The 56,472-nt window shown below is 53.7% G+C and carries 48 protein-coding genes and 1 pseudogene (1 of these 49 cut by a window edge); 26 read left to right on the plus strand and 23 right to left on the minus strand.

The window, feature by feature from the left end; translation table 11 throughout:
- From KXR87_RS11675 to rpsU, 6 genes are all read right to left on the minus strand, one after another.
- A protein-coding gene (locus tag KXR87_RS11675; protein ID WP_437432409.1) for a polysaccharide biosynthesis/export family protein crosses the window boundary here: on the minus strand, positions 1-1,284 show its 5' portion. 393 nt of this gene lie to the left of the window's left edge; 1,284 of the gene's 1,677 nt are visible here — the first part of the coding sequence; the start codon lies at positions 1,282-1,284; its stop codon lies beyond the left edge, outside the window.
- Between the two features lie 34 nt (positions 1,285-1,318).
- Positions 1,319-2,470: a capsule biosynthesis protein gene (locus tag KXR87_RS11680; protein WP_437432410.1), complete on the minus strand. Its 1,152-nt coding sequence runs from the start codon at positions 2,468-2,470 to the stop codon at positions 1,319-1,321.
- Positions 2,471-2,543: 73 nt separating this feature from the next.
- A complete protein-coding gene (locus KXR87_RS11685; protein ID WP_437432411.1) occupies positions 2,544-3,512 on the minus strand; it encodes a KpsF/GutQ family sugar-phosphate isomerase in 969 nt (322 codons plus the stop codon).
- Positions 3,513-4,082: 570 nt separating this feature from the next.
- Positions 4,083-5,921, minus strand: a complete 1,839-nt coding sequence (rpoD, locus tag KXR87_RS11690) for an RNA polymerase sigma factor RpoD (RefSeq protein ID WP_437432412.1) — start codon at positions 5,919-5,921, stop codon at positions 4,083-4,085.
- Between the two features lie 158 nt (positions 5,922-6,079).
- Positions 6,080-7,825 carry a DNA primase gene (gene dnaG / locus KXR87_RS11695; RefSeq protein ID WP_437432413.1) on the minus strand — a complete coding sequence of 582 codons (1,746 nt, stop codon included), beginning with the start codon at positions 7,823-7,825 and terminating at the stop codon, positions 6,080-6,082.
- Positions 7,826-7,939: 114 nt separating this feature from the next.
- Positions 7,940-8,155, minus strand: a complete 216-nt coding sequence (gene rpsU / locus KXR87_RS11700) for a 30S ribosomal protein S21 (RefSeq protein ID WP_001144069.1) — start codon at positions 8,153-8,155, stop codon at positions 7,940-7,942.
- Between the two features lie 236 nt (positions 8,156-8,391).
- Between rpsU and tsaD the strand changes: the two genes are divergently transcribed.
- Positions 8,392-9,405 carry a tRNA (adenosine(37)-N6)-threonylcarbamoyltransferase complex transferase subunit TsaD gene (tsaD, locus tag KXR87_RS11705; protein WP_437432414.1) on the plus strand — a complete coding sequence of 338 codons (1,014 nt, stop codon included), beginning with the start codon at positions 8,392-8,394 and terminating at the stop codon, positions 9,403-9,405.
- Between the two features lie 46 nt (positions 9,406-9,451).
- Here the strand turns inward: tsaD and plsY are convergent, their stop codons facing one another.
- Positions 9,452-10,069, minus strand: coding sequence for a glycerol-3-phosphate 1-O-acyltransferase PlsY (gene plsY / locus KXR87_RS11710; RefSeq protein WP_437432415.1), 618 nt, complete (start codon positions 10,067-10,069; stop codon positions 9,452-9,454).
- Positions 10,070-10,176: 107 nt separating this feature from the next.
- Here plsY and folB point away from each other — a divergent pair, with 107 nt between their 5' ends.
- Together folB and bacA are read left to right on the plus strand one after the other, a co-directional pair.
- Positions 10,177-10,545 (plus strand): bifunctional dihydroneopterin aldolase/7,8-dihydroneopterin epimerase, encoded by a 369-nt coding sequence (gene folB / locus KXR87_RS11715; RefSeq protein WP_437432416.1) that lies wholly within the window; start codon positions 10,177-10,179, stop codon positions 10,543-10,545.
- 101 nt (positions 10,546-10,646) lie between these two features.
- Positions 10,647-11,465 carry an undecaprenyl-diphosphate phosphatase gene (gene bacA / locus KXR87_RS11720; RefSeq protein ID WP_437432417.1) on the plus strand — a complete coding sequence of 273 codons (819 nt, stop codon included), beginning with the start codon at positions 10,647-10,649 and terminating at the stop codon, positions 11,463-11,465.
- 11 nt (positions 11,466-11,476) lie between these two features.
- Here the strand turns inward: bacA and KXR87_RS11725 are convergent, their stop codons facing one another.
- Positions 11,477-12,718, minus strand: coding sequence for a multifunctional CCA addition/repair protein (locus KXR87_RS11725; protein ID WP_437432418.1), 1,242 nt, complete (start codon positions 12,716-12,718; stop codon positions 11,477-11,479).
- A 114-nt stretch (positions 12,719-12,832) separates the two neighbouring features.
- On the minus strand, positions 12,833-13,453 hold the full coding sequence (locus tag KXR87_RS11730) for a TIGR04211 family SH3 domain-containing protein (protein ID WP_437432419.1): 621 nt from the start codon (positions 13,451-13,453) through the stop codon (positions 12,833-12,835).
- A gap of 238 nt (positions 13,454-13,691) precedes the next feature.
- Here KXR87_RS11730 and KXR87_RS11735 point away from each other — a divergent pair, with 238 nt between their 5' ends.
- Genes KXR87_RS11735 through hldE form a run of 3 tightly spaced genes read left to right on the plus strand, consistent with a single transcriptional unit; the run spans position 13,692 to position 19,349 of the window.
- Positions 13,692-14,993 (plus strand): CYTH domain-containing protein, encoded by a 1,302-nt coding sequence (locus KXR87_RS11735; protein ID WP_437432420.1) that lies wholly within the window; start codon positions 13,692-13,694, stop codon positions 14,991-14,993.
- A gap of 20 nt (positions 14,994-15,013) precedes the next feature.
- The gene (gene glnE, locus KXR87_RS11740) at positions 15,014-17,869 is read left to right on the plus strand and encodes a bifunctional [glutamate--ammonia ligase]-adenylyl-L-tyrosine phosphorylase/[glutamate--ammonia-ligase] adenylyltransferase (protein ID WP_437432421.1); all 2,856 of its coding nucleotides are present in this window, start codon (positions 15,014-15,016) and stop codon (positions 17,867-17,869) included.
- 46 nt (positions 17,870-17,915) lie between these two features.
- The gene (gene hldE, locus KXR87_RS11745) at positions 17,916-19,349 is read left to right on the plus strand and encodes a bifunctional D-glycero-beta-D-manno-heptose-7-phosphate kinase/D-glycero-beta-D-manno-heptose 1-phosphate adenylyltransferase HldE (RefSeq protein ID WP_437432422.1); all 1,434 of its coding nucleotides are present in this window, start codon (positions 17,916-17,918) and stop codon (positions 19,347-19,349) included.
- Positions 19,350-19,403: 54 nt separating this feature from the next.
- Here the strand turns inward: hldE and KXR87_RS11750 are convergent, their stop codons facing one another.
- The 3 genes from KXR87_RS11750 to ubiK form a co-directional block, all read right to left on the minus strand.
- On the minus strand, positions 19,404-21,128 hold the full coding sequence (locus KXR87_RS11750) for a flotillin family protein (protein ID WP_437432423.1): 1,725 nt from the start codon (positions 21,126-21,128) through the stop codon (positions 19,404-19,406).
- A gap of 18 nt (positions 21,129-21,146) precedes the next feature.
- Positions 21,147-21,776: an OB-fold-containig protein gene (locus tag KXR87_RS11755; protein ID WP_437432424.1), complete on the minus strand. Its 630-nt coding sequence runs from the start codon at positions 21,774-21,776 to the stop codon at positions 21,147-21,149.
- Between the two features lie 145 nt (positions 21,777-21,921).
- Positions 21,922-22,227 carry a ubiquinone biosynthesis accessory factor UbiK gene (gene ubiK / locus KXR87_RS11760; protein WP_437432425.1) on the minus strand — a complete coding sequence of 102 codons (306 nt, stop codon included), beginning with the start codon at positions 22,225-22,227 and terminating at the stop codon, positions 21,922-21,924.
- A 488-nt stretch (positions 22,228-22,715) separates the two neighbouring features.
- On the opposite strand from ubiK, the gene ribB reads away from it, so the two are divergent.
- Complete coding sequence (ribB, locus tag KXR87_RS11765) at positions 22,716-23,369, plus strand: 3,4-dihydroxy-2-butanone-4-phosphate synthase (RefSeq protein ID WP_437432426.1); 654 nt, start codon at positions 22,716-22,718, stop codon at positions 23,367-23,369.
- Between the two features lie 149 nt (positions 23,370-23,518).
- The gene (locus KXR87_RS11770; RefSeq protein ID WP_437432427.1) at positions 23,519-23,764 is read left to right on the plus strand and encodes a hypothetical protein; all 246 of its coding nucleotides are present in this window, start codon (positions 23,519-23,521) and stop codon (positions 23,762-23,764) included.
- 18 nt (positions 23,765-23,782) lie between these two features.
- Here KXR87_RS11770 and zupT read toward each other — a convergent pair whose 3' ends face one another.
- Positions 23,783-24,562 (minus strand): zinc transporter ZupT, encoded by a 780-nt coding sequence (zupT, locus tag KXR87_RS11775; RefSeq protein WP_437432428.1) that lies wholly within the window; start codon positions 24,560-24,562, stop codon positions 23,783-23,785.
- Between the two features lie 196 nt (positions 24,563-24,758).
- On the opposite strand from zupT, the gene ygiD reads away from it, so the two are divergent.
- Entirely contained in the window at positions 24,759-25,547 is a 789-nt protein-coding gene (gene ygiD, locus KXR87_RS11780) for a 4,5-DOPA dioxygenase extradiol (protein ID WP_437432429.1), read from the plus strand.
- A gap of 81 nt (positions 25,548-25,628) precedes the next feature.
- On the opposite strand, the gene KXR87_RS11785 is transcribed toward ygiD, so the two are convergent.
- From KXR87_RS11785 to tolC, 3 genes are all read right to left on the minus strand, one after another.
- Complete coding sequence (locus KXR87_RS11785; protein WP_437432430.1) at positions 25,629-26,789, minus strand: glutathionylspermidine synthase family protein; 1,161 nt, start codon at positions 26,787-26,789, stop codon at positions 25,629-25,631.
- Positions 26,790-26,794: 5 nt separating this feature from the next.
- Positions 26,795-27,469 (minus strand): DUF1190 family protein, encoded by a 675-nt coding sequence (locus tag KXR87_RS11790; protein ID WP_437432431.1) that lies wholly within the window; start codon positions 27,467-27,469, stop codon positions 26,795-26,797.
- A 153-nt stretch (positions 27,470-27,622) separates the two neighbouring features.
- Complete coding sequence (gene tolC, locus KXR87_RS11795) at positions 27,623-29,083, minus strand: outer membrane channel protein TolC (protein ID WP_437432432.1); 1,461 nt, start codon at positions 29,081-29,083, stop codon at positions 27,623-27,625.
- Positions 29,084-29,281: 198 nt separating this feature from the next.
- Between tolC and nudF the strand changes: the two genes are divergently transcribed.
- The 5 genes from nudF to parE are packed head-to-tail and all read left to right on the plus strand — an operon-like array spanning position 29,282 to position 33,694.
- Complete coding sequence (gene nudF, locus KXR87_RS11800; RefSeq protein ID WP_437432433.1) at positions 29,282-29,914, plus strand: ADP-ribose diphosphatase; 633 nt, start codon at positions 29,282-29,284, stop codon at positions 29,912-29,914.
- Positions 29,911-30,333 carry a DUF1249 family protein gene (locus KXR87_RS11805; protein ID WP_437432434.1) on the plus strand — a complete coding sequence of 141 codons (423 nt, stop codon included), beginning with the start codon at positions 29,911-29,913 and terminating at the stop codon, positions 30,331-30,333. The genes nudF and KXR87_RS11805 overlap by 4 nt, the downstream gene beginning before the upstream one ends.
- Before the next feature lie 24 nt (positions 30,334-30,357).
- Positions 30,358-31,185 (plus strand): 3',5'-cyclic-AMP phosphodiesterase, encoded by an 828-nt coding sequence (cpdA, locus tag KXR87_RS11810; RefSeq protein WP_437432435.1) that lies wholly within the window; start codon positions 30,358-30,360, stop codon positions 31,183-31,185.
- Entirely contained in the window at positions 31,185-31,760 is a 576-nt protein-coding gene (gene yqiA / locus KXR87_RS11815) for an esterase YqiA (protein WP_437432436.1), read from the plus strand. Before cpdA ends, yqiA begins: the two co-directional genes overlap by 1 nt.
- 41 nt (positions 31,761-31,801) lie before the next feature.
- On the plus strand, positions 31,802-33,694 hold the full coding sequence (gene parE / locus KXR87_RS11820) for a DNA topoisomerase IV subunit B (protein ID WP_437432437.1): 1,893 nt from the start codon (positions 31,802-31,804) through the stop codon (positions 33,692-33,694).
- Between the two features lie 49 nt (positions 33,695-33,743).
- On the opposite strand, the gene KXR87_RS11825 is transcribed toward parE, so the two are convergent.
- A complete protein-coding gene (locus tag KXR87_RS11825) occupies positions 33,744-35,276 on the minus strand; it encodes an MFS transporter (RefSeq protein ID WP_437432438.1) in 1,533 nt (510 codons plus the stop codon).
- Between the two features lie 24 nt (positions 35,277-35,300).
- Positions 35,301-36,707: a glucuronate isomerase gene (gene uxaC / locus KXR87_RS11830; protein ID WP_437432439.1), complete on the minus strand. Its 1,407-nt coding sequence runs from the start codon at positions 36,705-36,707 to the stop codon at positions 35,301-35,303.
- Positions 36,708-37,034: 327 nt separating this feature from the next.
- Here uxaC and uxuA point away from each other — a divergent pair, with 327 nt between their 5' ends.
- The 3 genes from uxuA to KXR87_RS11845 all read left to right on the plus strand — a co-directional run bounded on the left by uxuA (position 37,035) and on the right by KXR87_RS11845 (position 38,968).
- Positions 37,035-38,099: a mannonate dehydratase gene (uxuA, locus tag KXR87_RS11835; protein ID WP_437432440.1), complete on the plus strand. Its 1,065-nt coding sequence runs from the start codon at positions 37,035-37,037 to the stop codon at positions 38,097-38,099.
- Between the two features lie 186 nt (positions 38,100-38,285).
- Positions 38,286-38,618, plus strand: coding sequence for a DUF1971 domain-containing protein (locus tag KXR87_RS11840; RefSeq protein ID WP_437432441.1), 333 nt, complete (start codon positions 38,286-38,288; stop codon positions 38,616-38,618).
- 11 nt (positions 38,619-38,629) lie between these two features.
- A complete protein-coding gene (locus tag KXR87_RS11845; protein WP_437432442.1) occupies positions 38,630-38,968 on the plus strand; it encodes a DUF1869 domain-containing protein in 339 nt (112 codons plus the stop codon).
- A 54-nt stretch (positions 38,969-39,022) separates the two neighbouring features.
- Here the strand turns inward: KXR87_RS11845 and KXR87_RS11850 are convergent, their stop codons facing one another.
- Positions 39,023-39,880, minus strand: a complete 858-nt coding sequence (locus KXR87_RS11850; RefSeq protein ID WP_437432443.1) for an AraC family transcriptional regulator — start codon at positions 39,878-39,880, stop codon at positions 39,023-39,025.
- A gap of 164 nt (positions 39,881-40,044) precedes the next feature.
- Here KXR87_RS11850 and KXR87_RS11855 point away from each other — a divergent pair, with 164 nt between their 5' ends.
- The 3 genes from KXR87_RS11855 to KXR87_RS11865 all read left to right on the plus strand — a co-directional run bounded on the left by KXR87_RS11855 (position 40,045) and on the right by KXR87_RS11865 (position 44,455).
- Complete coding sequence (locus KXR87_RS11855; protein ID WP_437432444.1) at positions 40,045-41,883, plus strand: DUF2264 domain-containing protein; 1,839 nt, start codon at positions 40,045-40,047, stop codon at positions 41,881-41,883.
- Positions 41,884-41,961: 78 nt separating this feature from the next.
- Positions 41,962-43,230 (plus strand): oligosaccharide MFS transporter, encoded by a 1,269-nt coding sequence (locus KXR87_RS11860; RefSeq protein WP_437432445.1) that lies wholly within the window; start codon positions 41,962-41,964, stop codon positions 43,228-43,230.
- Between the two features lie 34 nt (positions 43,231-43,264).
- Positions 43,265-44,455, plus strand: coding sequence for a glycoside hydrolase family 88 protein (locus KXR87_RS11865; protein WP_437432446.1), 1,191 nt, complete (start codon positions 43,265-43,267; stop codon positions 44,453-44,455).
- A gap of 471 nt (positions 44,456-44,926) precedes the next feature.
- Here the strand turns inward: KXR87_RS11865 and KXR87_RS11870 are convergent, their stop codons facing one another.
- The 4 genes from KXR87_RS11870 to qseB form a co-directional block, all read right to left on the minus strand.
- On the minus strand, positions 44,927-45,241 hold the full coding sequence (locus KXR87_RS11870; protein ID WP_437432447.1) for a putative quinol monooxygenase: 315 nt from the start codon (positions 45,239-45,241) through the stop codon (positions 44,927-44,929).
- Between the two features lie 30 nt (positions 45,242-45,271).
- Positions 45,272-45,853 carry an NAD(P)H-dependent oxidoreductase gene (locus tag KXR87_RS11875; protein WP_437432448.1) on the minus strand — a complete coding sequence of 194 codons (582 nt, stop codon included), beginning with the start codon at positions 45,851-45,853 and terminating at the stop codon, positions 45,272-45,274.
- Positions 45,854-45,955: 102 nt separating this feature from the next.
- Positions 45,956-47,308 carry a quorum sensing histidine kinase QseC gene (gene qseC / locus KXR87_RS11880; protein ID WP_437432449.1) on the minus strand — a complete coding sequence of 451 codons (1,353 nt, stop codon included), beginning with the start codon at positions 47,306-47,308 and terminating at the stop codon, positions 45,956-45,958.
- Entirely contained in the window at positions 47,305-47,964 is a 660-nt protein-coding gene (gene qseB, locus KXR87_RS11885; RefSeq protein WP_437432450.1) for a quorum sensing response regulator transcription factor QseB, read from the minus strand. Before qseB ends, qseC begins: the two co-directional genes overlap by 4 nt.
- A gap of 148 nt (positions 47,965-48,112) precedes the next feature.
- On the opposite strand from qseB, the gene KXR87_RS11890 reads away from it, so the two are divergent.
- From KXR87_RS11890 to KXR87_RS11915, 6 genes and pseudogenes are all read left to right on the plus strand, one after another.
- Complete coding sequence (locus KXR87_RS11890) at positions 48,113-48,526, plus strand: YgiW/YdeI family stress tolerance OB fold protein (protein ID WP_437432451.1); 414 nt, start codon at positions 48,113-48,115, stop codon at positions 48,524-48,526.
- Between the two features lie 119 nt (positions 48,527-48,645).
- Positions 48,646-50,904 (plus strand): DNA topoisomerase IV subunit A, encoded by a 2,259-nt coding sequence (gene parC, locus KXR87_RS11895; RefSeq protein ID WP_437432452.1) that lies wholly within the window; start codon positions 48,646-48,648, stop codon positions 50,902-50,904.
- Positions 50,905-51,082: 178 nt separating this feature from the next.
- Positions 51,083-51,820 carry a 1-acylglycerol-3-phosphate O-acyltransferase gene (locus KXR87_RS11900; protein WP_437432453.1) on the plus strand — a complete coding sequence of 246 codons (738 nt, stop codon included), beginning with the start codon at positions 51,083-51,085 and terminating at the stop codon, positions 51,818-51,820.
- A gap of 67 nt (positions 51,821-51,887) precedes the next feature.
- The gene (gene ftsP / locus KXR87_RS11905; protein WP_437432454.1) at positions 51,888-53,300 is read left to right on the plus strand and encodes a cell division protein FtsP; all 1,413 of its coding nucleotides are present in this window, start codon (positions 51,888-51,890) and stop codon (positions 53,298-53,300) included.
- Between the two features lie 227 nt (positions 53,301-53,527).
- Positions 53,528-55,763: pseudogene (locus KXR87_RS11910) on the plus strand (YgiQ family radical SAM protein); the annotation flags it as partial.
- Positions 55,764-56,111: 348 nt separating this feature from the next.
- The gene (locus KXR87_RS11915) at positions 56,112-56,279 is read left to right on the plus strand and encodes a hypothetical protein (protein ID WP_437432455.1); all 168 of its coding nucleotides are present in this window, start codon (positions 56,112-56,114) and stop codon (positions 56,277-56,279) included.
- The last annotated feature ends 193 nt before the right edge of the window (positions 56,280-56,472 follow it).

Below are 56,472 nucleotides of genomic sequence, written 5' to 3' on the forward strand. Positions count from 1 at the left end.
CACCGTGCGGGCTTTTGCCACGAAACGGCTGACCAGTTGCGCTTCCTGAATACGTAAGCGAGCTTCTTCCTGCGTCGACGACTGGGCTGAGAGCGACGCTTCTTCCAGTTTTTGCAGCGACAGGTTCAGCATCTCTTTCTGACGCGTGGCGACGGACGTTCTGTAAAGCTGAATCGCGTTCATTTGCGACATGCTGTTCGGACGAATTTGTGCAAGCACCTGGCGCATGGTGGCGCCGTATGGCAGCACCACAGCATGCTCGCCAGAGTGTGCGCCATCGATACGTACCTGAATCGTACCTGCATAGCGATCGGAGCTGACAATCAGACGATCGCCGTCCTGCAACGAGCGGCCCGGTGCAGAGCTCAGCGGGTAGTATTCACTGCGTTTCATGGTGCCCTGCTGACGGATAATGGTCATGTGGGTCGCACCCGGTTTCGGGCGTGCCCAGCTCAGTGCTTCGGTGATGGGAATAGAGCTGTTGGCAAACTCAAAGTCGTAGCTGTTAAAGACATCACCTTCCACGCTGAAAGTGTGCTGGCGCGGGCCGACGATGATAGTGTCCCCATCTACAAACTGCGTGAGACCTAACTGGCCGTTGAGCAGGAAGTCATAGAGGTTCACACGCGAGCGGACGTTTTTGCCGCGTTTCACGGTGATATCGACATAGCTTCCGCGTTCGCTGTCAACGCCGCCGGCTTTGCTCAGGTAAGAGAGCAGGGAGTCAGATGCGACGCCGCCATACAGGCCCGGACTGCGCACATAGCCGGTCACAAAGACTTTTACCGGCTGCGCCTGCAGCAATGACGCATAGACGTTCACATTGGCGGTATAAACCTGTTTGATTCTCTGCGTGACGGCATTGTTGAGCTGGGCATTGGTCATCCCGGCGACTTTCAACGGGCCGATATTAGGCAGGAAAATGTTGCCTTTCGGGTCCACGGTCAGCGCGCCATCATATTCAAATGCGCCCCACAGGCGGACCTGGATGCTATCGCCGAGGCCAATCACATACCCTGGGTTAAAGCCCAGTCCAGCGCCTGAAGCCGCGCTGATAGAGGTAAACAGCTGGGCACCAAACATACGGCTTGGCAGCGCAGCCGCCACGGGCGGTGGTGTGTCGTCGAAACCGGACGCAACCTGGGTTTCTTCTGTTTTTCCTGAGATGAGCGAAGGCAATGGAGCTGCTCCGGTCAGGGCTGGATCGGCGGTGATGTCAGTTGGACCTGCCGCGTATGCCGTCTGGCAAGCCAAAAGCAGCAGTACCGTTTTCAGTAATTTCATTTTTAAACTCTGTAAACTCAACGATGCGTCAAAATTAATCTTTATGATCTTCAATCACGGCCAGTAGCAACTTAATGGTGCCGAAAAGTAAGCAGCAGACCAGCAGCCAGCTTGCCAGCAGGTAGCCACTATTAGGGAAGGTGGACTCCTCCGGGCGCTGTGGCGAACTGATAACCGACAGCACTTTCAGCTTACGGGCGCTTTCGAGACGGGTTTTTTCAATGGCTTTAATCGCCATGGTGTACATCTCGGTATCAAAGGTGACGCGGGCTTTAATCTCTTCAAAATCCGCCGCCATGCTGTTGAGCTTATTGGTGCCTGGTGCGGTGATTTTGCTCTGCTCTGCATCAATCTGTGCTTGCAGCGCTTTAATAGCGTTTTGCGTGCTGATCACCTGCGGGGCATCTTCACGCAGATAGCTCAACAGGTTGCGCAGTTGCGCTTCCAGCTCAATTTTTTTGCCCTGCAACGTCATGATCAGGGAGCTTGCCGCCGTTGCAGAAGCCTCCGGATCGAGGATGTTGTTCTGGTTCTGGTAGGTCAGCAGTTCCTGTTTACTTTTATCAAGACGCGCGCGTACCTGTTGCAGCTCTTCCTGAGCAAAGTTCAGCTGATCGCGGGCAATACTATGCGAGAGCTCGTTAATAAAACGTTCGGACTCTTTCAGTACCGCCCGGTTAAAACGCTGAGCAAATTCAGGGTCAAAACCTTGTGTCTGAATGGCAAGCAAACCGGTTTTATCATCAAAGGTGACGGATATACGGTCGCGGTAATAGTTAAGATATTTTTCTGCAGTGGTGTCTTTCGACAGGTGATAGATAAAATCCAGCCCGCTCTTACTCCAGGCATCGTGGAAATTGAGCTGTTTATCAAGCACCTTCAGCATGTCCGCTGAATTAATGTACTCTTTTAAATAAAGTGAATCTTCAGCAGAGCTGGGGTTAGAGGCACCTAACAGCAGACCTACGTTCAGGCTGGCGCCTTCGATATCACTCGGGCGCTTAACGGCGACCTTCGACTCACTCATGTAACGGGGCTGACTAAAGACAACCAGATAGACGATCAGCAGCGCCATAGGGGCACCGATAACAATCCATGCAAGGTGTTGCTGGACCCAGGCGAGATTAATTTTGGCTGTACGCGCACGTAACGAGGAAGCCAGCAGCTTTACTTTTTGTGTAGACATGTCACTTTCAACGTTTAGCCCCCAACAGGACGCTGAAGGGGGATACTGAATGGGTCTTATGATCAGGCGTGTATTAGTCGAAAATTCGAACCAAACCAACTACATCCTGGCTGTCATCAGTGATCAGCAGCGTAGAGATACGGTGTTTTGTCATTTTCTCTTCCGCCTCCGTGATCATCGCGTTTTGTTGCATGGTGATCGGATTACGCGTCATCATGACTTCGGCGGTCGCGTTAACAAAATCTTCGCATTTTTCCATATACCGACGTAAGTCGCCGTCGGTAATGATACCGGCCAGCTTGCCATTTGCTTTCACTGCCACCATACCCTGACAACCGCTGGTTAATTCCTGGATGATCTGGCGGAAAGTGGCGTTAATTTCTACATTAGGCACATGCGCCTGCATGACATCTGCCACGCGGGTCAGTAAACGGCGACCCAGTGAACCGCCCGGATGATAACGGGCAAAGTCATCAGGTTTAAAGTGACGCTCGCGAATCAGTGCAATTGCCAGCGCATCGCCAATAGCCATCGTCAGTGTCGTGGACGTGGTGGGTGCCAGATTATTGGGACAGGTTTCGCTTGTCATATTAAGTTCAAGCGTTGCATCGGCATGTCTGGCGAGCGTGGAGTGCGCATTATTGGTGATAGCGATAATTTTGTTGCCAAAATTTTGTAACGACGGCACTAATTTGAGAACTTCGTCCGTTTCACCGCTGGCTGAGATAAGAATCAGCACATCGTACGGGGTGATCATGCCTAAATCGCCGTGGAACGCTTCTGCAGGATGAATAAAGAAGCTGGGGGTGCCGGTGGAGGCGAGGGTGGCTGACATCTTACGCCCGACATGCCCGGATTTACCCATTCCGGAGACAATGACGTGGCCTTTACAGCCCACCATCAAACGCAATGCGGTCTCATATTCTTCCGCATTGATCACCTCGGAAAGATGGCGCAATGCATCGGCTTGTTCTGATAACGTGTTGCGAACACTGGCGATAAGTGCCTGCTCACCTGTTTCCGTTTTCAAATTAAAATCCATCTTTTTTTCCTGTTGAATTTTTCAACGTGACGGTAACCCAATCACTGCTAACAGGCGCGCCGTCACAACAACCGATTCAGTATCTACTTATCCGTTGTCAGTCGTTTTAGAGAAATGCAAAAAAATACCCTGCCACCGCGGGGTGACCGTTGTCTGGGTTCGTTGATGCTATGGAAATGGGGACTGTTTCTATTTGCCATGCTTTTTAGCACAAGCGGCATTTATACACAACCTCAACAGGGTATGGGTTACCAGAATTAATAGCTTGTGCAATCGTCAGCGGGGTGATAATGCCTGACGGGGCGCAGGTAAAAGATTTTTTGCACATTTGAGAAAGGCCATACGCTATATCTTTACTTCAATTACAGCCACTTAATTTAATATATCTTCGTCGGCCATTATGTTTATTACCTCAGCGCACAACGCACTATATATATAGAAAATTAATATAGATGAATGGAGTTTCAATAGTTTAGCGTAGTAACTACTGGCGACAGGGTTACAACCCAAAAAGCAGGCAAAAAAAAACGCCACCGCAGAGGGTGGCGCTTAGCGTGGTGCTACAGACGGTTAATCGTCCAGGAAGCTACGCAGCACTTCAGAACGGCTCGGGTGGCGCAGTTTACGCAATGCCTTCGCTTCGATCTGACGGATACGTTCGCGGGTCACGTCGAACTGTTTACCCACTTCTTCCAGAGTATGGTCGGTGTTCATATCGATACCGAAGCGCATACGCAGCACTTTCGCTTCACGGGCCGTCAGGCCAGCCAGCACGTCGTGCGTTGCAGCACGCAGGCTCTCGGTGGTGGCAGAGTCCAGCGGCAGCTCGAGGGTGGTATCCTCGATGAAATCACCCAGATGCGAATCTTCATCGTCACCGATTGGTGTTTCCATGGAGATTGGCTCTTTGGCAATTTTCAGCACTTTGCGGATTTTGTCTTCCGGCATCAACATGCGTTCAGCCAGCTCTTCCGGCGTCGGCTCGCGACCCATCTCCTGTAGCATCTGGCGGGAGATACGGTTGAGTTTGTTAATGGTCTCAATCATATGCACCGGAATACGGATGGTACGCGCCTGGTCTGCGATAGAGCGGGTGATCGCCTGACGGATCCACCAGGTTGCATAGGTCGAGAACTTGTAACCACGGCGGTATTCAAACTTATCAACCGCTTTCATCAGACCGATGTTGCCTTCCTGAATCAGATCCAGGAACTGCAGACCACGGTTGGTGTATTTTTTGGCGATAGAGATAACCAGACGCAGGTTCGCTTCTACCATCTCTTTCTTCGCACGGCGGGCTTTCGCTTCACCAATGGACATGCGACGGTTGATGTCTTTTACCTGCTCAATGGTCAGGCCGGTCTCTTCTTCGATCTGCTGCAGTTTCTGCAGACTGCGCTGAACATCTTCCGCGACATCGTGCAGTTTTTCAGACCAGGGTTTGTTCATAGCCAGCGCGGCGTTAAACCAGGTCTCATTGGTTTCATTACCCGTGAAGAGCGTAATGAAGTTTTTCTTCGGCATCTTGCACTGCTCAACACACATTTTCATGATGATACGTTCTTGCGTACGAACGCGATCCATCATGACGCGCATGCTGTTTACCAGGTAATCAAACTGCTTTGGTACCAGGCGGAACTGTTTGAAGACTTCAGACAATTGCAGAATTTCGGCAGCGGCATCAGCATGGCTACGACCTTTTGCCTTGATGGTGTCACGCGTTTTTTCATACTGCGCGCGCAGCTCGGCAAATTTTTCACGTGCCAGCTCAGGGTCGATGCTGTTGTCATCTTCCTCTTCTTCGTCTTCTTCATCCTCGTCTTCGTCGTCATCACGCTCTTCCTGAGACAACTCAGAGCCCACGTGCGTCGCCGTTGGGGCTAAATCTTCTTCAGCGTTAGGATCGACAAAGCCGGTGATGAGGTCAGACAGGCGAGCTTCTTCAGCTTCAACACGGTCGTACTGCTCCAGCAGATAAGTAATCGCTTCCGGGTACTCGGCAACAGAACACTGGACCTGGTTGATCCCATCTTCGATGCGTTTGGCGATGTCAATTTCGCCTTCACGGGTCAACAGCTCAACTGTCCCCATTTCGCGCATGTACATACGCACCGGGTCAGTCGTGCGGCCGATTTCAGATTCAACGCTCGACAGAACCTGTGCAGCAGCTTCTTCAGCATCTTCATCAGTGTTGTTGGAGGTTTCGGCAAGCAGCAGATCATCGGCATCCGGTGCTTCTTCCATCACCTGAATGCCCATGTCGTTGATCATTTGGATGATGTCTTCGATCTGGTCGGAGTCGACGATATCTTCCGGCAGATGGTCATTGACCTCGGCATAGGTCAGATAGCCTTGCTCCTTACCACGTTGGACAAGAAGTTTCAGCTGTGACTGCGGGTTTTGCTCCATAAGACGGTATCCACACTTAATTCAAGAGGGTTGGTGTCGGTTAGCGAAATGAAACCGCCAACTTGGTGTAACGAGGGCTTACTTATATTTTTGCCGCTGCCTCTCAGTGCGGCTGTCGGGCGCTTCCCGAACGATTATCGGCACTTAAGCCGTTGAATTTACTTTTTTGCCAGTTCCTGGTTTAGTTGCCAGAGTTCCCGGCGTTCTTCGCTGCTTAAGCCGTGTGTGCGGTCGCGAGCTATCAACTCTTCCTGCCGCCGTTCAAGCATCGAATCGAACATATGATTGAGCGCATCGGTGAACGTTTTTTCTGCAATGTCCTTATCTGCTATATCGTCCCACGTGGCCAGTTTTTCAAGGGTCGCGGCTTCTTTTGTGCCGCGATACTGTTCGAGCAGTTGTCCGGTGGTTAGACCAGGCTGTGACAGACAAGTGTTGACCAGTTCTGCAAATAAGCCAAGTCCGGCCATTTTTGAATCATCAAGACCCGTCAACGGTGGCACCAGAGGCGCCAGTTCAGGGCTTTGTACCAGCAACCCTATAAGTATACGCATGGTTGTGCGTTTTAGCTGAGGACCCGGGCGCGGCGCGGCATTTTCTGCCTGTTTTGGCATTAAACGATCAAGCTGAGCATCGTCGAAAATGCCAATCTTGTTGCCTAACAGCTGACGCAACTGAATGCGCAGTGTCTCGCCGGGTACCTGGCTAATCAAAGGCAGCGCCAGTGCAGCAAGCTGCGTTGTGCCGTCCGGTGTTGTCAGATCGGCTTGCGGCAACAAACTGTTAAACAGAAACGTTGAAAGGGGCAGAGCCTGCTCCATTCGTGCTTCAAAAGCCGCTTTGCCCTCTTTACGCACCAGCGTATCCGGATCTTCACCGTCAGGCAGAAACATAAAGCGCAACTGCCTGCCATCGTTCATGTATGGCAGCGCCGTCTCCAGCGCACGCCAGGCGGCGTCACGACCTGCCCGATCGCCGTCGTAACAGCAAATGACGTTTTTGGTCGCCCGAAACAACAGCTGTATGTGATCCGCCGTTGTAGACGTGCCCAGCGACGCCACCGCATAGTTAATGTCATATTGCGCCAGCGCGACGACGTCCATATACCCTTCGACGACAAGAAGCCGTTGAGGTTCATCACTCGCCTGCTGGGCTTCATAAAGGCCATACAGTTGACGACCTTTATGGAAAATGTCCGTTTCTGGTGAGTTAAGGTACTTAGGCGTGTCGTTACCCAGAACGCGCCCACCAAAACCTATCACCCGACCGCGTTTATCACGGATGGGGAACATCACCCTTTCGCGAAAGCGATCGTAACTACGCCCCTGATCGTTAGTGACCAGCATGCCCGCATCAATCAGAGATTGACGATTTTCCTGGTTTGCACCAAAACGCTTTAAGACGTTGTCCCAGCCGGGAGGGGCGTAACCAATCGCAAAACGGGCGATGACATCGCTGCTCAAACCGCGTCTTTCCAGATACTGGCGCGCCGGTTCCGCTGCAGAATGCGTCAGGGATTGCTGATAAAACGCATTCAGACCATCCATCAACTGATAGAGACTTTGCCGCTGGTGGCGCTCTATCTGACTGGGCCCGCTGCCTGCTTCATAAGGCACTTCCAGGTTATGCATGGCCGCCAGCTCTTCGACGGTTTCCACGAACTCGAGCTTGTCGTAGTTCATCAGAAAATCGATAGCGTTGCCGTGCACCCCACAGCCGAAGCAGTGATAAAACTGTTTTTCACCGTTCACGGTGAAGGAAGGACTTTTTTCGTTATGGAAAGGGCAGCAAGCGTGCCAGTTCTTGCCCTGCTTTTTCAGCTTCACCCGCGCATCGATCAGATCGATGATGTCCGTGCGTGCCAGCAGGTCATTGATAAAAACACGTGGGATTCGTCCAGCCATATGCCCCATTCATTTTTAACAATTCATAAACGAAAATAAGCCGCGCATTCCTTTCGGAAGCACGGCCTTTCAACTACAACTCTGTCTGTTCTGAGAGCTTAAGCCCTCAGGAGATTAGTACAGACGAGTACGGCGTGCGTTTTCGCGAGCCAGTTTCTTCGCGTGACGTTTCACTGCGGATGCTTTGGCGCGTTTGCGTTCGGTAGTCGGTTTTTCATAGAACTCACGACGACGAACTTCCGCCAGAACACCTGCTTTCTCGCAGGAACGTTTGAAGCGACGCAGTGCTACGTCGAACGGCTCGTTTTCACGTACTTTAATTACCGGCATGTAACTCTCACCTTAATAAATTCGGTTTGCCGCTGGCATCAACGCCAGCTTATTTCAAAATGGTGCGGAATTTTACTTCAACAGCTGCTGCTTTGTAAAGCACCACTACCGTTTTTGAAAGGGACTTTTGTAAGGGAGGGGAGTATACACGAACTCCTTTCAAGGGGAGAGTAAAGTTTTACAACAAGGCCCATTGGACCTACACTGCGCGGCATAAAAGCGAGGTAAAAATAGCCATGCGTGTACTGGGTATAGAAACATCCTGCGATGAAACTGGCATCGCGATTTACGACGACGAAAAAGGCTTAATCGCCAACCAACTGTATAGTCAGGTAAAACTTCATGCCGACTACGGCGGCGTGGTGCCGGAACTGGCTTCCCGCGATCACGTTCGCAAAACGGTACCGCTGATCCAGGCGGCAATCAAAGAAGCAGGCCTGACAGCACAAGATATTGATGCCGTGGCGTATACCGCCGGTCCGGGGCTTGTGGGCGCGCTGCTGGTCGGGGCGACCGTGGGGCGTTCACTGGCGTTCGCCTGGAACGTGCCGGCCATTCCGGTGCACCACATGGAAGGCCATCTGCTGGCGCCCATGCTGGAGGATAATCCGCCTGACTTCCCCTTTGTCGCGCTGCTGGTCTCTGGTGGTCATACTCAGCTAATCAGCGTGACGGGCATCGGTCACTATGAACTGCTGGGTGAGTCCATTGATGATGCCGCGGGTGAAGCTTTCGATAAGACAGCGAAACTCCTGGGGCTGGATTACCCCGGCGGCCCGATGCTCTCTAAACTGGCTGCTCAGGGCGAAGAAGGTCACTTTGTTTTCCCGCGCCCGATGACCGACCGTCCGGGGCTGGATTTCAGCTTCTCCGGCCTGAAAACCTTCGCGGCGAACACGATTCGTAATAATGGCAACGACGACCAGACCCGTGCCAATATCGCCCGTGCGTTTGAGGATGCGGTAGTCGATACGCTGATGATTAAGTGCAAGCGTGCCCTGGATCAGACCGGTTTTTCCCGGCTGGTGATGGCCGGTGGCGTGAGTGCTAACCGTACACTGCGCACGAAGCTCGCCGAGATGATGAAAAAGCGTCGCGGCGAGGTGTTTTATGCCCGCCCTGAGTTTTGTACCGATAATGGCGCGATGATTGCCTATGCGGGCATGGTACGTCTGAAAGTGGGGGAACCTGCTGGATTAGGTGTGACGGTGCGCCCGCGCTGGCCGCTGTCTGAACTGCCTGCTGCATAACAGATTGCCCGGTGGCATGTGGCTTACCGGGCTTTTATGCTTCGTCTTACGGCTTATCCGCCTCTTTTTTCTTCTTCAGCTTGTGCCAGATTTTTGTCTCCTGATGCCGCCACAGACGCTGAATATTGTCGTGATGGCGAATCAGAATCAGGCAGGAGAGCATGGCGACCGGAAAGGTAAACTGTGGTTTAAACCACCAGACGTAGAAGGGCGCAATTAACGCGCTGACAATCGCACCCAGCGATGAATAACCACTAAGCAGCACGCTTAACAGCCAGGTGCCGGCCATCACGCCCGTTAAATCCCAGCCGATAGGGGCAATGGCACCAAAGGCGGTTGCGACCCCTTTTCCCCCCTGAAAACGAAAGAAAACGGGCCAGATGTGGCCTAAACAGGCGGCAATGGCAATAAGCCCAAGCCAGAATGGCGTGACGCCCAGAGCATAGGCGCCCCAGACGGGTAACATGCCTTTTAGCACATCGAAAATCAGTACCGTTACGGCTGCTCCCTTGCCGCCAATTCTTAAAACGTTGGTCGCTCCGGGGTTACCGGAACCACTCTCGCGAGGGTCAGGCAGACCGGCGATGCGGCAGACCAGAATGGCGCTGGATATTGAGCCACAAAGGTACGCGAGGAGGATCATCCCAGGCGCGATTGCACTCATAACGCTGTTCCATTGTGAAAATGTCGTTTTATTTTCTGCATCAGTGGATAATACGCACAATTTATGGAAAGTGGTATCCAGGTTAGCCAAAAAGCAGGTGGGGCGTGATGGACATTGTATTTATAGAGCAACTTTCGGTAATCACCACTATTGGTGTGTATGACTGGGAACAAACCATCGAACAAAAGTTGGTTTTCGATATCGAAATGGCATGGGACAACCGCCAGGCAGCAAAAAGCGATGATGTCAGCGATTGTTTGAGTTATGCCGATATTGCCGAAACGGTAATTGGCCATGTGGAAGGTGCTCGGTTCGCATTAGTAGAAAGGGTGGCGGAAGAGGTCGCGGACTTACTGCTGAGCCGCTTTAACTCACCCTGGGTGCGGATCAAATTGAGCAAGCCAGGCGCGGTTGCGCGTGCGGCAAATGTCGGCGTTATCATTGAGCGTGGCAATAATCCGAAAAAAATTATTTAAATTCATAATCGTTAAACCAAACGCTAGTCTTCTGGTCATACGTGATGACCGTTTTGCGGCTTCCCTGGAGGGTAGCCGTTTTTTATGTGTAGGGGTATTTGATGAGCGATATGCACTCGCTGCTGGTGGCAGCAATTTTGGGTGTTGTCGAAGGATTGACGGAGTTTTTACCGGTTTCCAGTACAGGCCACATGATTATTGTGGGGCATCTGCTGGGGTTTGAAGGAGAGACGGCAAAAACCTTTGAAGTGGTCATTCAGTTAGGTTCAATTCTGGCCGTGGTGGTGATGTTCTGGCGGCGTCTGTTCGGGTTAATTGGCATCCACTTTGGTCACCCTCCTCATGAAGGAACAGGGCAACGTCGTCTGACGTTAGGCCACATTCTGCTGGGTATGATCCCGGCCGTGGTGCTGGGGCTGGTATTCCACGACGCCATCAAGTCGCTGTTTAACCCTGTTAACGTCATGTATGCCCTGGTGGTGGGCGGCGTTTTGCTGATTGCCGCGGAAATGTTTAAACCGAAAACGCCGCGCGCTCCGGGCGTGGATGATATGACTTACCTGCAGGCCTTTATGATTGGCTGTTTTCAGTGTCTGGCTCTCTGGCCGGGCTTCTCGCGTTCGGGTGCCACGATTTCCGGCGGCATGCTGATGGGCGTAAGCCGTTATGCTGCATCGGAATTCTCGTTTTTGCTGGCGGTGCCGATGATGATGGGGGCAACGGCGCTGGATCTCTATAAAAGCATGAAATTCCTTACCGCAGGGGATATCCCGATGTTTGCCGTCGGTTTTGTGACGGCATTCATTGTGGCGCTGGTGGCGATTAAAACCTTCCTGCATCTGATTAAACGTATTTCGTTCATCCCTTTTGCGATTTACCGTTTTATCGTCGCAGCCGCTGTCTACATGATCTTCGTGTAACGCTGATGCCCTCAGTCTTTGGGCTGAGGGCAGCGATGTTCTTTCCAGAGCCTGACGGCCTCAATGCGTCGACGCGTCAGCTCCTCCCGCACCTCACTTCCTTTAAAACCTGCCTCAATGACCGCTTTGGTTGGCACACTGCGTGCGACATCCCACGCCTCACGCAGCAGACGCCCCTGCGGATAGTCACTGGCTTCCAGGCCCGCTCGTCCACGCACATCCGCTTCGCTGGTCAGAGCGATTTGCTCCACGCGCACGGGTTTGCGCCAGGCGTCGATAGTATCGAACAGCTTGACGATGGTTTTAGGCTGCAGAATCGGGAAGGTGTGGATCAGATCGTGAAATTCAGCCACCAGTTTTGCCAGATCGCGGATCTCGTTCGGTACGCGAAAACGTCGACATACACCGTCCACCAGCCTCACGCCAGCGGGACCATGTCCGTGGTGGCGAGGCCATAGTTCAGGTGGTGTGAGCCCTTTGCCAAGATCGTGGCAGAGGGTCGCGAAGCGAACATCGACCTCCGGGCTGAGCATGGCGGCCATCGAGACGGTCATCAGCGTATGTACGCCGGTATCAATCTCCGGGTGCCATTTGGCGGGTGCCGGAATGCCAAACAGCACATCCACTTCCGGGAAAAGCACTTTCAGAGCGCCGCAGTCGCGTAGCGTCTGGAAAAAAACCTGAGGGTTGCGGCTTCTGAGCGCATTCTCCATCTCTTTCCAGACGCGCTCAGGTGTTAAATGCGCCAGCTCGCCAGCGGCTGTCACGTCGCGCATTAGCGTCATGGTTTCATCAGCAATGCGAAAACCCAGGTGTGCATAGCGGGCGGCGAAACGAGCCACGCGCAGTACGCGCAGGGGATCTTCAGCAAAGGCCGGGGAGACATGGCGAAGCAGGCGATTACTCAGGTCCTGCTGCCCGCCGTAGGGGTCAATAATGTTGCCATCACTGTCCTGTGCGAGGGCATTGACGGTCAGATCACGGCGCAACAGGTCTTGCTCAAGCGTGACATCCGGTGCGGCATAGCAGGTAAAACCGGTGTAGCCGAAACCGGATTTTCGCTCGGTTCGGGCAAGGGCATACTCTTCATGGCTTTGAGGATGGAGAAACACGGGAAAATCACGGCCTACCTGCTGGTAGCCCGCGTCGAGCATTGCTTCGGGCGTTGCACCCACTACTACCCAATCTTTGTCTTTGACCGGCAGACCTAATAACGCATCACGAACTGCACCACCGACCAGATAACTCTTCACGCCGTCCTGCTCCTTACGTCTGCTGACGCTTAGCTGAACCTGCCACGAGAGTGCGACAGGTTCTTCATTTTAGCCGACAGATAATACGTAAGCGTGCAGAAGATGGCTAATCGGTTAGTTCATCCAGCGATCTTTACGCTTGCGGGTAGGGATGAGGTGCGGCAATACCAGGCCGAGGAACAGGCCAACACCCAGCACGCCACCGCCGTACATAAACCACTGCATGATGATGGTGCGTTGCTTATCGTCAAGTTGCAGGTTCGCTGCATTCACTTTCTTCTGGGCGACAATCAACTCATTTTTGAGCTTTTGATTCTCTGCCTTCAGGTCGTTAATTGCGCTATCGCTACCGGCCACTTTTTGCTGCATTTCTGCGGTGCGCTGGTTCCAGGTGTTATCAATGTTATTGAGTTTTTCGGTCAGCGTCTTAACCTGATTTTCGAGATCGGGAACGCGGGTGCGCAGGCTTGGCTGCGTGTTTAACTCTTTCAGGGGGATCCAGGCCGTGCGGCCGGTGTTATCACGGATTTGGGCATAATTGCTGGCATCGTTAGTTTGCAGCAGTTCTACCTCTTCGCCCGCGTTCAGCGTACCCAGCAGGCGGTAATTGTCGCCCGGGCCACTGCGTACCCAGGTGTTCAATTCATCAGAAACGTAACGTTTTTCTTCGGCGTGAGCCAGGGTGGAAACGCTAAGCGCAAATAAGGTTAATCCAATCAGGCGTAATTTAAGCATCAGGCAGTCGTTATTATCTTTAAACGTGAACGGTAATAATGCCAACAGTCTGACGACAGCTGGCAGGCGGCATCAATCGGAATCTTCCAGGTCGAACAGAACGCATAAATGAACATTTGCTCCTGCAAGAAAGCGCATTGCATGGCAATCTGACACAAAATACTATCTACTGACAAACATCTGGCGCGTTAGTTCGCCGAAATTTCCACTGATGTGACATAACCATAAGTGCAAAGCCATGGCTCAGGAAATCGAATTAAAGTTTTACGTTCATCCCGATAGCGTCGACACGCTTCGTCATCATCTTCATACCCTTACTGGCGAGCATGTCGCGGCGTCTCAGTTACTCAATATCTATTACGAGACGCCGGATAACTGGCTACGTCGTCATGATATGGGGTTACGTATTCGCGGGTACGACGGCAAGTACGAAATGACGATGAAAATCGCTGGCCGTGTGGTTGGCGGGTTACATCAACGCCCGGAATATAACATTGCTCTGGATAAACCCGAACTGGAACTGTCACGGTTTCCCGTGGAAGTCTGGCCGGAAGGTCATCTGCCTGAGGATCTTGCCGAACGTGTTCAGCCGCTGTTCAGCACCGATTTCTTCCGGGAAAAATGGCTGGTCAGCGTTGGTGAAAGCCGGATTGAAATTGGCCTTGACCTCGGTGAGGTGAAAGCGGGTGAGCATGCTGAACCTCTCTGCGAGATGGAGCTGGAACTCCTGAGCGGCGATCCGGCTGACATCCTTAAACTGGCGCGCCAGCTGGTTACCCAGTCCGGCCTGCGTCAGGGAAGCCTCAGCAAAGCCGCGCGCGGTTATCATCTGGCACAGGGAAATCCTGCGCGCGAGCGTCGTGCCCTGACGATTATGAAAGTCCCGGCTAAAGCCTCTACGGAAACAGGGTTTGCCACGGCGCTGGAAACCGCGCTCTCCCACTGGCAGTACCACGAAGAGCTCTGGGTGCGCGGGGACCATCGTGCGAAAGAGGAGGTACAGGCTGCCATCAGCCTGATTCGCCATACGCTGATGCTGTTTGGCGGCATTGTGCCACGTAAAGCCAGCGCGCGGCTGCGTGATTTGCTGACGCAGACGGAAGCGACCCTCACCTCCGATGTCTCTGCCGTAACGGCCGCCTGGAGTGCAGAGGCATCCAGCGCAAAACTGCTGTTGACCGAGTGGTTGGTCAGCCAGGGCTGGCGTCAGTTCCTGGATGAAAAAGCGCAGGCGAAATTCGCCGACTCCTTTAAGCGCTTTGCCGATACCCATTTATCACGTAGCGCCTCGGAGCTGAAAAAAACCTTTGCCCACCCGCTTGGCGACAGTTACCGCGATCAGTTGCCGCGCCTGGCGAGGGACATCGACAGCGTCCTGCTGCTGGCGGGGTATTATGACAACGCGCTGGCACATGCCTGGATCGAAAACTGGCAGGGTTTACATCACGCCATCGTCACTCGTCAGCACATTGAGATTGAACATTTTCGCAATGAGGCGATCTGCCAGTCTCCTTTCTGGCTCCACAGCGGAAAACGCTAATCCGGTGAAGGACACCCCCCATGATGCCGCAATCCTCACAGTTACAGCAGCACTGGCAGACCGTACTGGCGCGTCTGCCTGAGTCACTACGCCAGCAACCATTTAGTGAGCAGGCGAAGTCAGTGCTTACTTTTAGTGATTTTGTTCAGGACAGTCTTATTGCCCATCCTGACTGGCTGGCTGAACTGGAGAGCGCCCCACCGCAGGCGGAGGAGTGGCAGGGTTATGCCGATACGTTGCGCGAATCACTGGAAAGGGTAACGGATGAGGCCACGCTTATGCACGTGCTGCGTCTGTTTCGCCGTCGCACGATGGTGCGTATTGCCTGGGCGCAATCCCTGTCGCTGGTGGCTGAACAGGATACGCTGCAACAGCTCAGCGTGCTGGCAGAAACAGTGATTGTTGCCGCTCGTGACTGGTTATATGCGGCCTGCTGTAAAGAGTGGGGCACCCCGAGCAATGCGCAGGGTGACGCGCAGCCGCTGCTCATCCTGGGCATGGGAAAACTGGGGGGCGGGGAGCTTAACTTCTCCTCGGATATCGATCTGATTTTCGCCTGGCCGGAAAACGGCACCACGCAGGGCGGACGGCGTGAGCTTGATAATGCGCAGTTCTTTACCCGCCTGGGTCAGCGCCTGATTAAAGTGCTGGATCAGCCCACTCAGGATGGTTTTGTCTACCGTGTGGACATGCGCCTGCGCCCCTTTGGTGAAAGCGGGCCGCTGGTGCTCAGTTTCGCTGCGCTGGAGGATTACTATCAGGAGCAGGGGCGTGACTGGGAGCGTTATGCAATGGTCAAAGCGCGCATTATGGGTGACCAGGATGATGTCTATGCCACTGAGTTACGCGCCATGCTGCGGCCTTTTGTCTTCCGACGTTATATCGATTTTAGCGTGATCCAGTCGCTGCGTAACATGAAAGGGATGATTGCCCGCGAGGTGCGCCGTCGTGGGCTGGTCGATAATATTAAGCTTGGGGCGGGCGGTATTCGCGAAATCGAATTTATCGTCCAGGTCTTTCAGCTTATTCGTGGTGGACGTGAGCCGACGCTGCAATCCCGCTCGTTGTTACCCACCCTTGAAGCCATTGCGCAACTCGGCCTGCTACCAGAAAATGATGCCCCCACGCTGCGTGATGCCTATCTTTTCCTGCGCCGTCTGGAGAACCTGCTGCAGAGCATTAATGATGAACAGACCCAGACCCTGCCGGGTGATGAACTGAATCGCGCCCGTCTCTGCTGGGGGATGGGGATGGCGGACTGGGAGAGTTTAACGGCAACCCTGGCACAACAGATGGCGGCAGTGCGGCGAATATTCAACGCGCTGATTGGCGAAGACGATGCTACCGAAGCGCAGGATGACGCCCTGGCTGAACACTGGCGTGAGTTATGGCAGGACGCCTTGCAGGAAGATGACAGTACCCCCGCGCTGGCGCATCTGTCTGATGATGATCGCCATCGTGTGCTGGTGCTGATTGCCGAGTTCCGCAAAGAGCTGGACAAACGCACTATTGGCCCGCGTGGTCGTCAGGTGCTTGACCATCTGATGCCACATTTGCTGAGCGATGTCTGTTCCCGTGATGACGCTCCCGTACCCTTATCGCGCATTACGCCGCTGCTGACGGGGATCGTCACTCGGACCACCTATCTTGAGCTGCTAAGTGAATTCCCTGGCGCACGTAAACATTTGATTTCTCTCTGCGCAGCCTCGCCGATGGTGGCCGGTAAACTGGCGCGCTACCCGTTGCTGCTGGATGAGCTGCTCGACCCGAACACGCTCTATCAGCCTACAGCAATGAATGCTTATCGTGACGAATTGCGCCAGTATCTGCTGCGCGTGCCCGATGACGACGAAGAGCAACAGCTGGAGGCGCTGCGTCAGTTTAAACAGGCGCAAATGCTGCGCGTGGCGGCGGCAGATATTGCAGGCACGCTGCCGGTAATGAAAGTGAGCGATCACTTAACCTGGCTTGCCGAAGCAATGATTGATGCGGTGGTGCAGCAGGCGTGGAGTCTGATGGTGTCCCGTTACGGGCAGCCAAAACACTTACATGACCGGCAGGGTCGCGGTTTTGCCGTGGTGGGTTATGGCAAGCTGGGTGGGTGGGAGCTGGGTTACAGCTCCGATCTGGATTTGATTTTTCTTCATGACTGTCCGGCCGATGTGATGACCGACGGCGAGCGTGAGATAGATGGGCGCCAGTTCTACCTGCGTCTTGCACAGCGCGTCATGCATCTGTTCAGTACCCGTACGTCGTCCGGCATTTTGTATGAGGTGGATGCCCGCCTGCGCCCGTCTGGGGCGGCGGGTATGCTGGTCACCTCAACGGAATCTTTCGCAGATTATCAGCATAATGAAGCCTGGACCTGGGAACACCAGGCCCTGGTACGCGCGCGCGTGGTCTATGGCGATCCGCTACTGACCACTCAGTTCGACGCGATTCGCCGCGACATCATGATGACGCAGCGTGATGGCAACACACTACAAACCGACGTGCGCGAGATGCGTGAAAAAATGCGCGCCCATCTGGGTAACAAACATCGCGATCGCTTTGATATTAAAGCGGACGAAGGCGGCATTACCGACATCGAATTTATTACGCAGTATCTGGTGCTGCGCTATGCCCATGAAAAGCCGAAGCTCACGCGCTGGTCCGATAATGTGCGCATTCTCGAGCTGCTCGCGCAAAACGATATTATGGATGAGCAGGAGGCGCGCGCGCTGACCCTGGCCTATACCACGCTGCGCGATGAGCTGCACCATCTGGCACTGCAGGAGTTACCGGGGCACATGCCGCAGAGCTGTTTCGTGGCGGAGCGGGCGATGGTAAGGGCCTGCTGGAACAAGTGGCTGGTGGAGCCGTGCGCGGAAGCCTAAGTATGATATTATCGCGCGCAAATTTTGCATCTCTCAGGAGACTGGAATGAAAGTAACGCTGCCAGAGTTTAATCAAGCAGGTGTGCTGGTTGTTGGCGATGTAATGTTGGATCGTTACTGGTACGGCCCTACCAGCCGTATCTCCCCTGAAGCACCGGTGCCGGTGGTAAAAGTCGATACGATTGAAGAGCGCCCTGGCGGTGCGGCAAACGTGGCGATGAACATTGCTTCCCTTGGCGCAACGGCTCGTCTGGTGGGGTTAACGGGCATTGATGACGCTGCACGTGCTCTGAGCAAAGCGCTGGCCGACGTTAACGTTAAATGCGACTTCGTCTCCGTCCCGACCCATCCGACGATCACCAAGCTGCGCGTGTTGTCGCGCAATCAGCAACTGATTCGCCTCGATTTTGAAGAGGGCTTCGACGGGGTCGATCCGCAACCAATGCACGATAGAATAAGCCAGGCGCTCGGTAGCATTGGCGCGCTGGTGCTTTCTGATTATGCGAAAGGTGCGCTCGTCAGTATTCAGCAGATGATCCAGCTGGCACGTAACGCCAATGTACCGGTGCTGATCGACCCGAAAGGGACCGATTTCGAACGCTACCGGGGGGCCACACTGCTGACCCCTAATCTTTCTGAATTTGAAGCGGTAGCCGGAAAATGCAAAAGCGAAGCTGAAATTGTCGAGCGCGGCATGGCCCTGATCGCTGATTTCGAACTCTCCGCACTGCTGGTTACACGCTCTGAACAGGGCATGACCTTGTTACAGCCAGGCAAAGCACCGCTGCATATGCCGACCCAGGCGCAGGAAGTTTACGATGTCACCGGCGCCGGGGATACCGTGATAGGCGTACTGGCGGCGACGCTGGCGGCAGGTAACTCGCTCGAAGAGGCCTGTTTCTTCGCCAATGCGGCGGCGGGTGTGGTCGTGGGGAAACTGGGGACTTCCACCGTTTCACCTATCGAACTGGAAAATGCGGTGCGTGGACGTTCCGAAACCGGCTTTGGCGTAATGACCGAAGAAGAGCTGCGTGACGCTGTGGCGGCAGCACGTAAGCGTGGTGAGAAAGTGGTGATGACCAATGGCGTGTTCGACATTCTGCACGCCGGCCATGTCTCCTATCTGGCCAATGCGCGCAAGCTTGGCGATCGCCTGATTGTGGCGGTGAACAGCGATGCTTCCACCAAACGTCTGAAGGGCGAAACGCGGCCGGTAAACCCGCTTGAGCAGCGCATGATTGTGCTGGGAGCCCTGGAAGCCGTCGACTGGGTTGTTTCGTTTGAGGAAGATACGCCGCAGCGTCTGATTGCCGGTGTACTGCCCGATCTGCTGGTCAAAGGTGGTGATTACAAGCCGGAAGATATTGCAGGCAGTAAAGAGGTGTGGGCCAACGGAGGGGAGGTGCTGGTGCTGAACTTCGAAGACGGCTGCTCCACCACCAACATCATCAAAAAAATCCAGAAAGACAGCGATAAATAATCGTTAAGAAGGGGCCGGACAAGGTGTTAACACCCGGTCCGCCCCTGATGAGACTTATTCTTCAACCGGGACGGTTTTTACTTTATCCGCCATCGCGACAACCACCGGATCTGCCGTGTTTGCCTCCGCGACCGCAGGGGGAGCGTCCTGTTTCAACGGCTCAGTCAGGGCAGCCAGCGACCCACCTGAAAGGCCAATTTCATTGAGCAATGAATCAATCAGCGGCGCCTGGGTACGATAGGAAAGGGCGGCAGATAATGCCTGCTCCGCGAGATTGCCACCGTTAACCGTACCTGCTGTCGCATTACTTGCCGCACCACCCCGGTTCAGACCGTCAACCTGCACAATCTTAATGCCATCAATGGCTTTCATCGGCTCAACGGATTTCTCAATAACCGCTGGCAGGGCCTGCAACAGGGCCAGTTTGAACTTCAGGCTGGTCTGTTCGTCGGACAGTACGTTGATAGCATCGTTAAGGGCTCGCTGCGCTTCGGCTTCCGCCAGCCCTTTTTTGCGGGCAGCTTCCGCCAGCTCTACAATGGCCGCCGCCTGCAGTTCCGCCGCCTCTTTTTCTGCTTTCGCGCGAACCGTCAGTTCGACCGCTTTGGTCTCTGCATCCTGCGCGGCGGCTATCAGCGCGACCTGTTTGGCACGATCCGCTTCCGCTGTCTGCCGTGTTGTTTCCACGTTCTGCTGGGCCCGAACCGCTTCCGCCAGCGCGTCGTTTGCACGGGCTTCAGCCTGCGACTGCTGTTCTGATTTTGCGGCAATGGCGATAGATTTCGTCTGGTTGGCTATTTCCGTTACCTGCTGCTGCTCGATCTCTTTAATACGGACTTCACGTTCAGCTTCGACTTTTCTGGAACGCACGGCCTGCTCACGTTCGATTTCCGTCTCCTGGATCTGACGCTCCGCCAGGATGCGCGTCTGTTCTGCTTCGCGGCGACGCTCAGCTTCAAAGGCGGCAATTTTGGCGTTCTGCTCGGCCGTGCGGGTTTTCACCTGCTGCTCCTGCTCAAGCGTCATAAAGGACTCCTGCTGCTCGATTTCCAGCTTACGCGCCAGCGCATCGCGGTTTTTCTCACGCACGGCGACTTCCACGTCCTGCTCGACTTCGTTACGCTCCCGGCGACGACGCTCGGTTTCCTGGGTCAGTTTTGTCAGACCTTCGGCATCAAAGGCGTTGTTCGGGTTAAAATGCACCTTTTCCGTCTGGTTGAAGTTGGTTAACGAAACGCTCTCCAGCTCCAGACCGTTTTTAGAGAGGTCTTCAGCCACGGTGTTTTGCACGCCCTGTACGAAGTTTTCGCGGGTATCCTGCAACTCATGCATGGTCATTTGCGAGGCGGTGGCACGCAGGGCATCAACGAATTTATCTTCAATTAACACGCGGAGATCTTCGGGCGACAAGGTACGCTGACCCAACGTCTGGGCGGCGGTGGCGATCCCTTCAACCGAAGGTTTTACGCGCACAAAAAAGGCAACAACAACATCAACACGCATGCGGTCTTTGGTAATCAGGCTGTCGACGGTAGCGCGGCTGACCTCAAGCTTGAGCGTGTTCATATTGATAGGAATAATTTCATGAAAGATGGGCATGACGATCGCACCGCCGCTCATCACTACTTTCTGTCCGCCAAGCCCTGTTCGCACGAAAGCCTGTTCTGCTGAAGCGCGGCGATAAAGGCGCGCAAAAATAATGCCGATAACAAGCAGGATTAAAACAATGACGACAGCAGAAGTCATCCATGACGGTACTACGTTCAACATATTTTCCATAATGCGTCCTTTAGATTATTACAGTTCGTTCGGCCAGGGATTCAGTTCTGCCAGATACCGGCTTGCGGAAAGCCGACAAATAATGAGTACCTTATCGCCCTTCTTAAATTCTTTTCCCTCTTCCGGCTCCAGCAGCAAATAATGCACTTGCCCGAAGTTGTCTGTGAATTTACCTTCACATGGTCGTTCAGCGCAGGCTGTATGCCCGGTGATGATGGCCATTTTTCCAATAAAATCTTCTTCGGTGATGGCGCTGGTTTCATCTCCGGGCAGCCAGCGCCCTAGCAGCTTGCCGGTGTAGTGCGTGCAGACCACGGAAAAGAGCAGACAAAATGGCGTCAGCAGAAGATTGGGCAGGGGAAACTGGAAAAGGGTTACGCTCAAGTGTTGAAGCAAAATGCCCGATAACCCGAAGCCGCCGGCAATAAGGCAAAGCACTACCAGCGCAGGTACGCGACCAAAATTCAAATAGTGGAAAAACTGCTGTAAATGGCCAGAGGCGGCGCCATCATAATCACCTAAATGTGAATCAAGGGTGCCGGAAATAACATTACCAAAGAAAAGGGAAATAATTTCTACCGCGCCGACGAGGGCAACAAATGCGATAGCAAAAAGGTAAGGGGAGTAGTAAGCAGGAAAAATATCCATATATTCTCCTTGGTGTATTCATGCCTGAGCCAAACAAAGATCCTCTTTTATTACCAGGTGGATAATATCATAGATAGCCAGAGCGTCCCCCTACAAATATTTATATAGGGCAGGACGCCAGGGCATTAAAGCAGGCAGTGATGGATTAGGGTTGAGTGTCTGGTGAATCAACCGGAGGAATGGCCGGAGCCGGTTTTACTTCTGCCGTGGTGCTACGGCCCTCAAGATCGTTCAGCCGTTGTTCAAGCAGCGCCAGCTTTTCACGGGTGCGCAGCAGCACCTGAGTTTGTACGTCAAACTCTTCCCTGCTGACCAGGTCCAGACGCGTTAGCTGGGACTGTAAGGTCTGGCGGATTTTCTTTTCCACATCTTCCCCGAACTCACGAATACCTTTCGGCATGGATTCGTGAACCTGACGCGCAATCTGTTCAATTTTCTTCGGGTCAATCATTTTGGGTTCCCTGTTCGGATAGGTTCTGACATTTATTGTAGTTTGATATCCGGTGTCGATAAACCAGATTTGTATGAAGGTTATGCGTTGCCGTAGGAAATCATTAGCGTTATAGTTATCGCGCTTATTCTCAGGGCGGGGCGAAATTCCCCACCGGCGGTAAATCAGCGATGTCGAATAGATTTCGCGTTGCGGCAAGGCGGCAACTGAGCGAATTCCAGGAACATAACCAACTATGTGACTGGAATGAGTGAAGGAAGCCAACGCAGCAGCGACGTGAAAGATCAAGGACAGGTTGAAAGCCCGCGAGCGCTTCAGAGGCAACTTTGAAGGTCAGCAGATCCGGTGAAATTCCGGGGCCGACGGTTAGAGTCCGGATGGGAGAGAGTAACGAGTCAGTAGGGCCTGGAGGCCCGCTCGCGTTATTTTTTTATACTCCTAAGACTGCCCTGATTCTGGTAACCATAACTTTATTGAGGTCTTTTACCATGAATCAGACGCTGCTTTCTTCTTTTGGCACGCCATTCGAACGTATTGAAAATGCATTAACTGCACTGCGCGAAGGTCGCGGTGTTATGGTCCTCGACGATGAGAATCGTGAGAATGAAGGCGACATGATTTTTGCCGCTGAAACGATGACCGTAGAACAAATGGCGCTGACGATTCGCCACGGTAGCGGCATCGTATGCCTCTGTCTGACCGAAGATCGTCGTAAGCAACTCGACCTGCCAATGATGGTTGAAAACAACACCAGCGCTTATGGCACCGGCTTTACCGTGACCATCGAAGCGGCTGAGGGTGTGAGCACCGGTGTTTCCGCGGCTGACCGCCTGACCACCGTGCGCGCAGCCATTGCCGATGATGCAAAACCTTCTGACCTTAACCGTCCTGGTCACGTCTTCCCACTGCGCGCGCAGCCGGGCGGCGTATTGACCCGGGGTGGTCATACTGAAGCGACTATCGATCTGGTCACGCTGGCTGGTTTCAGGCCAGCAGGCGTGCTGTGTGAACTGACCAACGATGACGGCTCAATGGGCCGTGCTCCTGAGTGTATTGCCTTTGCTCGCCAGCACAATATGGCCGTGGTTACTATCGAAGATCTGATTGCCTATCGCCAGGAGCATGAGCGTAAAGCCAGCTAAGCGGTAGTCCGTGCGCCCCATCCGAAGTCAGGAAACTGGCTTCGGATTTTTTATATCTGCGTTTTGCGCCTGCCTGAATCATTGCTTTCCTCCCCTTTGTTGATCTCGCTAATGGATAGAACCGTGCGCTACTTATAAAGTGGTAGTCCGTGCTGAATGACGGACGCATTCCATTTTACGAGGCCAGGAGGAGGGAAGATGCTGATTTACTGGTGCGGTTTTTTGTCGTCGTTTTTGTGATGTTTGCGCATATCCTCTGTCTGAAGCGGAACTGTCGCGCCTATCGTCAGGATCGTGATGCGCTTCAGGAAGGCTATCAGCGGGCGCTTGAGCTCATTCAGCACCTGCAGGCGGATCGCGTTGAGTCAAAACCCGAAGACGTTGCCCGCTTCTGACGAGCAACGCCCTCTTCGTTAACCGAACCCCATTGCCTGTAAGGCTACCAGGCTAAGTCCCATAACAGACATCCCGCACAACACACCGTAGCTTGGGTTATTGTTCGGGTCTATCTCTTTTGCCAGCGGCATCAGTTCATCCACCGAGAGCGCTATCATTATGCCTGCGACCGCCGCCATGATGGCGGCCATCATGACTGGTGAGAAGAGGCTTCCCAGAATCAGCCAGGCCAACACGCCACCCAGTATTTCCGCAAGCCCCGATATTCCGGCCCAGAAGACGGCCGTACGCTTTGATCCTGTCGCAGCATAGACCGGGCCTGCCACCGCAAGTCCTTCAGGAATATTGTGTAATGCAACGGCCAGCGCGATACCAAACCCCAGCTCCAGGTCGTTACTGGCCGTGACGAATGTGGCAATACCTTCCGGGAAGTTGTGCAGGCTGATGCCCAGCGTCAATAGTATGGCGGTGCGCTGAATATTACGCGGCGCAGGACTTGCCTCTCCAGACTCCTGCACCAGATCCTGCGGGTGTGCATGTGGTAACAGGCGATCGAGCGCAAAATAGCCCAGTAAGCCCACGACAAACATGCCATAGCCAAGCAGCGGCGACATGCCAGGCGTGGCGAGCGCAGCGGGTAGCATCTCCATGAGTGAGATAAGTAGCATGATCCCAGCTGCAAATCCCAATGAAAACGCCAGTACGCGGTTTGACGGTTTCTGGCCCATCACGCCCAGAATGGCGCCGATGAACGTTGCAGCGCCAGCAAGTAGCGTCAGAATCAGCGGTGCTGACATGTATCACTCCTTATGATAACGATTCTCATTAATGCTAAGTATTAATGGATATCAAAGCGAGGCCGCCCGGCCACCTTTACGTAATCCTTACATTCAAAAATTCTGAACATCTTCATCATGCTTATCTGAGTTCATCGTCTGATAAAAGAGCGTAATGTGAGCTCATTATATTGATACACACAGTAAGGATATCATCATGTCTGCACCGCGTATGCCAGCACTGTTTTTGGGCCACGGCAGCCCGATGAACGTGCTGGAGGATAATGTGTATACCCGCGCCTGGGCACACCTTGGCGACAGGCTACCGCGTCCAAAGGCCATCGTGGTGGTCTCCGCGCACTGGTTTACACGCGGTACCGGCGTCACGGCGATGGAAGCGCCAAAAACTATCCATGATTTTGGTGGTTTCCCACAAGCGCTGTATGACACTCACTATCCTGCACCAGGCTCTCCGGCTCTTGCTCAACGCCTGGTTGAGCTACTTGCCCCTGTCCCGGTAGGGCTTGATAAAGAAGCCTGGGGCTTTGATCACGGCTCCTGGGGAGTACTGATAAAGATGTACCCGAACGCAGATATTCCCATGGTGCAACTGAGTATTGATAGCACCAGACCTGCGGTCTGGCACCTGGAACTTGGCCGTAAGCTGGCGGTCCTGCGTGACGAAGGCATTATGCTGGTGGCAAGTGGTAACGTGGTGCATAACCTGCGCACGGCACGCTGGCATGGCGAAAGTTCCCCCTATCCGTGGGCGAGCGCTTTCAATGATTTTGTTAAAGAGAACCTGGCGTGGAAAGGTCCGGCTGAAGAGCATCCGCTGGTGAATTACAAGGAGCATGAAGGCGGCTCGCTTTCTAATCCGACGCCGGAGCATTTCCTGCCGTTACTGTATGTGCTGGGCGCATGGGATGGGGAAGAGCCAATTTCCGTTCCAGTGGATGGGATTGAAATGGGCAGCCTGAGTATGCTGTCAGTACAGGTTGGATAATAAAATAAAGCCCGATGGCGCAAGTTCAACGGGCTTTATTCCGATGCCTGTGAAGGCGCGCCTTCACCCTTCAGGGCTATCTTATTCCACAAAGATATGCGGGTAGAAACGGGAGAGATCCTGAGTGATCAACGCCCGATCTTCGCGAATGCCAATGCCGGCGGGCTGATCGTTAATCAGCCAACTGCCAATCAGCACGTAGCTGTCGCCAAATTTGGGAAGCTGGCAGAACTGCTGCACAATCATCCCTTCTTCGCCATACGGGCCTTCCACCTCTTCTACGGTCTTGCCGTTTTCAATAATGGAGACATTTGCCCCTTCACGAGAGAAGATCGGTTTGATGACATATTTTTCCATCTCCGGGTGTGCATCTTCCGCAAAATAAGCCGGGAGCAGGTTCGGATGATCGGGGAACATCTCCCATAACATCGGCAGCAGGGCTTTGTTAGAGATAATGCTCTTCCACGCTGGTTCGAGCCAGCGTACGCCAGCATCTTCCAGTTTGGTCGAGAAGACCTCACGCAGCATATATTCCCAGGGATAGAGCTTGAACAGATTGCTGATGACCTGATCCTGCAAATCTGAAAACTGGCCTTTTTCGCCAAGCCCGATATCTTCGATATAAAGAAATTCTGTGGCGATATCGGCCTCGGCTGCACAATCCTGCAGGTACTGTACGGTGCCACGATCTTCGACCGTGTCGCGGCAGCAGGCAAAATGCAGCAGATTAAAGCCATACTGCTCGCGCAGTTGGCCAAAACGCTCGATGAGCTTTTCCTGAAGACTGTTGAACTGGTCGCTGCCTTCCGGTAACTGACCGGCATTGGCCTGGTCTTCCAGCCAAATCCACTGGAAGAAAGCCGCTTCATACAGTGACGTTGGCGTGTCGGCGTTGTTTTCCAGAAGCTTAGGTTCACCCGTGCCATCCCACGCCAGATCGAGACGGGAATATAAGGAGGGCTGATGCGTTTTCCAGGACTGACGCACGAATGCCCAGGTGTGTTTAGGGATGCGGAATTTGGCCAGCAGTTCATCGCTGTCAATGACCTTTTCCACCACCTTCAGGCACATCTGATGTAACTCAGCCGTAACGTCTTCCAGCTTCTCAACCTGAGCAAGGGTGAGCTTGTAGTAAGCATCTTCACACCAGTAAGGTTCGCCATACATGGTGTGAAAATTAAAACCGAATTCGGTGGCTTTCTCGCGCCAGTTCGGGCGTTCCGTAACGCTGATTCTTTCCATTCTGATCAGCCGCCCATTGAGCGAGTTGACGAACCGCTGGCGCTGCTGCGTTGCATGGTATTTTGTTTCGCAACAGATTCACCAAACCCACCGCGGGTAACGGTAGAGGTGGTCGCCGGTTTCGGTGCCATGGCGGTTTTCGATACGGTAGTGGAACGACCCGGCTGAGCCGCGCCATAGCTCTTGCCGCCCGCATCGGTGTACTGACCGTAGGCCGGGCTTGCAGGGTTACGAGAGCTGAACAGAGGCTGCTGCGCGAAACCCGCGCCACCGCCCATCATACGGCCCATCATGTAGCCTGCCATCAGCGGCATCCAGAAGCTACCGCCGGACTGCTGTGCCTGTGCCTGATTCTCAGGCGCAACGCCTGCCTGCGCAGGAGCCTGCTGACACTGACCTTCACCAAATTCAGCAACACAGTCTTCGCGTGAGGCGTATTTCGGTGCGGTGCGCTCAGCTTCTTTCAGCGCATTGTTATACGTCGCCGTACATTCGGCGCTCTTACCCGGATTCGCGGCAGAGCAGTCGTCGGCGTTTTGATACATAGATACTGTTTCATCATTCTGCTCGCAGCCGGCCAGCATAAAGACGGCGGTCACCGCCAGCGCAACTGGCGTAAGGTGACGCGCGCTCCAGCTTTTGCGAAACACTGCATGATTAATGCTCTTTGTCCGTTTCATATTTGTCTTCCGACACCCAAAGGTATGTATAAAAGGTCAGGATAGAGGATGAATGGCTGAAAATGAAGCAGGATGCGGGCCGGGAGGGGGGATCTTTACGTTGCCTTACGTAAAAACGGGGGCTGTGTGCCCCCGATTTAAAGTATCAATGACTTAGCGGGTCGAACGTGCAGACGCGGCTTGTGTAAAGGGCGCCTGATTGCCATTCGACATATCGTTCACGCGCGCATCCTGTTCAGGATTTTCCGGCGCTACGCTTTCCGGGGTCGTGGAGATGGCTTTACCCAGGGTATTGTTCAACGCCACCAGGTCCTGCTCATTTAACGTACCCAGCGCTGATTTGATATTCAACTGGTTAATCAGGTAGTTATAACGAGCGCTGGAGAGCTGCTGCTTCGCATTGTACAGGGTGGTGGTGGCATCCAGAACGTCCACGATTGTACGTGTACCCACGGAGTACCCGGCTTCCATCGCATCCAGGGAGCTTTGTGCAGAGACAACGGCTTGTTTGTAAGCGTTGATACTACTGATGGAAGCGTTGAGGTTGTTATACGAGGAGCGAACGGTCTGCACCACGCTGCGGTGTGCGCTTTCAAGCTGCTCGCTGGCACCGACAAAATTGTACTGCGCTTGCTTAACCTGTGAGTTCACCATACCGCCCTGATACAACGGCAGGGAGAAACTGAGACCAACAGAGTTCTGACCGATATTTCGATCCTGATAGGCCTGAGAATTAGCCCCGCTGGTGGCGGAACCATTATATTTGGTATTAGACACGCTGGTTGATGCCGTCAAATCCAGGGTCGGCAGATGACCATCCTGCGCCTGACGAATTTGCTCACGCGCCAGATCCTGGGTCAGACGCGCCTGCAATAAAGAGAGGTTGCGGGATTCTGCATCTTTCAACAGGGTATTAACGGCTTTCGGTTTATCTGTTTTGAAACCATCGACGTTCAGTGACGCCAGTTGTGGATAATAATTACCGGTGACCTGACGCAGTGACTCAACGGCATTGTCCAGATTGTTGCGCGCGGTGACTTCATTTGCCAACACGGTATCGTACTGAGAACGCGCGTTTTGTACGTCGGTAATGGCAACCAGACCCACATTAAAGCGCTGTGTCGTTTGGTCTAACTGACGATAAATAGCTTGTTTTTGCGCTTCGGTATAAGACAAGGAATCAATCGCGCTCAGAACGTTAAAGTAGGCTGTCGCGGTATTGAGGATCAGGGTTTGTTGATCGGTCTGATAAGTCACATCCTGGATGCCCGCGGATTTTTCTTGTAACGTCAGGGCACGCCATTTGGACATATCAAAGATAGTCTGTGTGAGCTGCAAAGAAGCACTTGTCGCATTTGAATTAATGCCATTGCTATCGCGATAACCATTGCCATAAGTGTAATCTGCACCCAAACCCAGTTGTGGCAGTAACGGGCTGCGTGCTTCGTTAATTTTCTCGAAAGCAGCATCGCGATCTGCGCCAGATTTACGCAGATCCGGGTTGCTTGTACGCGCCTGCTGATATACCTGTAACAGGTTCTCTGCCTGGCTCATAGCGCTGAAACCCGTCAGGCTCAGGCCGATAAGGATGGGGAGCAATTTCTTCATTTGCATTCCTTGTTGTGAAGCATGAATAGCGCTGATCTTAATTCAGAAATAATCGCCGATTCTAACAGAGACTGCCATCGCTTAAGATTGGCGTTACGTGCCATCCGGCGTAAATTCGCACCAATCTATCATATAGCGCTTGAAACGACAGTTAAACAGGCTTGAAATCCACGAATTCACCTTTATTACGAACAGGATACCCGCATGAATAAGCCGACAGCATCCACAGTGACTTTCACTAAAAATGATGTAGAAATTATTGCACGGGAAACGCTCTACAGCGGTTTTTTTTCGCTTGAGCGCTATCGTTTTCGCCACCGTTTATTTAATGGTGAAATGAGCGGCGAAGTGCAACGTGAAATTTTTGAGCGCGGTCATGCTTCAGTCTTGCTACCCTTTGACCCAGTGCGTGACGAAGTGGTGCTGATTGAACAGATTCGTATTGCGGCGTATGACACCAGCGACAGCCCCTGGCTGCTTGAACTGGTCGCCGGAATGATTGAAGAGGGCGAAACCGTTGAGGATGTGGCCCGTCGGGAAGCGCAAGAAGAAGCAGGACTAGACGTCGGCCGCGTGAAGACGTTTATGAGCTATCTTGCAAGCCCTGGCGGGACCAGCGAGCGCTTATCTTTACTAGTTGGCGAAGTGGACGCCACGCAGGCCGAAGGTATTCACGGTCTGGTGGATGAAAACGAAGATATTCGTGTTCATGTGGTAAGCCGGGAACAGGCTTACCAGTGGGTAGAAGAGGGGAAAATCGACAACGCAGCGTCTGTCATCGCATTGCAATGGCTGCAACTGCATTATGAGAACTTACGAAAAGAGTGGAAAAAATGAAGCGTTATACACCTGACTTCCCAGAAATGATGCGCCTGTGCGAAACCAACTTCGCCCAGTTGCGTCGCCTGTTGCCACGTAACGACGAGGCAGGCGAAACGGTGAGCTATCAGGTGACGAATGCGCAATACCGGTTAACGATAATAGAGTCCACCCGCTACACTACGCTTGTGGAGATCAAACAAACCGTGCCGGCAATTAGCTACTGGAGCCTGCCATCAATGACGGTGCGTCTATATCATGACGCTATGGTGGCCGAAGTGTGTTCGAGTCAGCAGATCTTTCGCTTCAAGGCGCGTTATGATTACCCGAATAAAAAGTTGCATCAACGCGACGAAAAGCATCAAATTAATCAGTTTCTGGCCGACTGGCTACGTTACTGTCTAGCACATGGAGCAATGGCGATTCCGGTTTGTTAGCGTAGTGAAACCTAAGGACACCATTTGGAAAGCCTGTTAAACCTGAATCTGGCGGATGAGTCCAGTGTCAGGATATTACAAATTACTGATACTCATTTGTTTGCCGAAAAGCACGACACGTTGTTAGGGGTGAATACCTGGGAAAGCTATCAGGCCGTACTGGATGCCATTCAGGCTCAGCAGCGTCACTGCGATTTAATCGTCGCCACGGGCGACCTGGCGCAGGATCAAACGGCTGCGGCTTATCAGCACTTCGCTGAAGGCATCGCAAGGTTTGGCGTACCCTGCGTTTGGCTACCTGGTAATCATGATTTCCAGCCTGCCATGTACAACGCCCTCCACGAGGCGGGCATTTCGCCGGCTAAACGCGTGTTTGTGGGTGAGCACTGGCAAATTCTTTTGCTGGACAGCCAGGTGTTTGGCGTTCCGCATGGCGAACTCAGCGAATTTCAGCTCGACTGGCTGGAGAAAAAGCTGACGGATGCCGGCGAGCGTTATACGTTGCTGCTGCTGCACCATCACCCTTTGCCTTCCGGATGTAGCTGGCTCGATCAGCACAGTTTGCGCAATGCCGCCGAGCTGGATAACGTACTGGTGCGCTACCCCAACGTGAAGAACATGTTGTGTGGGCATATTCACCAGGAGCTGGATCTCAACTGGAATGGCCGCCGGATGCTGGCAACGCCTTCGACCTGCGTTCAGTTTAAGCCCCACTGCGCCAACTTCACGCTGGATACTATCGCCCCTGGATGGCGTTGGCTTGAGTTACACGCCGACGGCAGTATGCATACGGAAGTCTGCCGCTTGCAAAGTGCCCGATTCAGCCCCGATACCGCGTCAGAAGGCTACTGATGGCCACCCTCTTATATCTGCATGGTTTTAATAGCTCACCGCGCTCTGCGAAAGCGACCTGTCTGAGAGAGTGGCTGGCACGCCATCACCCTGATATTAATGTTGTCGTGCCGCAGTTACCGCCCTATCCGGCCGAAGCCGCAGAACTACTGGAGTTGCTGGTGCTGGAGAACGGTGGGCAGCCGCTTGGCATCGTGGGATCGTCCTTAGGCGGTTACTACGCGACCTGGCTTTCGCAATGCTTTACCCTGCCTGCCGTTGTGGTGAATCCGGCGGTTCGTCCGTTCGAGTTACTGGCCGATTTTCTTGGTCATAACGAGAACCCCTACACGGGGCAGCAATATGTGCTAGAGTCACGCCATATTTACGATCTCAAAGTGATGCAGGTTGACCCTCTGGAAGCACCGGACTTGCTCTGGCTTCTGCAACAAACGGGCGATGAAGTGCTGGATTACCGTCAGGCCGTCGACTACTACGATGCGTGCCGCCAGACGGTAGAAGAAGGCGGTAATCATGCTTTTGTGGGCTTTGAGAATCATTTCACACAGATTGTCGACTTCCTTGGGCTTCGTTGAGCCGCCAGGGAAACGACCCGATCACTATCTACGAACAAACCATGACGCAATCCTATAACGCTGATGCCATAGAGGTACTCACCGGGCTTGAGCCGGTTCGCCGCCGTCCGGGGATGTATACCGATACCACCCGCCCTAACCATCTTGGTCAGGAAGTCATTGATAACAGCGTGGATGAAGCGCTGGCAGGCCACGCGAAGCGTGTTGATGTCATTCTGCACGCCGATCAGTCTCTGGAAGTCATTGATGACGGGCGCGGTATGCCCGTGGACATTCACCCTGAAGAGGGCGTGCCTGCGGTCGAGCTGATCCTGTGTCGTTTGCATGCAGGCGGCAAGTTCTCAAACAAAAATTACCAGTTCTCCGGTGGTCTCCACGGTGTGGGCATCTCGGTTGTGAATGCGCTTTCACGTCGCGTTGAAGTTAACGTCAAACGTGACGGGCAAATCTATAACATTGCCTTCGAAAATGGCGATAAAGTTCAGGATCTGAACGTCGTCGGTAGCTGCGCAAAACGTAACACGGGGACCAGCGTTCATTTCTGGCCGGATGAACAGTTCTTCGATAGTCCGCGTTTTTCTGTTTCACGTCTTTCGCACCTGCTCAAAGCCAAGGCGGTACTCTGCCCGGGCGTTGAGATCACGTTCAAAGATGAAGTGAACAATACCGAACAACGCTGGTGCTATCAGGATGGTCTTACCGACTATCTGATGGAGACCGTTAACGGCCTGCCAACGCTTCCGGAAAAACCCTTTGTCGGTAATTTTGCCGCCGAGACGGAAGCCGTGGACTGGGCGCTGCTGTGGTTGCCGGAAGGCGGTGAGCTGCTGACGGAAAGCTACGTCAACCTCATCCCCACCATGCAGGGCGGTACGCACGTCAACGGTCTGCGTCAGGGGCTGCTCGATGCCATGCGTGAATTCTGCGAGTACCGAAATATTCTGCCGCGCGGCGTGAAACTGTCGGCTGAGGATATCTGGGACCGCTGTGCGTACGTGCTGTCAGTGAAAATGCAGGACCCGCAGTTCGCCGGTCAAACCAAAGAACGTTTATCCTCGCGTCAGTGCGCTGCCTTTGTGTCCGGCGTGGTGAAAGACGCATTCAGTCTCTGGCTTAATCAGAATGTGCAGGCAGCAGAAATGCTGGCTGAAATGGCGATTTCCAGCGCACAGCGCCGGATGCGTGCAGCCAAAAAGGTCATTCGTAAAAAGCTGACCAGTGGGCCAGCCTTACCCGGAAAACTGGCGGACTGTACCGCGCAGGATCTGAATCGCACCGAGCTTTTCCTTGTGGAAGGGGATTCGGCGGGCGGTTCTGCCAAGCAGGCGCGCGACCGTGAATATCAGGCGATCATGCCGCTTAAGGGCAAGATCCTTAACACCTGGGAAGTCTCATCCGATGAAGTCCTGGCCTCTCAGGAGGTGCATGATATTTCCGTGGCGATCGGTATGGATCCTGACAGTGAGGATTTGAGCCAGCTGCGCTACGGGAAAATTTGCATCCTGGCGGATGCCGACTCCGATGGTCTGCACATTGCCACGCTGTTGTGCGCGCTCTTTGTGAAGCACTTCCGCACGCTGGTGAAAAACGGCCATGTGTATGTCGCCCTGCCGCCGCTCTACCGTATCGATCTGGGTAAAGAGGTTTACTACGCGTTAACGGAAGAAGAGAAAACCGGTGTGCTGGAGCAACTGAAGCGTAAGAAGGGTAAACCGAACGTTCAGCGCTTCAAAGGACTCGGCGAGATGAACCCTCTGCAACTGCGCGAAACCACACTGGATCCTAATACGCGTCGTCTGGTGCAGCTGATTATCAGCGATGAAGATGAGCAGCAGACCAATGCGACGATGGATATGCTGTTAGCGAAAAAACGCTCTGAGGATCGCCGTAACTGGCTGCAGGAGAAAGGGGACAGGGCGGATATCGAAGCCTGATCCTGACAAACGCTTCAGGCCGTCAAACCTGAAGCGTTTTTATTACTCATTAATCGGTTAATGGATGTGGGGCACGCGGCGCGTTCACTTTATCCGCTTCCACTTCCGGCCACAGTTGCTCGTAATGCATGCCGGTCAGATCTTCCACAACCCGGCGTGTTTCAGGCGTCACCGCCAGACGCGAACCCTGATTTTTCAGTCTCTCCACTTCATCAACAAAGATTTTGTGCGTCTGTTTGTTCAGATGGAAGGTCAGCGCCTGCCACAGGGCGAGGACAAGTAAACCTGCGGTGCCGATAAACAGCGTCATCGCGATGGTTTGTACCGCTTCCGGCGGCTGAATCTGGCTGCCTTTAACAAAACCGCCTTCCTGTAAAATGAAACCGACAACAAAAGTGGCGATAGCGACCGTTGTCTTACGTGAGAAGGTCATCACCGCAGCGAACAGCCCTTCACGACGCTGGCGGGTGATCATCTCATCAATATCAGGAATGAACGGAAACACATTCCACGGCGTGAATTCCAGAACGCAGCGACCCACCTGATACAGACCGGCAAGAATAATGAGTAAAAGTGCTTTCTGCGCCGTCGGGAAGAGGTAAATCAGCAAAATGCCGCCCAGGCAGAGCATCATCAGGCTGTAGGCGAAGACATACAGTTTTGATGGGCCAAACTTAATGATGGCAAAGCCAGCGACCAGGGTCACGGGAAGACCAATAATACTCATTGAGAGCAGGCTGCCTGCAAACGCAGAGGAGACCTGCAGGCAGTAAACACAGAAGAAAACAAAAACGGTGTTATAGATATCTTTTGCGGTAAAAGAGAGCAGATAAATCGCCAGATGTTTACGAAAGGCGCGCACTTTCAGCGTAGAAAGATAATCTTTGAACAACCCCAGAATATTCACCCGTGATGCCGAGCGCTCGTTTTCCAGTTCCGCCAGCATTTCAGGCGTTAATTCACGCTCCCAGGTAACTTTCCACGAGATCAGGACACAAACCATAAAGGCTACGGCGAAGACGATACCGTTAATCAGGTAGGCTTCAGCACTCTTTTCACCCAGGTAACCAATCAGCAGCCCCGGAATAAAGGTGGCAAGGAAGGTCCCAGTGGCCGATAAAAACATGCGTCCGGTTGAAAGCTTGGTTCTGGCGTTAAAGTCTTTGGTCATTTCGGATGGCAGGGTTTCCCAGGGGATAAGCACCATCGCCGCAATGATCTCAAACGCCAGATAGACGCTCAGATAGAACCAGTAGTTCATCCCGTTGAGCCACAGCAGGGCATAAACCAGCATTAAGGGGGAGCCAATCAGCAAGAAGAAACGGCGGCGGCCAAATCGCTTCCCGAGGGCATTTTTATAGAAGTGGTCGGTAAAAGAGCCCATAAAGAGGCTGATAATGGCGTCTACGATACGTGCGATCGCCACAATGGATGCCGCTTCCAGAGGCGACAGCCCCACGAAGGTGGTGTAATAAAATAACAGCCATGCGCCAATAACTGTAAAGGCGCCGCCTCCCATAATATCAGTAAGGCCGTAACCAATACTGACGGGGATAGTGATTTTTCTTTCTGAACGCTTCATATTTTTATCTCGTGAATGGATAAATTAAAAATTGAAATAAGCGCGGGCGTTATCACAACAAATCCCTTTTACCATCCTTGATAAAATATCCATGTCTTCCGGGACTTCCCCGCGATCTACCCAGCCACCAATAAGGTTGCAAAGTATGCGTCGAAAATAATCGTGGCGGGGATAAGAGACGAAACTACGTGAGTCGGTCAGCATGCCAATGAAATTAGCCAACAAACCTTGATCGGCAAGGGTAGTGAGTTGATTTACCATGCCGCGATGCGTGTCGTTAAACCACCAGCCGGAGCCAAATTGCATAGGGGATTTAATACCCTCCTCTCCACTCTGGAAATTCGCCAGGGTGGACGCCACGATGTCGTTATAACCTGCGTTAAGGTTGTAAATAATGGTTTTTGGCAGCCCGTTATTTTCTGCCATCGCATTAAGCAGCCCATTAAGATGGGCCGCCAGATTTACCTGGTCGGCAACAGAATCGAAACCACTGTTTATTCCAATCTCCCGATACTGGCGGGAATTATTATTACGGATGGCGCCAAAATGTATTTGCATCGCCCAGGCTTTCTGCTGATAGAGCGCGGCGAGTTCGACAAAGATCATGCTGTTCCACGCCTGCATCTCATCAGGTGTGAGTTCACGCTCCGCCATTCGGGACTGGAAAAGGGCTTCTGCCTGCGCGGGCGTTACCGGGCAGTAAGTCATCTCCAGCGGGCCGTGATCGGAGATCCGACAGCCGACCTGATGGAAATAGTCAATCCTCGCGGCGATCGCGGCGACGAACGAGGCCAGGTTACGGATGGTTGTCCCTGTCGCACTCCCTAACTGAAAGAGGAAGTGAGCAAAGCGTGTCGGATCGGCATCAAACAGTTCATCCGGGCGAAACGTCGGCAGGACGCGGGTATTAAATCCCTCTTCCTGTTGTAATAGCTTGTGATATTTCAAATCATCCAGGGGTTTATCGGTAGTGCAAATCACCGCCACGTTTGAGCGCGTTATTAATGCTCTGGGTAAAAAATCGCGTCCGGCGATCTGTTCATTACACGCCGTCATCACGTCCCGCCAGTTTTTATGACTCAGCGGCTGATGGAGAGAGAAATAGCTGGCAAGTTCAAGGTGAGTCCAGTGATACAGCGGATTACCAAAACTTGATTCTACGGTTTTTGCCCAGGCTTCAAATTTTTCTTCTGAGGAAGCGTCACCAGTAATATATTTCTCATGAATACCATTTGCCCGCATGGCACGCCATTTATAGTGATCGCCTTCAAGCCAAAGCTGGGTAATATCGCGAAAAGGTTTATTCTCAAAAATGTCTCTGGCTTCCAGATGACAATGATAATCAATAATAGGTTGATGCTTTGCGTAGCGCTTGTAGAGTGTCTGACCAGCCTTGCTGGTAAGCATAAAGTCCTCATTAATCAGTGACATTTTCTACCTGCTCCTGAATTTTCCGTGTGCGGTTTTTTAATGAACCAATTACCTTCAATCTTTTTTACGGTATACCGATAAAAATGATAGTCTACTACCATACAAGATTGATTTTTAATAATGTGAACCACGTCAAGATTTAATATCCTGGTTTTGTCTCAAGTTTCTTTTGTTTATTAACTGAAAATTAATATCAATCTCATTTTATTCACCGATTATTATTTGTTTGAGGAATATATTGATTAATGGCGCGCAGGGGATTACTGTAGCAGTCAGTAGCTACTAGTATGGTAGTGGATGTTAACAAATTCGAATCGAGGTTGTTGTATGCGGATGACAATGCGGTGGTTTGGGCCAAAAGAAGACAAAGTGTCCCTTGAGTACATCCGGCAGGTGCCGGGTGTGGAAGGGGTTGTCGGTGCGCTTTACGATGTACCGCCAGGTGAGTTGTGGCCCGTTGATAAAATTGAAGCACTGGTGAATCAGGCGCATGCAGCCGGGCTGAAAATGGAAGTCATTGAAAGCGTGAATATCCACGATGACATCAAAATTGGCCTGCCCAGCCGCGACCGCTACATCGAAAACTACAAGCAAACCATCCGTAACCTGGCGCAGTATGGCGTAAAAGTCATTTGCTACAACTTCATGCCGGTCTTCGACTGGATGAAAACCGACATGAACTATGTTCTGCCGGATGGTTCAGTGACGATGGCTTTTGAAAAGAAAGATATCGACAAGAGCCTGGAAGAGGTGGTCAGTGAAGTGCTGAGCAACGCCAACGGATTTGCGCTGCCAGGATGGGAGCCTGAACGACTGGCTCAGGTGCAGGAGTTATTCGCCAGCTATAAGGCGGTGGATGATGCGAAGCTGCGTGAAAACCTGGTCTACTTCCTGAAAGCGGTTATTCCAGTCTGTGAAGAGGTCGGAGTCAAAATGGCAATCCACCCGGACGATCCGCCGTACTCCATCTTCGGCCTGCCGCGGGTAGTGAAAAATCGTCAGGATCTGGACTGGCTGTGCAATGCCGTGGATTCACCCGCCAATGGGATCACCCTTTGTACCGGCTCCATCGCCGAGGATCCTGACAACAACGTCTATGAAATCCTCGCGGAGTTTAGCCGTCGTAAGCGCATCCATTTTGCCCATGTACGCAATATTAAGCTCATCAAAGATAAAGATTTTTATGAGTGCGCTCACCCATCACAATACGGTTCGTTAGACATGTACAAAGTAATGCAGTCGCTGCATGACAATGGTTTTGATGGTTATATCCGCCCCGATCACGGGCGTTTTATCTGGGGAGAAACTGGCCGTCCGGGCTATGGCTTATACGATCGGGCACTGGGCGTGACCTATCTGCTTGGCCTGTGGGAAGCCCTGCAAAAACGGTAACAGACGTTGAATGCTGGCGATACATTTTCGCCAGCATTATCGCCTGACTAATGACTTATTCCGTTCTACCTCCTCTCTACCCCTCTTGTTGTACTAAGCCTTTTGTCGTTCCCATTATCTGCTTAAAGTAGTATTTTGTTTGCAACATAACGTTTCTCCCGACACACATTCCTACGAGGATGAAACATGCAACGCATTGTTATACCTACGAATTATGTACACGTCCGCACCACACCCTTATGGACAAACGAAACAGCTCCGGCCTCCATCTGGCAACGTCATCTTGATGCAGGCACCCGTCAGGGCGTTTTTCCGCGCCTGAGCGTGATGCAGGGCACGATTCGGTACTACGGTTATGCCGATGAGACCAGCCCGGAGCCTGTTGAAACATTAACAATCGAAGCCGGGCAGTTCGGTGTTTTCCCGGCAGAAGTCTGGCATCGCATCGAAGCCCTGACGGACGATACGGTGTTTAACGTCGATTTTTGGGTTGATCCCAAAATTTTGATTGAAGGATGAGGGAGAAAAAAATGACCACTGAAAATCTGGGCTATGCCTTAGCCGTAACCAACCGCAGTAATGGCGAAACCCATGAAAAAATCTGGTTGAAGCCGATGGCGCTGTATGTGCCCGATGTTGCCGTCGGGGCGGTCAACGCGCTCCTGGAACAGCTGACAGATAAAAGCGAAAGTGAAAAAGGTTTTGTGCTGACCGTGACAAACAAAAACAACGGCGTTTCTGTTGATAAAGACCAGCTCAGCCTGGCAAAGCTGAACGATCCAACCTTTGCTGCTGATGCCGTGAAGGACTTGATCAACATCGTGCGTGGCTATGAGTCCGACGAAGAGACCAACGTCTGCGGCTGGTAAGTCACGGCGGAACGTGACAAGCCTGGCCACCCCACAGGGCTGACCGGGCGTATGTTAGCTGGCCGGGGTGTGATTCTTGCGATAGCGCAACGGCGTCTCGCCAATCCCCTTTTTAAAGGCGCTGATAAAGTAGGTCACATCGGAAAAGCCGCTTTCGCTGGCAATGTCGCGAATGCTGCGGGTGCTGTGTAACAGCAGTTCGCAGGCTTTTCGTAAGCGCAACGTGTTTAAGTACTGGTGGACAGGCTCGCCGGTTTCGAAATGGAAACGACGGGAAACATAACTGCGTGACTTTCCAAGGTCGGCAGCCAGCTGATTCAGACTAAACTTGCGCTGATAATTCTCCTCCAGCCAGAACATCACCGGTGTGGCGATGCCGGTCTGCGTTTCCGGCATCGTTTCCTGCTCTTCAGGTAGCATATTGAGCAAAGTGAGCAGCAGGCAGGCGACCTGCTCAGCGGTCAGCCGTGCCAGCGTCGCCATCCGGGCGTAGTCGCTGAACAGATGGTCGATGTGCGCATGAATGGCCGCAGCATCCATCACCACGGCTGCGCCACCGCGCGCGGAAAGACGCTGTAATCGCCGCTGATTATGCGGAAAATCACGAAACAGCTTCAGTACCGCATGCTGGTCGACATGAATGATGGTTCGCCGGTAGCTGTTCTGCGCCTGTTCATCAACCATCACTTTATGCAGCGTAAACGGCGGGAAAAAAAAGAGCCTGCCGGGGCGCATGGTGTACTGGCGATTATCCACAATCACCACGCCAAACCCTTCCTCGACATACAACACTTCTAAACACTGATGCCAGTGATGGTAGCGCACCGTATTGGCAAAAAGACGGCTGAACGACACTACCGTATCGTTGAGGGTGATGAGCTCCAGACGTTCTGCATGCCAGCGGTCACTCATGGTGCAACAGATCTCAATTTTTATCGCAATAGCGAACGTTATAAACCACCATTTTAAATTTTCTCAACACGGGGTTTAAACAAAGCTCATCAGTGTGACCGGGGTAACATTTCTACACAGTGTCGGTTCACTATTCTTTAGCCACTTATCAGGGGAGTGAACCGATGCCGATGCCCGACGAAAAAAAATCAATTTCATTGTCTTCCCGGCAGGATGTCGTGGCGGAACTGACGACAATGTTAAACGCGCTGGATATCGCGTTTCCTGCGGGCCGTTCAGGATTCTCGCTCGGTGAAACCCAGGCGCATTACGGGGCAAAAATTGCAGAGATGGAAGGGTTGTCGCGGGCAATGTGGGGGCTGTTCCCGCTGCTGGCCGGTGGGGATGCAACGCCGCTTGCCGACAAATACTTCGCCGCGCTGAAGCAGGGAACCGATCCTGAAAGTCGCGAATACTGGGGCGAGACTGGCCCCTACGACCAGCGGCTGGTGGAGATGGCAGCCTGGGGACTGGGGCTGGCGCTGCTCCAGGGAGAGTGTCTGGCCGGTTTCAGCCCGCGTGAGCGCGACAACCTGCACCGCTGGCTGAATCAAATCACCGATGCACAGATGCCCGACAGTAACTGGAATTATTTCGCGATTCTGGTGCAGCTGGGCTTTAAGCGTGCGGGGCTACCCTGGGATAAGCAGGCTATCGATCGCCGCTTTACGCTGATGGAAGCCTACTATCTGGGAGACGGCTGGTATTCCGACGGTCCTGGTCGTCCAAAAGACTATTACATCTCGATGGCCTTTCATTTTTATGGCCTGATTTATGCCACCCTCAACGGGGAAGATGACCCGGAGCGCGCCGCGGTGCTGCGCGAACGTGCGGTGCAGTTCGCCGATGATTTTATCTATATGTCTGCCGCCGACGGCGAATCCATCCCCTTTGGTCGCAGTCTGACTTACCGGTTTGCAATGGTGGCGTTCTGGAGCTCGGTGGCCTGGTCTGCACTACCGGTGCTCACGCCTGGTATCGTGAAAGGCATTATTCTGCGCCATCTTCGCTGGTGGCTGTCACAACCCATTTTTGACCGTGACGGCGTGCTGACGCTTGGGTTTGCATACCCCAACCTGGCGATGTGTGAGGACTACAACTCGCCCGGTTCGCCTTACTGGGCGTTGAAGGTATTTTTAATTCTGGCGTTGCCAGCGCATCACGCTTTCTGGCAGGCCGAAGAGGCGCCGCTGCCGACGCTGGCTTCGCACCGTGCTATTGCTCATGCGCAGCAGATTCTGGTGCATTCCGCCGGGTCCCGCCATGTCTACATGCTGACTTCCGGTCAGCTTGAGCTGAATAACTACGTCAATACCGAGGCAAAATACACCAAATTTGCCTACTCCAGCCGCTTTGGTTTCACCATTGAGCGCGGGCGCTACGGTATTAAGCACGCGGCATGTGACTCTATGTTGCTGCTGAGCGAGGGTGACAACTATTTTCGTGGGCGTCGGGCCTGTGACGAGGTGGTGGTGCAGGATAACCACATCTTCTCTCGCTGGTCGCCGTGGCGTGATGTACAGATCGCGACCTGGCTTATCCCCTGTGGGGAGTGGCATCTGCGGGTACACCGCATCCGCACGGCGCGTGAACTGCACAGCGTGGAGGGCGGTTTTGCCGTGATGAAGGCCCCTCTGCGGCCGCTTGCGCAGGGGACGCAGAGGGGCGGGCTTGTGCAGGCTGCCAATGGGGTGAGTGCGATTGTCGATCTCTCACCGCTGCGTGTGCGCGAAGCCGATTGTGTGGTAACCCCACCTAATAGCAGCGTCATGTTTGCTGAGTGTGCGACCATCCCCATGCTACATAACATCCTGCCAGTCGGGGAACACTGGCTGGCCTGCGCAGTGCAGGCCAGTTTAAGCTCACATGATTTTTATTCTGTTGTACCGGAATTAACCATTGAGCCCGAAGGGATTCGGGTGAAGAGTAAAGAGCACAATACAATAATAACCTTTGCGCATTAATCCGCGCGGCCAGAACAATAACAGAAATATTTTCGTCATTCGCAATCTCTGAACGCTACACGATTTGTCGAGGATAGTATGGAAAAATCAGCCATCAACACCCGGACTGAATATTACAAAATCAGTTCATTTATCTTTCTCTATTTTTTTACCTGGTCAGCAAGTATCGGTTTGTTAGCCATCTGGCTTGGACAAAAAGCCAATCTGAGTGGCACGGTTATCGGTACGGTATTTGCTGTTAATGGTATTTTCTCAGTAATTCTGAAACCGATTTACGGTTATATTCTTGATAAAATCGGAATGAGTAAATACCTGCTCTATTTTGTCGTGTTAATGTCGGCCTTAATGGCACCGTTCTTTATTTATGTGTATCAGCCGTTATTGCTGACGAATACCATGATGGGAATTATTGTCGGGGCCATTTATTTAAGCTTTGCCTGGTATGCCGGGGTGGCGGCCTGCGAATCTTACAGTGACCGCTATAGCCGTTTAAACAGCATGGAGTTTGGGCAGATCCGCATGTGGGGATCGCTGGGCTGGGCCGTGGCGTCCTCTTTCTCCGGCCTGCTGTTTAACATTTCACCGGCGTGGAACTTCATCATGGGTAGCGTGGCATCGGTGGTGATGTTTATTGTGCTGCTGAGCCTGAAGGTGAACGTCAATGCGGCTAACGCCAGCGAGGTGTTGACCAAAGAGAAGATTGTGCCTGCGGACGTTTACGCGCTGTTGCGTAACCGCAAATTCTGGGCATTCTGCCTCTATGTTGCTGGCGTGGCATGGATGATGTTTATCGCCGAGCAGCAGTTCTCGCGCTATTTCGTCACCTTCTTTGACGATGTGCATCAGGGGAATGCGGTATTTGGCTACCTGGGCACCGTGCAGTCCGGGATGGAATTTATCATGTATATGGTAATTCCACTGGTGGTGAATTATATCGGCGCTAAACGTGGTCTGTTAATTGTGGGGATGGTAGTCGGAGCGCGGCTGATTATATCCGGCCTCTGTGATTCTCATTTATTAATTTCCGTGCTGAAGCCGCTGTACGGTCTGGAAATCTGTCTGCTGCTGGTCTCGGTATTTAAATACATTGCAGAGCATTTTGATAAGCGTGTTAATGCAACCATGTATTTATTGGGTTATCAGGCGATGTTGTATGTAGGTAATGTGGTGGTCTCTTCTCCCGCCGGCTTACTCTATGACCGCATCGGTTTTGAAAATACCTACATTATTATGGGCGCGACGGCACTGACCTTTACCTTGATATCCGCATGGACCCTCTCGGCCTGCCAGAGCAAATGGCGTCAGCGTGCACCGCTGGATATAGCAGGCAATCATCTTTCGCGTTAATACCGGGTATTTTTTTAAAAGAAGGAACCGAACTATGTTAAGTAAAATCGTTGAGGAACCGTTACGGGAGTGTCCAGGTGCGCCGGTTGACCGGCAGCGATTTGCAGATGAACTGGACAGCGCACGGCAGCATACCCTCGAACTGATTCGTCGTCATTTAACGCAGTTCGGTGAGAAGTTTCCCGCTGAAACCTGTGTAAACGGCTACTACCCGCTCACCGAAAATGTGGAGTGGACGACCAGTTTCTGGACCGGGCAGTTATGGCTTGCCTGGGAGATGACCGGGGATGAGGTTTTTCGCGAGCTGGCGGAAAAAAATGTGCGCTCATTTGGCCTGCGCATTGCGGGACGTCTTGACACAAACACTCATGATTTGGGGTTCCTGTACACCCTCTCGTGCGTGTCGGCCTGGCGACTGACCGGTCATCGCGAGGCACGCGGCTTTGCCCTGCAGGCGGCAGAAGCGCTGCTCGAACGCTTTCACCAGAAGGCGCAGATCATTCAGGCATGGGGGGATCTTCGCGACCCGGAGCAGGCCGGGCGTATGATCATTGACTGTAATATGAACCTGCCGCTGCTCTACTGGGCAAGTGAGCAGACCGGCGATCCGCGTTTTGCTAAAGCGGCGCAGGCGCATGTGAATCAGGCGGCGACCTATTTAATACGCGAGGATGCTTCCACTTTTCACACCTACTATATGGATGTGAAAACAGGCGCGCCGCGTTATGGCAACACCCAGCAGGGCTATGCGGATGACTCCTGCTGGTCGCGCGGCCAGGCGTGGGGGATTTACGGCTTCCTTCTGAGTTTCATCTACACCGGCGACAACGAGATGGTCGCGCTTTCGAAAAGGCTGGCTAATTACTTCCTGAACCGCCTGCCGGAAGATGCTGTCTGTCACTGGGATCTGGCGCTGGTGGAGACCGACGCGCTGCGGGACTCCTCGTCGGCGGCGATTGCTGTCTGCGGGCTGCTTGAGCTTATCAAGCATCTGCCGGTCACCGATCCGGATCGTGAGCGCTATCAGCACTGGGCGATGCGCATTATGTCGTCGCTGGGTAAGCACTATCTGGCGGGTAAAAATGAGCCTACCAACGGGCTACTCAAGCACTCGGTCTACCATCTTGCGAGCGACAAAGGCGTGGATGAATGCTGCAGCTGGGGAGATTATTTTTACGTCGAGGCGCTGATGCGGTTTAGCCAGAGCTGGAAGCTGTACTGGTAGCGTGCTGTCGCCCTACGGACTTAAAAATCGCCACAAAAAAATGCGAGCACGTCAGGTTCCCTCTCCCCTTTGGGGAGAGGGTCAGGGTGAGGGGAACATGCGGCTCTGAGGGCATTCCGTTCACCTTATGTTTCTTGCTTCTCTGTCACGCCAGAACCCGTGAACGTGCCAGGGTGGTTCACCGCCACCACCCTGGCGACCCGGGCTCCCGGCAAGGAAAATCGCCGCTTCGCGGTCCACGACGCTTAATCCTTCAGGCTTATCGGGGACGGGCGAAGGTAACATCCCTGTAAAGTCGCCCTCGCCGCGCATCCCTGCGCGGCGCCCCGGCCTTGCGGATACGCGTCGTCGATTTTCAGCCGGACCCTGTCATCGCGGTGACTGTTCTATTCTCATGGCGCAATGTTGTCGCTGCAAAAACATATTACTGGGGATCCCGCAGCCCAGTGGGAGAGCGTTGAACGCAGAGGATTAAACCCCTTGCTCCAGAATGCGAATATGGGTTTCCAGCACGTCGCCTTTCACCGCTTCGCTCCAGGCTTTCATGTGCGCAGTGGCAAGGTGCGCTTCCAGATGGGCGACCGTTTCCCACTGCTCAACCATCACAATGGAATCAGGTGCGGCGGTCTGGAAACTGACGCCAGCGGCGTGGTCAACCCAGGGGGCATAACCGTGGCAACCCTCTTCCTGCAGTACGGTGGGGATAATTTCGGCAAATCTTTCAAGTACGGCCTGGCGATGGTGCAGCCCCGGACGGGTGCGAATTTCAGCAATCACTGTCAACATGGTTAACTCCTTCTAAGTCCAGTCTCTCAGTTAACCAAAAATTTGCCCAAGATGCTTGCGATATTCCTCAATGTAGCGCGGCACGTCTGGCATTTTAATGACGTCGTTAACGATAAAGGTTGGCAGTGGTTCCATGCCCAGAAACTGGTTGGCTTTGTGGAAAGGCAGGTAAACGCCATCCACGCCCACGCCGTGGAAGAACTGCTCTTCATCGTTAAAGGCCTCCAGCGGTGCGTTCCAGGTCAGAGAGAGCATATATTTTTTGCCCTGAATCAGGCCGCCGGAACCGTATTTTTTAGCGGCATCAGAACGGCTGCGGCCATCGCTGGCGTACAGTGCGCCGTGGCCTTCCGTAAAGATATCATCCATATATTTCTTCACGGTCCACGGCGCGCCCATCCACCAGCCTGGCATCTGCCAGATAACCACGTCAGCCCAAAGAAAGTTCTGCACTTGCGCTTGAATGTCGTAGTCGCCGTCGGTACGCACGGTTTTTACCTGGTGCCCGGTATCGCGCAGTACGCTTTCAGCAACGGAGGTCAGCGTGTCATTGAGTTGACCATTAGAGTGGGCGAATTTCTTTGCGCCGTTGATAATCAGGATATTGCTCATCAGGTTTGTCCTTAGGGAACGTCAATGACGGCAATTCTATCCCGATAAGACCTTTGACGAACCAGGCAAAGCGTGCAAAGACTTTTGCGCTAGCAGCAATAATTATGGCAGTGCGATCGCGGCGATGAATCCTCCGGTGGGGGCGTTCTGAAAGGTCACTGTCATGCGATGCATATGAGCGATGCGCCTGACAATGGAGAGACCCAGCCCACTGCCCGTGGCGTGCTGGCCCGCGGGACGATAAAAACGCTCACCAATGCGGGCCAGCGCCTCGGCGCTGATACCAGGGCCGTTATCGCTGACGCTAAAACCCCGGGCCTCCAGCGTCACCCGTACCACACTGCCGGCGGGACTGTAGCGCACGGCATTATCCAGTAAATTGCGCACCAGCAGGCTGAGCAGCAGAGGTTGCCCGATGCGGGTGACCTGCGGCGCAATGATGTTCAGGCGCACATCCACCCCGGCCTGTCTGGCAGTGTGGTAAATGTCCATCACTGCTGACTCAAGCAAAGGCGCTAATGCCACAGGCTCCACATCTTCCAGGTTTTCCAGAGAGTCAAGGCGGGAGAGGGTGAGCAACTGATCGACCAGGCGCGAGGCGCGCTCAATGCCTGCATGTAACTGATTCAGGGCCTTATCGCGCGCGCACGGATCGTCCTGCGACAGCTGCGCCACGTCGGCCTGAACTTTCAGGGCGGTTAAGGGGCTACGAAGCTCATGCGCGGCGTCGGAGGTGAAACGGCGTTCACGCTGCATCATGTTTTGCGTGCGGGCAAACAGCTGGTTGAGGGCATCCAGCAGCGGGCGAACTTCATTGGGTACGCCGGTGTGGGGGAGCGGGGTGGCGCTGTCTGGCTCGCGTGTCCGCAGCGACTGCGCAAGCCGTCTGAGCGGGGTCAGCTCCCGGCTCAGTAGCAGGATAAGCACGATAAGCATCAGCGGAAGCGCCACCAGCCAGGGGGTGAGCTGCGAGCGAATGATCTCTACCGCCATCTCTTTGCGGTAGTCCCACTCCTGCCCAACAGCAATACGGTACTGCCCGTCAGCCGAGGTTAACCACAGGAACCGCCAGTCATCGTCGTCATCTTTCAGATGACCATTTTCAAATCCGTCACGATGATAATTCCACGGGATCTGCTTACCGTTTTCCCCATCGTGCAGTACAGGTTTACCGTCCAGCGAAAAAATGGCGAAGGCCAGGGCGTCGTCGTCCAGATGCCCCCGCTTCACTTTTTTGTCAGGTGGCGCGGTAGAGCGAAGATGACCGGCCTCATCGCTGCTCATGGTGCTCAGTCGTTTGGCAAACAGCATCTGCTGGGTATCAAAGAGCTCGTCCAGCTTTTCGCGGGTCTGCTGCCAGGCCACCACGCTGGCGCAAAGCCAGGCGACCGTCGCCAGCAGCAAAAACAGCAGCGTCAGGCGCAGGCGCAGGCTTGCGATAACAGGCCATCTCATGCGTCACCCAGGGTATAGCCGATGCCGTGAACGGTGCGGATAACGTCGCTGCCAAGCTTTCGGCGTAAATGGTGAACATGCACCTCGACGGCGTTACTCGTCACCTCGTCATCCCAGCTGTAGATTTTTTCTTCAATCAGCGCGCGTGGCAGCACGCGACCAACATTCCGTAGCAGCAACTCCAGTAGCGCGAACTCTTTTGGCTTAAGGGACAGGGGCTCGTCTGCCAGGGTGGCGACAAGGCTTACGGGATCAAGCGTTATCTTTCCGTGGCGCAGTTCGCTGCGAGTCTGACCGTGGCTACGGCGAACCAGCGCCTCAAGCCGGGCGGCCACCTCTATCAGCGCAAAGGGCTTACACAGATAGTCATCTGCGCCGAGGCGTAACCCTTCCACGCGCTGATCGAGCGCATCGCGGGCGGTGAGGATGAGCACTGGCTCGCTGTGGCCTTTGTCGCGCCATTCACGAAGGATCTCAAGGCCGTCCAGACCGGGCAGGGTCAGATCCAGCACGACGGCATCATAAGGCGCGCTGTAGAGCGCCTGCTTGCCAAGCAGCCCATCCGTGAACCAGTCAGGGCTAAAGCCAAGTTTGCTTAACCCCGCTTTGATTCCGTCGCCAATGAGTTTGTCGTCTTCAATCAGTAACACGCGCATGTGACATCCCTTTTTTCTCGCCTGTCAGCAAGTAAACATGCAGTTTCAGTGGGCTGTACAGAAAAAAGATTTCTTTTTTTGCCTTAAGAAGTTGTTAAGAACTGGCGGGTTTAATAGGGGTGAATCGACTGACAAAGGAAGAGAAAAGATGAAAAAGATTGCTGCGATGACCGCGATTGTCATGATCTGTTCTGCCCCCGTGTTTGCGGCGAATACAAATCAAACTGCCGCCCAGGGCGGCGGGTTTAACGGGCCTGGCGCAACCAGCGCACAAGGCGGTGGATTCACCGGACCTGCCGGCGGTACGGCAACGGTAGAGCGTGCTAAGTCCATGCGTGACGATGCCTGGGTGACGCTGCGGGGCAATATCGTTGAGCGCCTGTCCGATGATGTATATACCTTCAAGGATACGACCGGCACCATCAACGTGGATATTGACCATAAACGCTGGAACGGCGTGAGCGTAGGGCCGCAGGATGTGGTGGAAATTCAGGGGGAAGTGGACAAAGACTGGAACTCGGTTGAGATCGACGTTAAGCAAGTTAATAAGGTCACTCAGTAGCGGCTTTACCCGGTTTCAAAAAATCGCGCATAGTTATGACTCCTCGCCGCAGATAGGTTAGTATCTGCGGCAATATTGCCGCCGAAAAGGCGGGCGCACACGTTGAGGAATCACGATTAATGAGCGATATGGCAGAGCGCCTTGCGCTGCATGAATTCACGGAAAACGCCTATCTGAACTACTCCATGTACGTCATCATGGACAGGGCGTTGCCGTTCATCGGTGATGGCCTGAAACCTGTTCAGCGTCGCATCGTGTACGCGATGTCTGAGCTGGGGCTGAGTGCCAGCGCCAAATTCAAAAAATCCGCCCGTACCGTGGGCGATGTGCTGGGTAAATATCATCCGCACGGTGACAGTGCCTGTTACGAAGCTATGGTCTTGATGGCGCAGCCGTTCTCGTACCGCTACCCGCTGGTGGACGGTCAGGGGAACTGGGGTGCACCGGACGATCCTAAATCCTTCGCCGCGATGCGTTATACCGAATCCCGTCTGTCCCGCTACGCCGACGTCCTGCTGGGCGAACTCGGTCAGGGAACCGTGGAGTGGGTGCCGAACTTTGATGGCACTCTGCAGGAGCCGAAAATGCTGCCTGCGCGTCTGCCTAACATTCTGCTCAACGGGACTACCGGCATCGCCGTGGGCATGGCTACGGATATCCCACCGCATAACCTGCGTGAAGTGGCCAACGCTGCGATTACGCTGATTGAGCAGCCCAAAACCACCCTCGACCAGTTACTGGATATTGTCCAGGGGCCGGATTATCCGACCGAAGCGGAGATCATTACCTCCCGTGCGGAGATTCGTAAAATCTACGAAAACGGTCGTGGCTCAGTGCGCATGCGCGCTGTGTGGAAAAAAGAGGACGGTGCGGTGGTGATTACCGCACTGCCGCATCAGGTGTCCGGCGCGCGCGTGCTGGAGCAGATTGCGGCACAGATGCGCAATAAAAAGTTGCCGATGGTTGACGATCTTCGCGACGAATCCGATCATGAAAACCCAACCCGTCTGGTGATTGTGCCGCGATCCAATCGTGTGGATATGGAGCAGGTGATGAATCACCTCTTCGCCACTACCGATCTTGAGAAGAGCTACCGCATCAATCTCAACATGATTGGTCTTGATGGACGCCCGGCGGTGAAGAACCTGCTGGAAATCCTCAATGAGTGGCTGGTGTTCCGTCGCGACACCGTGCGCCGCCGTCTGAACTATCGTCTGGAGAAAGTGCTTAAGCGCCTGCATATCCTGGAAGGTTTGCTGGTGGCGTTTCTCAATATCGACGACGTCATTCACATTATTCGTACCGAAGATGAGCCGAAGCCGGTTCTGATGTCGCGTTTTGGCATCAGCGAAACCCAGGCGGAAGCCATTCTTGAGCTGAAATTACGCCATCTTGCCAAACTCGAAGAGATGAAAATTCGTGGCGAGCAGGACGATCTGGCAAAAGAGCGCGATCAGTTGCAAGGCATTCTGGCGTCTGAACGCAAGATGAATACGCTGCTCAAGAAAGAGCTCCAGGCGGATGCGGATGCCTTCGGCGACGATCGTCGCTCTCCGCTGCATGAGCGCGAAGAAGCGAAGGCGATGAACGAGCACGATATGCTGCCGTCCGAGCCTGTCACCATTGTGTTGTCACAGATGGGCTGGGTGCGTAGCGCCAAAGGCCATGATATCGATGCGCAAGGGCTGAGCTTTAAGTCCGGCGATAGCTGGAAAGCCTCTGCCAAAGGGAAGAGTAACCAGCCGGTTGTCTTCATCGACTCTACTGGCCGCAGCTATGCCATTGACCCCATTACGCTACCCTCTGCCCGTGGGCAGGGCGAGCCGCTGACCGGTAAACTGACGCTGCCGCCAGGGGCAACCGTCGAGCATATGGTAATGACCAGTGAGGATCAGAAATTACTGATGGCAAGCGACGCCGGTTATGGCTTCGTCTGCACCTTTAACGATCTGGTGGCGCGCAATCGCGCCGGTAAGACCTTAATCAGCCTGCCGGATAGCGCGCGCGTCATGCCGCCGCTGGAAATTGAAAACGACGCTGATATGCTGCTGGCCATTACCCAGGCAGGACGGATGCTAATGTTCCCGGTCAGCGATCTGCCGCAGCTTTCTAAAGGTAAAGGAAACAAAATCATTGGCATCCCTGCTGCGGAGGCGGCGAAAGGTGAAGATGGGCTGGCGCATCTTTATCTGTTACCTCCGCAGAGCACGCTGACCATTCACGTCGGAAAACGCAAGATCAAACTGCGCCCTGAAGAGCTGCAAAAAGTACAGGGTGAGCGTGGGCGTCGGGGCACGTTGATGCGGGGATTACAACGCATTGATCGCGTTGAAATTGACGCGCCAGCACGCGCCAGCGCTGGCAACAGCGAAGAGTAATTCGTGCATTTCTTGCCCCCTTCGTTCTGAGGGGGGCAGTGGTAAATTTTCCCGTAAAAGCGTTGTTTATTCGAGAATTGCGATTAACAATATGACTTTTACGGACCCGCATCTGACCTGGCCCTGTGTGTTGATGGCTAACGTTTCATGCTCATAAGGATGGGTTTTCGAGGTAGCTATGCTTTTTATTATTCGCGTCATCATCGTTGTCATTTATTCTATTTTGGTTTGTGTATTTGGCTGCCTGTACTGCTTGTTGAGCCCCCGTAATCCAAAGCATGTCGCTACGTTCGGGCATATGTTTGGTCGTCTTGCTCCCGTCTTTGGTCTGAAGGTTGAACAACGCCTGCCGCAGGATTATGCGAACTTCGGCAAGGCGATTTATATCGCTAATCATCAGAACAACTACGATATGGTCACGGCGTCTAATATCGTGCAGCCGCCGACGGTGACGGTGGGGAAAAAGAGCCTGCTTTGGGTACCCTTTTTTGGTCTTCTCTACTGGCTGACGGGCAACCTGCTGATTGACCGCAATAACCGGGCAAAAGCACACGGCACCATTGCGCAGGTGGTTAAGCACATTCAGAAACGCAATATCTCCGTCTGGATGTTTCCGGAAGGCACCCGTAGCCGTGGCCGTGGCTTACTGCCGTTTAAGACCGGGGCATTCCACGCCGCCATTGCTGCCGGCGTTCCTGTCATTCCCGTGTGTGTCTCTACCACCTCGAATAAAATCAATCTCAACCGCATCAAAAATGGGCTGGTGATTGTGGAAATGCTGCCACCTGTCGACACCAGCGGCTATGGTAAAGATCAGATTCGTGAGCTGGCAGCGCATTGCCATGAGCTGATGGCGAAGAAGATTGGCGAATTAGATAAAGAAGTGGCGGAACGCGAAGCCACGGGTCGGGTGTAAGTCCCCGCTGTTAATGTCCCGGGAAATGACTTCCCGTACGGTTTATTCAGTATTACACGGAGCATCTATGTCACTCAGTCGGCGTCAATTTATCCAGGCATCTGGCGCAGCGCTTTGCGCCAGCGCGATGCCGCTGAGGGCGAACGCCGCCGGGCAGCAACCCCCGCTGCCCATTCCTCCTCTGCTGGAGTCCCGCCGTGGCCAGCCGCTGTTTCTTACCCTGCAACGTGCCCACTGGTCTTTTGCGACCGGGACGCGGGCGCAGGTATGGGGAATTAACGGTCGCTATCTTGGGCCGACGATCCGCGTGTGGAACGGCGATGATGTCAAACTGATTTACAGTAACCGCCTGGCCGATAATGTCGCCATGACCGTGAGTGGGCTACAGGTTCCCGGCCCGCTGATGGGGGGAGCGGCCAGGATGATGACCACCAATAATGACTGGGCGCCTGTCCTGCCTGTCCGCCAGAGTGCCGCCACCCTGTGGTATCACGCTAACACACCGAATCGCACTGCTCAGCAGGTCTACAACGGGCTGGCAGGAATGTGGCTGGTGGAAGATGAGATCAGTAAATCACTGCCTATTCCTAACCACTATGGCGTGGATGATTTTCCGGTCATTATTCAGGATAAACGTCTGGATAACTTCGGCACCCCGGAATACAGCGAGCCGGGCAGCGGTGGGTTTGTGGGTGATACCCTGATGGTCAACGGTGCGCAAAGCCCGTTTGTTGAAGTCTCCCGCGGCTGGGTGCGCCTGCGTCTGCTGAACGCATCCAACTCCCGACGCTATCAATTGCAGATGAGCGATGGACGTGCGCTGCATGTCATTTCCGGGGACCAGGGTTTTCTCACCGCGCCGGTATCGATTAAACAGCTGGCGCTGGCACCGGGCGAGCGCCGCGAAATTCTCGTCGATATGACCAATGGCGATGAAGTATCGCTCACCTGTGGTGAAGCTGCAGGCATTGTGGATCGTCTGCGCGGCTTCTTTGAACCCTCAAGCATTCTTATCTCTACGCTGGTACTGACGCTGCGACCTACCGGGCTTCTGCCGCTGGTGACTGATACGCTACCGATGCGCCTGCTGCCTGCGGACATCATGACCGGCACGCCGACGCGCAGCCGCGATATTACGCTTGGCAGCGATCCGGGCATTAATGGTCAGCTCTGGGATCCACAGCGTCTTGATATTACCGCGCAACAGGGAACGTGGGAGCGCTGGACGGTGCGTGCGGATATGCCGCAGTCTTTCCATATGGAAGGGGTCATGTTCCAGGTACGCAACGTCAATGGCGCCATGCCGTTCCCGGAAGATCGTGGCTGGAAAGACACCATCTGGGTGGACGGGCAGGTTGAGCTACTGGTCTATTACGGCCAGCCTTCATGGCCTCACTTCCCGTTCCAGTACGGTAGCCAGACGCTTGAAATGGCTGACAGAGGGTCTATAGGCCAGCTGCTGGTGAACCCGGCACCCTAATATCCCTCACCCCGGCCCTCTCCCAAAGGGAGAGGGAGAAAGCCTCCCGCCAGCCCGCTCGATAGATTGAGTGAGAAAACCGACTCCCGGCCCGCTCGATAGATTCCCTCTCCCTCTGGGCTGAAGAATCCCCAGAAAAAAATGCGAGCACAATCGGTCCCCTCGCCCCTTTGGGGAGAGGGTTAGGGTGAGGGGAAAAACCCCACAGTTAATCCTTCAATTCATCTATTGATCCGGCGTATAATCCCCGCCCTTTGATTATTTTTTTGCCACTTTTTTGGAAGCAAGATGAGCGCAATATCCCTGATCCAGCCGGATCGAGACCTCTTTTCCTGGCCCCAGTACTGGGCGGCCTGTTTTGGTCCGGCCCCATTTTTACCCATGTCCCGTAGTGAAATGGACCAACTTGGCTGGGATAGCTGCGACATCATTCTGGTTACCGGTGACGCCTATGTCGATCATCCGAGTTTCGGGATGGCAATTTGCGGTCGTATGCTGGAAGCGCAGGGCTTTCGCGTAGGCATCATTGCGCAGCCGGACTGGAACAGCAAAGATGACTTCATGCGCCTTGGGAAACCGAACCTCTTTTTTGGCGTGACCGCCGGCAATATGGACTCAATGATTAACCGCTACACGGCAGATCGTAAACTCCGCCATGATGACGCCTATACCCCGGATAACGTGGCGGGCAAACGTCCGGATCGCGCTACGCTTGCCTATACCCAGCGCTGCAAGGAAGCCTGGAAAGAGGTGCCGGTGATTCTCGGTGGCATCGAAGCGAGCCTGCGCCGCACGGCGCATTACGATTACTGGTCAGACACCGTGCGCCGCTCGGTGCTGGTGGATTCCAAAGCCGACATGCTGATCTTCGGTAACGGTGAACGTCCGCTGGTGGAGGTGGCCCACCGTTTGTCTCAGGGGGAAGCCATCGCGCAGATCCGTGATGTGCGCAACACCGCCATTATGGTTAAAGAAGCGCTGCCGGGCTGGAGCGGTGTCGACTCCCGCATTATTGATATGCCGGGAAAAATCGACCCCATTCCCCATCCTTACGGTGAGGATTTACCCTGCGCCGACAACAAGCCGGTCGAACCCAGCCAAACGGAAGCCAAAGCCGTTGTGGTGCAGCCGCCGCGCCCTAAACCCTGGGAAAAAACCTACGTGCTGCTGCCCTCTTTCGAGAAGGTCAAAGCCGACAAGGTTCTGTACGCCCATGCATCGCGCATTCTCCACCATGAAACTAACCCCGGTTGTGCGCGGGCTCTGATGCAGAAACATGGCGATCGCTATATCTGGGTTAACCCACCGGCTATCCCGCTCTCGACTGAAGAGATGGACAGTGTCTTCGCCTTGCCGTACAAACGCGTACCGCACCCGGCTTACGGCAACAGCCGTATTCCTGCGTATGATATGATCCGCTTCTCAATTAACATCATGCGTGGCTGCTTCGGCGGCTGTTCCTTCTGCTCCATAACCGAACACGAAGGACGCATCATCCAGAGCCGCTCCGAAGATTCGATCATTAACGAGATCGAAGCCATTCGCGACACAGTGCCAGGTTTTACCGGGGTTATCTCCGATTTAGGCGGCCCCACGGCCAACATGTATATGTTGCGTTGCAAGTCCCCGCGCGCGGAGCAGACCTGCCGCCGCCTGTCGTGCGTATACCCCGACATTTGCCAGCACATGGATACTAACCATGAGCCGACGATCAATCTCTATCGTCGCGCCCGCGACCTGAAAGGGATCAAAAAGATCCTGATCGCCTCCGGGGTCCGTTACGACATCGCCGTGGAAGATCCTCGTTACATCAAAGAGCTGGCCTCCCATCACGTGGGTGGATACCTGAAGATCGCGCCGGAGCACACGGAAGAAGGGCCACTGTCGAAGATGATGAAGCCGGGCATGGGGAGCTATGACCGCTTTAAACAACTGTTCGACACTTACTCTAAGCAGGCAGGTAAAGAGCAGTATTTGATTCCCTATTTCATCTCCGCGCATCCAGGCACGCGTGATGAAGATATGGTTAACCTGGCGCTGTGGCTGAAGAAACACCGCTTCCGTCTGGACCAGGTGCAGAACTTCTACCCGTCGCCGCTGGCCAACTCAACGACCATGTATTACACCGGGAAAAATCCGCTCAGTAAAATTGGTTACAAGAGTGAAGAGGTGGTGGTGCCAAAAGGGGACAAGCAGCGTCGTCTGCATAAAGCGCTGCTGCGCTACCATGATCCGGCGAACTGGGCGCTTATCCGTCAGGCACTGGAAGAGATGGGTAAAAAGCATCTGATTGGTTCACGCCGCGACTGTCTGGTGCCAGCGCCGACCCTGGATGAGATGCGCGAAGCGCGCCGACAGAACCGCAATACCCGCCCTGCGCTGACCAAGCATACGCCGATTGTGCACCAACGTCAGAATGGCTCAGCGAAGCCTGCGACGGCAGGTCAGGGCACGGCGAAAAGCGGCGTCGCCAGAGGCGGTGTTGCAAAGAGCGGCACGGTGAAAAGCGGCGCTGTCAGAAGTGAGAGTGCCAGGAAAGTGGTCAAACGTAACGCTGGCTGACGGCAGTCTGATGTCCTCATCCATCGGGTTGAGGAATCCTCAGTAATATTACGTTTTACAGCGATATCACGGTGTAATGAGAATAAGACAATCACCGCGATAACGGGGGCCGGCTGAAAATCGACGACGCGTATCCGCAAGGCCGGGGCGATGTGCAGATGCGCGGCGAGGGCGAACTTACAGGGACGTTACCTTCGCCCATCCCCGATAAGCCTGAAGGAGGAACTGACAACATTGCCGGGAGCAATTTTGAATAGTGCCTGCGCTAGCCCTGAAGGGGTAAGCTCCTGGGATGGGGCGAATAATGGACTGCGCCAGCGGCGATTTTCGTGGCCGGGAGCCCGGGTGGTGGCGGTGGCGGTGAACGGCTATGGCACGTTCACGGGTTCTGTCGCTACTGAAAAGCAGGGAACATAAGGTGAACGGAATAGCCCTCAGCGCCGCCTTTTCCCCCTTACCCTGACCCTTATGTCTTGATCTTCTCCGCTCAGCCGGAGAAGATCCCCGACTGATCATCGGGAGGTGACCGGTGAGCATCCCCTGGCCCTGGTGCCTCTGAGCCCGTGGGAGAGATTATGCCCCGGTCACCTGTTTCCCTGTCGCCTCAAGA

Origin of the sequence: Yokenella regensburgei, assembly GCF_051486985.1 — a bacterium.
Classification (GTDB): domain Bacteria; phylum Pseudomonadota; class Gammaproteobacteria; order Enterobacterales; family Enterobacteriaceae; genus CBFFRJ01.

What these genes read in the sequence shown, in the direction of transcription:
- parE (WP_437432437.1), top strand. Translation starts at nt 31,802, where the DNA reads ATGACGCAATCCTATAACGCTGATGCCATAGAGGTACTCACCGGGCTT.
- KXR87_RS11870 (WP_437432447.1), bottom strand. Translation starts at nt 45,241, where the DNA reads ATGTTGACAGTGATTGCTGAAATTCGCACCCGTCCGGGGCTGCACCAT.
- ftsP (WP_437432454.1), top strand. Translation starts at nt 51,888, where the DNA reads ATGTCACTCAGTCGGCGTCAATTTATCCAGGCATCTGGCGCAGCGCTT.
- folB (WP_437432416.1), top strand. Translation starts at nt 10,177, where the DNA reads ATGGACATTGTATTTATAGAGCAACTTTCGGTAATCACCACTATTGGT.
- glnE (WP_437432421.1), top strand. Translation starts at nt 15,014, where the DNA reads ATGATGCCGCAATCCTCACAGTTACAGCAGCACTGGCAGACCGTACTG.
- KXR87_RS11680 (WP_437432410.1), bottom strand. Translation starts at nt 2,470, where the DNA reads ATGTCTACACAAAAAGTAAAGCTGCTGGCTTCCTCGTTACGTGCGCGT.
- KXR87_RS11790 (WP_437432431.1), bottom strand. Translation starts at nt 27,469, where the DNA reads ATGAAACGGACAAAGAGCATTAATCATGCAGTGTTTCGCAAAAGCTGG.
- parC (WP_437432452.1), top strand. Translation starts at nt 48,646, where the DNA reads ATGAGCGATATGGCAGAGCGCCTTGCGCTGCATGAATTCACGGAAAAC.
- KXR87_RS11860 (WP_437432445.1), top strand. Translation starts at nt 41,962, where the DNA reads ATGGAAAAATCAGCCATCAACACCCGGACTGAATATTACAAAATCAGT.
- ribB (WP_437432426.1), top strand. Translation starts at nt 22,716, where the DNA reads ATGAATCAGACGCTGCTTTCTTCTTTTGGCACGCCATTCGAACGTATT.
- rpsU (WP_001144069.1), bottom strand. Translation starts at nt 8,155, where the DNA reads ATGCCGGTAATTAAAGTACGTGAAAACGAGCCGTTCGACGTAGCACTG.
- nudF (WP_437432433.1), top strand. Translation starts at nt 29,282, where the DNA reads ATGAATAAGCCGACAGCATCCACAGTGACTTTCACTAAAAATGATGTA.
- uxuA (WP_437432440.1), top strand. Translation starts at nt 37,035, where the DNA reads ATGCGGATGACAATGCGGTGGTTTGGGCCAAAAGAAGACAAAGTGTCC.
- KXR87_RS11900 (WP_437432453.1), top strand. Translation starts at nt 51,083, where the DNA reads ATGCTTTTTATTATTCGCGTCATCATCGTTGTCATTTATTCTATTTTG.
- ygiD (WP_437432429.1), top strand. Translation starts at nt 24,759, where the DNA reads ATGTCTGCACCGCGTATGCCAGCACTGTTTTTGGGCCACGGCAGCCCG.
- KXR87_RS11750 (WP_437432423.1), bottom strand. Translation starts at nt 21,128, where the DNA reads ATGGAAAATATGTTGAACGTAGTACCGTCATGGATGACTTCTGCTGTC.
- KXR87_RS11845 (WP_437432442.1), top strand. Translation starts at nt 38,630, where the DNA reads ATGACCACTGAAAATCTGGGCTATGCCTTAGCCGTAACCAACCGCAGT.
- qseC (WP_437432449.1), bottom strand. Translation starts at nt 47,308, where the DNA reads ATGAGATGGCCTGTTATCGCAAGCCTGCGCCTGCGCCTGACGCTGCTG.
- dnaG (WP_437432413.1), bottom strand. Translation starts at nt 7,825, where the DNA reads ATGGCTGGACGAATCCCACGTGTTTTTATCAATGACCTGCTGGCACGC.
- yqiA (WP_437432436.1), top strand. Translation starts at nt 31,185, where the DNA reads ATGGCCACCCTCTTATATCTGCATGGTTTTAATAGCTCACCGCGCTCT.
- KXR87_RS11755 (WP_437432424.1), bottom strand. Translation starts at nt 21,776, where the DNA reads ATGGATATTTTTCCTGCTTACTACTCCCCTTACCTTTTTGCTATCGCA.
- KXR87_RS11865 (WP_437432446.1), top strand. Translation starts at nt 43,265, where the DNA reads ATGTTAAGTAAAATCGTTGAGGAACCGTTACGGGAGTGTCCAGGTGCG.
- tsaD (WP_437432414.1), top strand. Translation starts at nt 8,392, where the DNA reads ATGCGTGTACTGGGTATAGAAACATCCTGCGATGAAACTGGCATCGCG.
- KXR87_RS11685 (WP_437432411.1), bottom strand. Translation starts at nt 3,512, where the DNA reads ATGGATTTTAATTTGAAAACGGAAACAGGTGAGCAGGCACTTATCGCC.
- plsY (WP_437432415.1), bottom strand. Translation starts at nt 10,069, where the DNA reads ATGAGTGCAATCGCGCCTGGGATGATCCTCCTCGCGTACCTTTGTGGC.
- qseB (WP_437432450.1), bottom strand. Translation starts at nt 47,964, where the DNA reads ATGCGCGTGTTACTGATTGAAGACGACAAACTCATTGGCGACGGAATC.
- KXR87_RS11850 (WP_437432443.1), bottom strand. Translation starts at nt 39,880, where the DNA reads ATGAGTGACCGCTGGCATGCAGAACGTCTGGAGCTCATCACCCTCAAC.
- KXR87_RS11855 (WP_437432444.1), top strand. Translation starts at nt 40,045, where the DNA reads ATGCCGATGCCCGACGAAAAAAAATCAATTTCATTGTCTTCCCGGCAG.
- KXR87_RS11875 (WP_437432448.1), bottom strand. Translation starts at nt 45,853, where the DNA reads ATGAGCAATATCCTGATTATCAACGGCGCAAAGAAATTCGCCCACTCT.
- KXR87_RS11785 (WP_437432430.1), bottom strand. Translation starts at nt 26,789, where the DNA reads ATGGAAAGAATCAGCGTTACGGAACGCCCGAACTGGCGCGAGAAAGCC.
- hldE (WP_437432422.1), top strand. Translation starts at nt 17,916, where the DNA reads ATGAAAGTAACGCTGCCAGAGTTTAATCAAGCAGGTGTGCTGGTTGTT.
- KXR87_RS11825 (WP_437432438.1), bottom strand. Translation starts at nt 35,276, where the DNA reads ATGAAGCGTTCAGAAAGAAAAATCACTATCCCCGTCAGTATTGGTTAC.
- zupT (WP_437432428.1), bottom strand. Translation starts at nt 24,562, where the DNA reads ATGTCAGCACCGCTGATTCTGACGCTACTTGCTGGCGCTGCAACGTTC.
- KXR87_RS11735 (WP_437432420.1), top strand. Translation starts at nt 13,692, where the DNA reads ATGGCTCAGGAAATCGAATTAAAGTTTTACGTTCATCCCGATAGCGTC.
- KXR87_RS11890 (WP_437432451.1), top strand. Translation starts at nt 48,113, where the DNA reads ATGAAAAAGATTGCTGCGATGACCGCGATTGTCATGATCTGTTCTGCC.
- KXR87_RS11840 (WP_437432441.1), top strand. Translation starts at nt 38,286, where the DNA reads ATGCAACGCATTGTTATACCTACGAATTATGTACACGTCCGCACCACA.
- tolC (WP_437432432.1), bottom strand. Translation starts at nt 29,083, where the DNA reads ATGCAAATGAAGAAATTGCTCCCCATCCTTATCGGCCTGAGCCTGACG.
- KXR87_RS11805 (WP_437432434.1), top strand. Translation starts at nt 29,911, where the DNA reads ATGAAGCGTTATACACCTGACTTCCCAGAAATGATGCGCCTGTGCGAA.
- KXR87_RS11730 (WP_437432419.1), bottom strand. Translation starts at nt 13,453, where the DNA reads ATGCTTAAATTACGCCTGATTGGATTAACCTTATTTGCGCTTAGCGTT.
- uxaC (WP_437432439.1), bottom strand. Translation starts at nt 36,707, where the DNA reads ATGTCACTGATTAATGAGGACTTTATGCTTACCAGCAAGGCTGGTCAG.
- rpoD (WP_437432412.1), bottom strand. Translation starts at nt 5,921, where the DNA reads ATGGAGCAAAACCCGCAGTCACAGCTGAAACTTCTTGTCCAACGTGGT.
- ubiK (WP_437432425.1), bottom strand. Translation starts at nt 22,227, where the DNA reads ATGATTGACCCGAAGAAAATTGAACAGATTGCGCGTCAGGTTCACGAA.
- bacA (WP_437432417.1), top strand. Translation starts at nt 10,647, where the DNA reads ATGAGCGATATGCACTCGCTGCTGGTGGCAGCAATTTTGGGTGTTGTC.